Genomic DNA, 50,206 nt, shown 5'->3' with positions numbered 1-50,206 from the left:
GAGCCAGGATCAAACTCTCCAGTTTAATTACTTCTCAACTGGTATATGACCGAAGTCATATAATGAGTCATCCTAAGCGTTTGCTTTTGGATGCTCTATTAGGGCTTGGCTTTCGCCATCCCAAGGGAGCACCCACACAAGTCACTTACAAGTTGTTAAAGATCTGCAACTTGACTTCCAGCGTATGCCGCTTTCCGTTCATCTCGTTGCGAGAGCGGCGTACTATACGCCGATTTGCGAGAGTGTCAACAACTTTTTTAAATCATTTTAAAAAAGTTGCCAGGGATCATTTTGACCCGGTTCCGACTTCCATAGCGGATTGCTCCGCCTGTGATCGAAACCTGCCAAATAACGTTAACAAACCGTTACTTGGCACTGCCACTCCAACAAGATCAATCAGCCGATTAACGCCTGATGCCCTACGCCGCGAGGCGAGTGCTTGCCGCGTCCAACCCGGGGGTTTTTTGCGACCCGCACCGTTGCGAGAGGGCGTATTCTAGACTTCCGCGCCAGCCTGTCAACGAATTTCTGCAATTATTTTGAAATAAATTCGCGAAGCCTGTCATGACGGGCTTTTCGGCTGGACTCAGGAGCCTTCGGTCAGCCGTACGCGCGCGATTCGACGCTTTCCGACCTGGATCAGATGCTCTCCGCCGGCATTGAACACCGCTGCCGGATCCTCGATTCGTTGGCCATCCACCCGGACGGCACCCTGCTTGATCAGCCGCATCCCTTCACCATTGCTCTGGGTCAGCCCGACCGCACTGAGCAAGGCAGCGGTCTGGAGTCCGTTGTCGCTTACCGCGAGCTCCTGCAACGCGACGTCCTCCGGAACCGCGCCCTGGCTAAAACGGGCCACGAACGCCTGGTGTGCCGCCTGCGCAGCCCCCGCCCCGTGAAAGCGAGCGACGATTTCGTCGGCCAGACGGTATTTGAGGTCGCGTGGGTTGGCGCCCTCCGCCACCTCGGCCCGGTAGGCTTCGATCTGGGCCACCGGCTTGAACGACAACAACTCGAAGTAGCGCCACATCAACTCGTCGGAAATGGACATGAGCTTGCCGTACTGTTCGTTGGGCGGCTCGTCGATGCCGATGTAGTTGTCCAGCGATTTGGACATTTTCTGCACGCCGTCGAGGCCCTCCAGCAGCGGCATGGTGAGGACCGCCTGCGGCGCCTGCCCATAGACCTGTTGCAGATGGCGCCCCATCAGCAGGTTGAACTTCTGGTCGGTACCGCCGAGCTCGAGGTCGGCGTTCAACGCGACGGAGTCGTAGCCTTGAATCAACGGATACAGGAACTCGTGGATCGCAATCGGCTGATTGGCGTGATAACGCTTGTGGAAGTCGTCTCGCTCAAGCATGCGCGCAACCGTGTGCGTGGCTGCTAGCTTGATCATGTCGGCACTGGACAATTGATTGAGCCAGGAGGAATTCAAGACCACGCGCGTGCGCGCGGGATCCAATACCTTGTAGATCTGTGCCTCATACGTCGCCGCATTGGCCGCGACCTGCGCCTCGTCGAGCGGTTGGCGGGTGACGTTCTTTCCGGTCGGATCACCGATGCGCCCGGTGAAATCACCGATCAGGAACACCACGTCGTGCCCCAGATCCTGGAACAGACGCATCTTGTTGAGCAGAACGGTGTGCCCCAGGTGCAAATCGGGCGCGGTCGGATCGAAACCGGCCTTGATGACCAGGCGCTCGCCGGACCGCCCGGCAAGCTCGAGCCGCTCGCGGAACGGGTCCGACGGAATGATCTCGTGACAGCCGCGTTCGACCTCTGCCCATATATCCTGCATCGATTGCCCGCTCCAAAATCGTTGTACGGTCCGCTGATTGCGCCAATAGTCTAGCGTCTCGCGACTTGCCAAGCATCCGCGTTTATGCTTTTTTATCCTGATATTTATGGTCGGAACAGGGGCCGACCATAGATCACGACATCCGCTTCGGCACCGCACAGCACGTTATCTATGGGCAAGATCGACAGTGATTATCTGTGGCTGCACGAGCGGCCGCGCTCCGGCTCCCGGCTGCGTCGGCTCGCACTACTCCTTGCCATTCCGCTTCTGGGCGGCGCCGCCTGGCTGACCACGGCGCCGGAAGCAATCGACACCACCACGGTACTTACGGGCACGCAACCCTCTGAGTCACCATCCGGCACCCACGTCGATAATCACGCGGTCGCAGAATCGCCCGGCACCGGTATACCGCGCTCGACGACCGCCCCGCCGGTCGTGGTCAGGCGTACGGACGACCAAGGCACAGCCCAACAGCCGGTGGTCGACGCGGTATCCAGCACCGAGGATAAGCCGACCTCCGTCGCCGAACTCTCCGAGGCCGATATTGCTCTGAACGAGCAGCAATCCGGGGCCTCCGCGGTCCCTGTCGCCCCACTTGACCCTAACCGGGTCATTGATGACGCCGAGACCGTACAGAACACGCGTGTGGCGTCCGAACATATCCCGGGGTCGATCGAGTTGCTGGACGACGACAGCCGGCCGCTGGCCCAGGGCAGCGAGGCGCGGGCCTGGCAGGAGGTACCGATCGAGAGCGGCGACACGCTGTCCATCGCTTTCAGTCGGCATGGCCTGTCGTACAGCGACTCGCTCAAGATCGCACATATCGAAGAACATGGGCGACGGTTTACGCGCGGTCTGCGGGCCGGCGACGTATTGCGCGTACAGGCTGACCACGCTGGCAATATAAAGGCGCTGCAATACCCGATCGATGCCATGCACACGCTGGAAGTGCGCCCGGATGGAGATGGTTTCGCGGCCGACGTAGTGCTCACCGACGTCGAACACCGCAAGGCCTATGCCAGCGGCGTGATCGATACGAGCTTCTATGTCGATGCACTCGAGGCCGGCCTGAGCGACAGCCAGATCATGAAGCTGGCCACGATATTCGGCTGGGACATCGACTTCGCGCTCGACATCCGCCCGGGCGATCGCTTCATCGTCGTCTACGACGAACTATTCCGCGAAGGCGAGAAAGTCGGCGACGGCGACATCCTCGCCGCAGCCTTCAGCAACCGCGGGCGTGACGTGCGTGCGGTACGCTATACCGGCGGCTCGGATACCGAAACCGCGTATTATTCGCCCGACGGTCATGCGATGAAGAAAGCCTTCATCCGCACCCCGGTCGACTACACCCGTATCAGCTCGGGCTTCAACCTGTCTCGCAAGCACCCCATCCTCAACCGCATCCGCCGGCATGAGGGCACCGACTACGCCGCGCCGACGGGCACGCCGGTCAAGGCCACGGGCAACGGCCGCATCGTGTTTCGTGGACGTCGCGGCGGGTACGGAAACATGGTAATCATCAAGCACGATACGCACCTATCGACCCGCTACGGACACCTGTCCGGCTTCGCACGGGGCGTGGGTGTAGGCAGCCGGGTCCATCAGGGCGACATTATCGGCTATGTGGGCATGACCGGTCTGGCGACCGGCCCGCATCTGCACTACGAATTCCGCGTCGACGGCGCGCCCAAGGATCCGGAGACGATTGCCCTGCCCAAGGCGATGCCTCTGCCGAAGAAATATCTCCCGGATTTCCGGCAGCAGACCGCGCCACTGGTCGCCCAACTCGATACCCTGTCGCATACCGAGATCGCACGCGCCGAGACCGACTCCACCGCGGAGGCGGCATCGAACTGAATCCGTGCGTGCCTGATGCCATCGGGCACCGCACGCAAGGCCGGGCGGTACGTCCTGCGAGCGCAGGCCTGATATTTTTCTCTCCGCCGAGGCCTGTCTCATGAGCCAGCGCTGCTACATCGGGCTGATGTCGGGCACAAGCGTCGATGCGGCGGATGCCGTGGCTGTGCATTTCGACCACGCCGGCCGACCCGACATCCTGGCGACCCATGCCCAGCCGCCTGAAACCAAGCTGCGCGCAGACCTGCTGCATCTGTCCCAGCAGGTAGCCGGCGTTTCCCTGAGCAAGTTCGGCGAACTAGACCAGCGAGTCGGAGAGTGGTTTGCACAGGCGGCGCGCGAGGTCATGTCCAAGGCCAATCTGCGCCCGACCGATGTGGCGGCGATCGGCAGCCATGGACAGACGGTGCGCCACGAGCCGAACGCGCCGTACCCGTTCAGTTTGCAGCTCGGCTCGCCCAGCCTGGTCGCGGCCAGGACCGGTTGCAACGTCGTCGCCGATTTTCGCAACAGCGACATGGCAGCCGGCGGCCAGGGCGCGCCCCTGGTACCCGCCTTTCACCACAGCCTGTTCGCCGCCAGCGACCAGGCACGCATCGTCATCAACATCGGCGGCATCGCCAATATCACGGTGCTGCCAGCTAACGCCATTGACCGGACCGATCGGGTGCTGGGCCTGGACACCGGCCCGGGCAACGCCCTGATGGATGCCTGGATTTCCAGCCATCTCAAGCGGGACCTGGACGCCGATGGTGAATGGGCGGCCAGCGGACATGTCCACGACGGCCTTCTGGGCCAGATGATGGCCGATCCGTACCTGGATCGCGCCGCACCCAAGAGCACCGGCCGGGAGTATTTCAATCTCGACTGGTTGCGGGCACAGATTGACAGCCTTGCCCGCCCACCACGTCCCGCAGACGTGCAGGCCACCTTGTGCGAATTTTCTGCGGCGAGCATCGCGCAAGCCATCGACCGCTACGGGCCGGGAAAGGAGCAGCTGTTGCTCTGCGGCGGCGGCGCCCGTAACGCCGAACTATGTCGGCGGCTCGCACACCACCTCGCACCGCGGCCTATCGGACGGACCGACGAATACGGACTCGACTCGGACTGGGTTGAAGCCGTGGCATTCGCGTGGCTGGCCATGCGCACGTTACAGGGCCGCAGTGGCAACGTGCCGAGCGTGACCGGTGCTGACCGCCCGGTGCCGTTGGGAGCGCTCTACCGCAGCGCCTGTGCCGCGCCGACGTCGACCCCGAGCGGGCTGATCCGGTAGCCGCGGCCGAGCGTGCCCACAGGCGCGTCGACATGAAACGGGTACCGGCGTTGCCGCTGTGCCACTGACAACTTCGGCCTCTTAGCACACCACGAAACGCGCAGTGGCGGGCGCCGCGATGGCCCGCGTCAGTACTACCCGCGGACAAGCAGCCGGCATGGCGTCATGCCCTGCACCATCAGCACGTGGCTTGACCGCGATAACGTTGTTCTTATAACCGCCGACAGCCGACGATTCAGCGCCGCATGAACTGCCGCCATGGGCGTTGCCACCGCCACTGAGGGTGGTCGTGGCGTTGGGGTTGCAGCTGACGAACTCCGGCGCGCTGCACACCGTTTATACGGCAAACCTGATGCCTGGTTGCCCACCCCATTCGCCGGCAGCGAATTGCCCCTTACGAGGGCGGAAGCGCGCGCTTACACGGCGAAGGAGTTTCCGCAGCCACAGGTCGTCGTCGCGTTGGGATTGCGAATGACGAATTGCGCGCCTTCCACGCCGTCGGAGAAGTCGATTTCGGCGCCGGTCAGGTAGAGCACGCTCATCGGATCGACCAGCAGAGTCACGCCCTGCTTTTCGATCAGGGTATCGCCGTCCTCGATATTCTCGTCGAAGGTGAAGCCATACTGGAAACCCGAACAGCCCCCGCCCGAGACGAACACGCGCAGCTTGAGCGCGTCGTTGTCCTCATCTTCAAGCAGCTCCTTGACCTTGATCGCAGCGGCGTCGGTGAACACCAGCGCAGCCTGATCGTCGTATGCGGATTGTGTTGCGGTACTCATAAGCGTCCAGATTCCAGTGGCCCGGTCATCGACCCGGTTCAACTATCATAGGACATCGGTGCAACCTGCGCGTATTCAAGTCCACCGATTGCCCCAAAAATCGCGCGGCGTGACCTAAGGCAACGCCGCCGGCGCTTCCAGTGCGCGGGTTTCGGGCGCGCCGATCATCAGGTTGAAACACTGGACCGCCTGGCCGGCCGCGCCCTTGACCAGATTGTCGATCACCGACAGCACCACCGCCGTTCCACCGTCTCCGGGGCGATGGACAGCAATCCGACACATGTTGGCGCCGCGTACGTGACGTGTCTCGGGAGTTGCGCCCGGAGTCAGCACATCGACGAACGGCTCGGCGGCATAGGCCTGCTCGTAGAGCACCTGAAGATCGGTCTGACTGGCCATCTGTGCGTACAGGGTCGCGTGAATGCCGCGGATCATGGGTACCAGATGCGGCACGAATGTCAGCCCCACGTCAGTGCGCGCCAAGTCGCCGAGTATCTGGCGAATCTCGGGCAGGTGTCGATGACCGGCCACGCCATAGGCCTTGAACGAGTCGTGCATCTCCGCGAACAGGAAACCGGGCTTGAGGCTCTTGCCCGCGCCCGAGACACCGGTCTTCGCATCTGCGATCAGGTGGTCGATATTGACCACACCGGCATCGATGAGCGGCTTGAAGCCGAGAATGATGGCGGTCGGATAGCAGCCCGGGCAGGCCACCAGATCCGCCGCTGCGATCGCGCCGCGATTGAGTTCCGGCAAACCGTAGACCGCGCGTTCGATAAGCGCCGGGCACGCATGATCGACCCCGTACCAGCGGGCCCACAGGTCGGCGTCACGGATCCGGAAGTCGGCCGACAGATCGATCACCCGCTTGCCCGCATCGAGCAGAGCCGGCACGTCGTGCATGGCCGCGGCATGGGGCGTGGCAAAGAACACCACGTCGCAATCGGCCAGCGATTCGGCACTCGGCGCGACGAAGTCCAGATCGACGATGCCGCGCAACTGCGGACAGGCCTCGGCGACCGGCATGCCGGCGTCTCCGCGCGACGTCACGGCCACGATCTCGGCGTCCGGGTGTGCGCTGAGCAGTCGTAGCAGCTCCGTACCGCCGTATCCCGTGCCGCCTACGATACCGATGCGTTGTCTTTCGCTCATGATGGGCAACTGTCAAAGCCTGTGGAAACCGCGCATAATAACGCGCGCGACGCCACGATGCGTGCCAGCGCACGCGGCAGTTCTCATTTCGCTTCGGATCGGCGCTCTTGCTCGCACGTCTTCGCCATGGCTGTTAGACCCGCACGCGGCCGTACGCTGCGCGAAGCCTGGCAGAGCCGTCTGGATGGTCTGCGCCAGCAGATGGCCGACGTCGAGAACACGCCCGGCCTGAGTCTGCTCTGCCTGCTCGGCGCGGCCACCGGCGGACTGTGCGGTCTGGTGATCCTGGCACTGCATACCGCGATCCATACGCTGCAGGATCCGTTGTTCGAATTGTTCGGCGCGCACGGCGGCAGCTTCGTCGAGACCAGCCTGACCTTTCGCCTGGCCGTGCCCATCCTCGGTGCCCTGCTGCTCGGGCTGATCGTCGAATGGGTTCTCAAGTCGGCCGAGTACGGCATCGTGCATATCATCGAGCGGCTGGTGTACTACCAGGGCGTGCTGCCGGTCAAAGCGGCCATCGCGGAGTTCACGATGTCGGCGCTGGCGCTGGCGACCGGCCAGTCGGTGGGCCGCGAGGGCGTGGCCGCGCATACCGGTGCTGCCACCGGCAGCTGGCTCGGCCGACAGCTGGACCTGCCGACCAACAGCGTACGCACGCTGGTCGGCTGCGGGGCGGCGGCCGGCATCGCCGCGTCGTTCAACACGCCGCTGGCCGCGGTCATCTTCGCCATGGAAGTGGTGATGATGGAATACACCATCGCCGGCTTCGCGCCGATCATCCTGGCGGCCGTGACCGGCTCGCTGGTGACCTTCACGCTCACCGACGTGCATCCACGTCTGCTGACCGAGTACTCCGGCTTTTCGACCGTCGAACTGCCCTATCTTGCGTTCGTGGGCGCCGTGCTGGGCGTGGCCGGCGCCGGTTTCACACGCCTGTGTGGTGCGCTCGTGCCGTTGCTCGCGCCGATACGCGTCAGCCTGCGTATCGCGCTCGCGGGGATGGTCACCGCGATACTCGCGATCGTGTTCCCACAGGTGATGGGCCTGGGCTTCGATACCGTGAACGCATCATTGGCCGGCCAGTTCGCCATCTGGATGGCGCTGGGCATCGGGCTGGCCAAACTGCTGGCGACCAGTTTTGCGACGGCCGCGGCCATTCCCGGCGGCGTGATCCTGCCCACCTTCGTCATCGGCTCGACGCTCGGCAGCGCGCTGGGCTCGCTCGGGGCATTGATGCTGCCGGGCCATGCGACCGACACCGGGCTGTATGCACTGCTGGGTATCGGCGCCATGATGGGCGCCGTTCTGCAGGCGCCGCTGTCTGCCCTGGTGGTGATACTGGAGCTATCCGGCCAGACCGGGCTCGTACTGCCCGGCATGCTGGTCGTCATTGCCGCGCTCGTGGTCTCGCGCCGTATCGCGGTCGCTGATTCCCTGTTCCGGCTGCTGCTGCGCCGGCGCGGCCTCGACTACCGTAACGACCCGATCTCGCAATACCTGCGCCGCGCGAGCGTGCTGTCGTCGATGAACCGTCGCTTTCGCATCGTCGAGCGCCGGATCGATCGGGCCACGATCGCCGAGATTCTTGAGAACAATATCGACTGGCTGCTCATCCGCGCGGGCGAGAACCGTGCCAGCCTGATGCGGCCGGGGGATGTCGCGCGTTTTCTCAATCAGGAGGACAACGCCGATGTGAGCGAGATCGACCTGATGGAGATTCCGGGCCGGCGCGCCGACGCCTATCCGATTCACGTGCGCGCGAGTCTGCAGGAAGCGTTCGATCAGATCAGCCGCAACGAGGCCGATGCCCTGATCGTCGAACGCAGCAGCGCCGGCGGACGAACCATCACCTACGGTGTGCTGACGCGCGAAGCGGTCGACGGCAGCTATCGCCCTTGACGCGGGCCGGGCCGAAGCCGCGCCGGTACAATACGCGCTGGTTTCGTGCGTCGAGCCGACGCATCGCATTACGCTGGAGTTGAAGATGCTGCTTTGGGTCAAAGCCTTTCATGTCATCGCCATGGTGACCTGGTTCGCCGGGCTGTTCTATCTGCCGCGACTGTTCGTCTACCACGCCGATACCCACGACGAAGCGGGCCATACACGCTTTTGCGTAATGGAGCGCCGGCTGGGCATCCTGATGTCGATCGGCGCCGCGGCGACGATCGGTTTCGGCGTCTGGCTGCTGGTCGGCTACGGCAGCGCCTGGATGGCCAACAATGGCTGGATGCACGTCAAGCTGCTGCTGGTCCTCGGACTGATCGGCTACCACGGTTGGTGCCAGGTCCAGGTCAAGAAATTCCGCGAGCAGCGGAACAAGGGCAGCGCCGGCTATTTCCGGCTGATGAACGAAGTCCCCACGGTCTTTCTGGTGTTGATCGTCATACTGGCCATCGTCAAACCATTCTGACGCAACCGATCCGCCCATGAAAAAGGCCCCGCCGGAATCCCTCCGGCGGGGCCTTAATACTATACGGGGCGATGCGTCGCTGAACTCGGCTATTCGCCGGTATCCGGCGTCTGGTTGATGTCCACGCCGATCTGCGACTGGTTGTAGTTCTGTTCACCCATGTGCTTGATCATATCGAGCTGGGTTTCGATGAAATCGATATGCTCTTCTTCGTCGGCAAGAATCTCGGCGAACAGTTCGCGCGTGACGTAATCGCCGGCCTGCTCACAGTAGCCGATCGCTTCCTTGTAATAAGCGTGACCTTCGTATTCAGCCGCCAGATCACACTCCAGCATCTCCTTGGGATTCTCGCCGATGCGCAGCTTGCCGAGGTCCTGAAGATTAGGCAGCCCGTTCAGGAACAGGATCCGCTTGATGAAGCGGTCCGCGTGCTGCATCTCCTCGATCGACTCCTGGTATTCCTTCTTGCCGATCTCGTAGAAACCCATGTCTTCGTACATGCGCGCATGCAGGAAGTACTGGTTGATCGCAGTCAGCTCGAGCTTGAGCGACTTCTGGAGGTATTCGATAACTTTGGCGTCGCCTTTCATGAGATATCCTGTACTGGCGGCAATGATCAGCCATAGAGCTTAGCCGACCGGCCCGGGGCATACAAACAAAGGAACGCACCCGCATACGTGGCGGCTCAGCTGGCGACGGGGAGCTCGGCGGCTTCGATCACGCGCATCGGCGCGGCGGCCCGTTCGGACTGCTGGCGACATTCGACCAGCAGGTCGCGCGCGCACTGGGCGCAGCGCCCGCAACAACCGGCGACACCCAGCCGCTTGCGCAATTCGCGCATGCTGCAGGCGCCCTCGCAATACGCATCGCGTATCTGACAGTCGGTCACCGCGTTACAAACACAGACGTACATGCTCTTACCTCCGACGCGCAGTAAAACGCGAATGAGAATGAGTGTCAATAGCGCGTAACACGCCATTGAACACTGACATTATCATCATAGACTGTCATTGTCGGAGATGCACACACGCCTTCGGAGCGGCCGTCAAGACCGCTCCGAAGGCGATCATGGACTAGGCGCGACTACTGTGCGCGCCCCTCCAGGCAGCAGGACAGTTCGTCCAGCGCAAGGCGGTAAACCTGGCGTTTGAAGAACACCACTTCGTTGACAGGCTGCCAGTAGTCGACCCAGCGATAGCCATCGAACTCGGGTTTTTCAGTGGCATCGAAGCGAACACAGGTCTCGGGCGCGACCAGCTCGAGCATGAACCATTTCTGCTTCTGACCAATACACAACGGCTGGCGGTTGCGTCGCACGTAACGCTTGGGCAGCCGGTAGCGCAGCCAGCGCCGCGTACAGCCGATCATGCGCACGTGCTCGGCGCGCAGACCGACCTCCTCTTCGAGTTCGCGGAACAGTGCCTGCTGCGCGTCCTCGCCCTCATGAATGCCGCCCTGGGGGAACTGCCACGACTGCTGGCCGATCCGCTTGGCCCAGAACACCTGCCCTCGACGATTGCTTAAGATGATGCCGACGTTGGCTCGAAAACCCTGCGCATCTATCACGAGTACGCCCTCGGTATAAGTACTGATTCGATTCTTTCACAAATCCGTCAAAAACGAAAAAAGGCCTATTCATCTTGCATTTAACTTTCTTCGATCTCGACCACACCCTACTGGCGGATGACAGCGATTACCTTTGGGGGCGTTTCCTGGTCGATGAGCAAATCGTCGACGCCACCGCATATGCCCGCGAGAACGAGCGCTTCCACGCGCAGTACCGGGCCGGCAATCTGGATATCCATGCCTACCAGCGATTCGCGTTGGCGCCGCTGTTGACCCAGCCCATCGAGCGCATGCTGGCGCTGCGCGAGCGTTTTGTCGCCGAGCGGATCCGACCGATCGTCGCGCGCCATACGCCGGCGCTGCTGGCCGCTCATCGGGCGCGTGGCGACGCACTGGCCATCATCACCGCGACCAATCGGTTCATTACCGAGCCGATCGCTGCCCTACTGGGCATCGACACGCTGATTGCGACCGATCCCGAGATCGTGGACGGTGTCTACACAGGCGAGATATCGGGCACGCCGTCGTTCCAGGCAGGCAAGATCGAGCGGGCCCGAGCATGGGTCGCCGAGCAGGCATGCGTGTTCGACCAGATCACCTTCTATTCGGATTCGCACAACGACCTGCCCTTGCTGCGCTGGGCGGATTCGGCGGTGGCGGTCGACCCGGACCCGCGGCTGACCCAGGCCGCCGCACAGGCGGGATGGCCTGTGATCAGCCTGCGCGGCGAGCAACCGCCACCCATGCCGGGCGACGTCGCTGGCTAGCCGCGCGGGGCGTCTCGCGTCTCGTCCCAGTTGGCAACGAACGGCTCGATCAGCCCACGTAGGCGGCCGTTGGTCGCGAGCACAGTGCGTGTATCGAGATCGATCGCGGCCCCGCCGAGCTCGGTGATGTCGCCGCCGGCTTCGCGCAGGATCACGGTGAGTGCAGCGATATCGAGAATGTTCAGATCCGATTCGACGATCGCATCGATCCGCCCCGACGCCAGCAGATGATAATGATAGAAGTCGCCGTAACCGCGGATCCGGTGAACGCGCCCGACCAGCTCGCCGATCGACGGCCAGGCGGGCGAGGCGCCCAGCGATGCAATGTTGCCCAGTGACAGGCTGGCCTTGTCCAGCCGCTCGGTGGTCGCCGTGGCGATCGGTTCGCCGTTGAGCCTGGCCCCCAGACCTTTGGCCGCGCAAGCCATCTGGCCACCGTCGAACATGGGCGCGTTGGATACGCCAACGATCAATTCCCGGGTCGCCCCGGTGTTGTGCAGCAACGCGATCTGAGTCGAGAAGAACGGATACCCGCGTACGAAGCTCTTGGTACCGTCGATCGGATCGATCAGCCACACAAACTCGGCGTCGGCGCTTTCGCGGCCCAGCTCTTCGCCGTAGAACCCGTGATCGGGGAACGCCGATGACAGCACCTGCTTGATTGCGCGCTCACATTCGACGTCGGCCACGGTGACCGGACTGGCATCGGCCTTGTGCTCGACGTCGAACTCGCCCAGATAGTAGCGGCGGATGATCACCTCGGCCGCGCGCGCGGCCTCGATGGCGGTATCTAGAAAGTGCTGCAGTTGGCTCAAGTCGGTCGTCCCGGACGGATCAGGAGCCGCATGCTACCGCAGCACGCCGACGATGGTCAGCAGCGCCAGGCCGGCCAGCAGCACCAGCAACGTACGCGAGATCAGCCCCAGCGCTTCGAGCAGCGTATCGTTTAGATGTGTGTTCAGCCGCGGCGAATCGTCGTCCCTGGGCAGGCCCAGGGCACCGCGTCCGACGGCGCCGAGCAGCCGCCAGCTGGCCGAGGCGCTCAGATGCGTGGTGGCCCGGGCCGACGGCCACCCGGCCAGCGCCCGCCGGGTATCGCCGACCAGCGAATAGATCAGAACCGTCAGCCGGGCCGGCAGCCAGGCGGCCAGCCCGTGAATATACTCGGCCGCGCGACGAAACCGCCGGCTGCCGGTACCGCGCGCGGCCAGCGCCGGCAACTCGCGGACGCTGCGATAGAACATCGCACCCGCCGGCCCGGCCACAAAAAACCAGAGCAACACCGCCAGCACGCGTTCGTGGCCCTGCACCAGCACCGCGCCGACAATGGTCGAGCCGCGAATATCGGCGGCGGGGTGGCCGCTGGCACGCCGGCACAGCGCCACGGCGCGCGCTTGCGCCCGGCCCTGATCCGCCTCACTGCGCGCATGGGCCAGCGCGTACACGTCTTCCCAGAGATCCCGCGGGCCGAAGGTCAGCATCAGCACGACCACGCCAAACAGCATTTCCAGCCACAGCCACAGATAGTGCGCGATCGCCCACTGGGCGAGCGCGACCGCGGCCACCGGCGGCACGACGACCAGCACACCGGCCGGGCCGGACAGCCAGCGCGTGCCCAGGCGGCTGCGCTCGATCAGCCGGACATAGCGGGCAAAGCCGTCGGTATCCCGCCAGCGGCTGAGCTGGCCGAACGCGCGTTCCGCGAACAGCGCAACGACGATGACGATCAGCTGCATGCCCGCTCCAGCAGACGCCAAAAGCATGCCCAGTCGAACGCCGGCCCCGGATCGGTCTTGCGGCCCGGCGCGATATCGCTGTGCCCGACGATGCGTTCGCGGCCCAGGCCGCGGTAGCTGTGCAACAGCGCGGCACTCACGCCGGCGAGCGTCCGATACTGAGCCGGCGTGTAGGGACAGTGATCGGTGCCTTCGAGCTCGATGCCGATACTGAAATCGTTGACCGCCTCACGCGTACCCAGCCGCGATACGCCGGCATGCCAGGCGCGATCGTCGAAGGCCACGTACTGGGTGATCGCACCGGTCCGTTCGATCAGGGCATGCGCACTCACGCGCAGGCTGCGGATCGTTTCATAGAATGCGTGTGCCCGGACGTCGAGCGCGTTCGTGAACAGCGCATCGACCTGGCCGAGGCCGAAGCGCCCCGGCGGCAGCGTGATGCCGTGGATCACCAGCGCATCGATCGGGCTGTCGTGCGGACGTAGATCGTGGTTGGGCGAGGCGACGCGGCGTATGCCCGTCAGCCAGCCGTCGATGATGGAAAACGAGGTCATCGATCAAAAATACGCGTTCAGGCCGATCACGGCACGCAGACCGTCGCCGACCGCGGTGTCCTCGAAACCGATCTCGCTGCGCAGTGCCAGGCCACGGGTCAGCTCGAACTGCTGCTCGGCCTTGATCCAGCCGTAGTGGCCGTCGTCACCCGCCAGATAATCCAGTGCACCGGCTTCGATTTTCAGCTGGATGCCGCCGCGCGGGTAGGCGAGCACGCCAGCGCTGGCCCCCGCTCCCAGCGCATAACCGGGCTGCAGGCCACTGCCCGCGTCCAGTGAGCCGAGCCCGAAGACATAGCCGAGCAGGTCATCCCGTCCCCAGGCCAGACCCGGTCCGCCCTGAAAATAATAGCCGAGGCTATTCGGCGCATCGCCGAACACAGCCGCCGAAGGGCGACGGCGCAGACCGGTGTCCAGCTGAAACGAGACGGGCTTGAACAATGCACTGCGGGGCGACAGAGATACGATATCCAGCAGGCGCAGATCGTCGACTCTGATCCGGCCATCCGCCGGATCGATACGCAGACCCAGATCGAGAAAATTGATCTGGGCGCCGTCGGTGTAGCCTCCGGGTGCATCGAGCAGATCGTGATAGGCCGGCCGGATCCGCAGCCCCAGCGACAGATCGCCCTGCTCGTAGATCGTCGAGGCCGCCAGGCGCGTCGTCTTGTGCCCTCGATCCGGCGGCGTGGCCGGGGCCGGCACGGGCGCAAACGGCGACGGGTGCGGGATACGACTGCGCGCAAGCAGGATCGCGTTCGCATGAGCCTGGTCTGCCTCGGGGCGCTCATGCTCGCTCTGGAGCTGATAGTAGAGATAGTCATGCGCGACTTCGAGCACCGCCGCCCGGTCGTCCGCCGGCAGACTCACCACGGCAGGCGCATCCAGCGGCACCCGGTCGGCGGCGATGCCCGTGGCCAGATCCCGCTGTTCGGGCGTCAGCTGCCCGGCCTGCCAGCGCAGCGTGGTTTCCAGCGACGGTCGGAAAGCGGGCGGCTCCATCAACCCCGGTACGTCGGCGAGCGTACGGATGGTGTCGGCCGGAATGGCGTACCAGCTGTACTGTTCGGTCAGACGCAGTGATGGCCGCGCGACTTCCAGCAGACTCAGCAGCTGGTACGAACAGTTCTTGGTGAGGAAGTAGTAGTCGAAACGGACGCCGTCCATCTCCCATAGATGATCGATCAGCCGATCGATCTCGGCGGGGCTCAGATCGAGCGGGTACGACCACACGTCGCGATGCTCGATCCAGGCATACTGCTTGACCTTCTCGTAGTAGGGAAACAGACCGAAGATGCCCGGGTAGCCGCCGGTCAGCCCCTTCCAGGCGAACGCCAGGCCATGGGCGTCGTCGCCCGCGGCCGCGGCGAAATTCACCGCATAGGCCAGCAGTTCCGTGCCGCGCCGCCGCCGGGAAGAGTCGATCCGCAACAGCGTATGGCCGAACATCGACGATGGACTGTTGGGAAACGCGGTCGGAAAGACCAGGCTGATGCGTTCCGGGGACAAAGCCCGTCGCCATTGGTCGTACTTGGGGCATGAATAGGTCGGCAGCGTGTCCGGATCGATCGCCAGCGCTTCGATCAGGAACTTGCGGCGCGCAACGAACACACAGCCCGCCGGCCGCTGGCGTTCTCCAACCGGGCGATTGCTTATCAGCGCGGCCAGCGTCGCGTTGAGTTCGGCCGCCGGATCGTGCCGGCCATTGGCGGCTAGAAAGAAATCGTCCGAGGCGACGGTGCTCTGGAGGCCCCGACCCAGCCAAGCGTCTTCATAGTGAATCAGCGCGCGCCATTCCCGGCTGTCTGCCAGACCCTGTTCGGCGGCTTCGGCCTGCAACCGGGCCAGGTCGGGGTTCGACGTCGCCGCGCCGGCCGGCAAGACACCCCAGACGAGCAGCACGACGGCCAGCGCCGCAAGAACGAATCGGATCATCAATTGAAATAATGGCGCAGCGCCACGCGGCAGCTGTTCACGGCCTGACCCTGCCAGGTGTCGCGGGCACAGTCGGCCCGAACCGCGTTGTCGGTGGATAAGGGCATGTCGGCGGTCACACTCGTTCGCAGGCGATAGAAATCGTCGGTGAAATACAACAGGCGCGCAGACGCGCCCAACTGCAGGTTGGGCGCGAGATAGACCGCGCCCAGTTCGGTGCCACCGCCCAAGGCCAGATCCGGATCGAACCCGGTCACGGTCTCCGCGCGGGCCACGGCAAACGCATAGGGCCTGAAACCGCCCCAGTTCCAGCTCGCGCCCGGCCCGCCCTGAATGAACGTCGCCAGATCGCGGCCGCCGGCGACCGGTGCCTGCTCTAGCCCGGCATGAACAAACCATGAGGTCGGCTTGACGAACGCACCTCGCGCGGCCAGCGACCGGATGTTGACCAGGTCGAGGCTTTCCAGCGACAGCCCGTCGTCTTCACTCAGGCGCAGACGGATGTTCAGGCCTTCGATCCCGGCACCGGGCAGAAAGCCGGCCAGCGGGTCGAGAATATCATGGTAGGTCAGCCGGTAGCCGAACTCTGCAAAGCCCGTCCCGTCCTGGCCTCCGAGGCCCACACTGGCCATCTGTGTATCGTGGCCCGTCTCGGGCGCGGGCGGCTCGGCCAATGGCCGCTCCGGCGGCGCCGGGTTGCGCTGGACGATGCGCAGCAACGCCAGGCCATCGCGAGCGTTGGCCGAGTCTCGGGGGCCCTGGCGATGTCGCAAGCGTAGTGCCTGATAGGCGACCTGGGCTATCACATGACGTCGCGCCGGCGCGAAGCGACTAAACGCCGGCGAGTCGGCCAGAGACGGGTCGGCCAGCAGCCGACGCGCCATGGCCAGCTCGCGGGCGTCCAGGCCGTCGGCCAGATGCTCGAGTTCACCGGCCTTGGACGGCCGGTAGCGACGTTCGGTCACCAGATTTGCGGCATAGAGGGCGCGAACGGTATTGACCGGCAGTTCGGCAAACCGCAGGTCGTCCATCAGCGGTGCCTGCGGTCGTCCGACCTTGACCAGCTCCAGGAGTCGGAACGAACAGTTCTCGTCGAAGAAATAATAATCGAAGTTGATATCGCGCAGTTCCCAGAGATGACGAATGACCCAGTCGAGTTCGTCGGTGTCCAGGTTGAGCGCGTATTCCCACATGTCGCGATTTTCGACAAACGCGTACTCGCGAATCTTTTCGGCATAGGGCACCACCGAGAACCGGCCTGGATAGCCCCCGGCCAACCCGCGCCAGATATAGAACAGTGAATTGTCCAGTCCGTCGGTACGCGCGCCGAAATTAATCGCCTGCGACAGCCATACCGAATCCGGATCGGGCGTGGCATCCAGACGCAGGAGCGTATGCCCGAACATGGACGACGGACTGTTCAGATAGGCCGCCGGGAATACGAGCACGAGCTGGCCGGTGGGCATCTGCTCGCGCCACTGCCGATATTCATGACACTGAGCCAGCGGATCGTGCGCCTGCCAACCGAGCTGCTCGGCGAGAAAGCGATAGCGCGCAGGGAAACGACAGCGGACCGGGCTGCCGGGGATACGCAAGGCCTGCCAGCTCGCACGCAGTTCGGCCACTGGATCGGTAGCGCCGTCGGCGGCCAGGAAGAAGTCATTGTCGTCGACATAACTGTGGCCGATGCCACGCAGCGTTGCGCCCTGATTGATATGCAGCAGCGCCTGCCAGCGAGCCGAAGCCGCCATGCCGGCGAACTGCGCCTCGCTCGGCCTGACCGAGAGCGGCTGTGCATGGCCGACTGCGACCGACAGCAGCACAGCGATCATCGTGCACGCGGTCCGCACTGCAAACGCCGCGCCCCGACGATCGACACCGACCCGGGGCGTACCGCATGGCGGGTTGGACGTCGTCTCCAAACGCGCGCCGGCATCAAAAAAAGCCCCGCCTGGAGACCAGGCGGGGCGATCGGTCGGCACCGGTATCAGGACACGTAGCGAGCCAGACGGTCGTCGCGTTTCATCACGGCCTGGATGTTGTCCATCACTTCGGCCGCATTCACGTCCTCGCGCGGGAAGATATGGGTGAAGTTCTCATGCATGACCGAGTCGAAGTGGGCTCGATCGGCCGGGTCAATCTGCATCGAGACAGTCAGGGCGGTGAGTGCCTCACCGTGGCCGACGGCCATATCCTGGGCGACTTCTTCAAGCACGCCATTCATCGCCAGCAGGCTCTTGCCGCTATAGGTCAGGGTACCGCTGGTATCGCAGCCGTTGGTACCACTGGTCATGCCGAACGTCGCATTACCCGAAGTACCGTTGACCAATGTGGCCAGCAGATGGGCACCGGTGCCGCTACTGCCTTCGAACAGCAGATTGCCCCAGCCACAGCCCGGCCCGCCCGGCGCCACCGCGCTCGCGCTCAGACTCGATCCCAGCAATACCGCACCCAGTACGAGCTTTTTCATCTCAACCCCCTAAGTTATTGGAATAATCGGTTGTAAGCGCGGCCGATCCGTTCGGCCGCAACGTCTAATATATCGGACCCCAACCCACTGTACAGCGATGGATCGCGCACTGCTGTTTGGTGTATCGGCCATCTGCGTGGCCCTAGCCGGACCGGACCCTGTTCGGCACGCGCGACGTGTATCACGCCTGGCCAACGGACGGAGCCCGATCGCCACGCGCCAACCACCAGAGCCACGCGGCCAGCCCAGCCATAAGCAGCATGCCCGGCCAGGCCAGCGGCAGGCCGTCGAAACCCAGGGCGAGCACGTTCGTGCTGCCCGTCGCGGCCACCGGCAGCGCCAGCAGAATGCCCATCAACGCCTCGCCGGTGATCAGCCCGGCCGCCGCGAGCAGGCCGCGGCCGTGCTCGCCCGGTCGGGCGCCGCCGGCCCAGGACACCAGCCCGCCGATCGCGATCGCTACCGATAGGGCCATGGGCAGATACAGGCCGAGCGCCACTGCCAGTACGGGCATACGGAACGCGCTGTGGCGACCGGCCAGCCATCGGTCCAGTGCGATGGTCGCCAGCGCCAGCAATCCGCCGCCGATGACCCAGGCCCAGGGCAGCCCCCCTTCGAACACCCCCTGTGCCACCGCCATCATCAGGCTCGCCTGGGGCGCGGCCAGTGCATTCGGGTGGGCGGCATCCGACACACCGATGCCATAGGCGTGAAGCAAAAGTGACAGCACTGGCGAGAGCACGCACACGGCCGCGATCACGCCCAGCATCTGGGCGATCTGCTGGGCGGCCGGCGATGCGCCCAGCAACGCGCCGGCCTTGAGATCCTGCATGTTGTCGCCGCCGATCGCCGCCGCACAGCAGACCACCGCGCCAACGATGATGGCGCTGGCCGCACCGGCCTGCTCGCTGCCGAAGAACAGCCATAGTCCCACCGCCGTGATCAGGATCGTGGCGATGGTCACCCCGGAGACCGGATTGTTGCTCGAACCCACCAGCCCGGCCATATAGGCCGCCACCGCGGAGAAGACAAACGCGGCCGCCAGCATGACGACCGCGACGATGACTCCGCCGACGACCGAATCAAGCAACCATACGTAGAGGATCGCCATGGGGATCGCCAGTGCGACCAGCAGCACGTACAGCAGGCTGCGCGGCAGATCGCGCTGGCTGGGCAGCACGGTCTCGGCCGTCCGCGCCAGGCCGCCGAACAGTGAGCCGCGCATCTGCCAAAGCGCGGCCAACCCGCCGACGAGCATGGCGCCCACGCCCAGATAACGGATGTAGTCGCTCCAGGCAGCCTCGGCGCCGGCAAGTCCGCTGGCCGCCCCGTCGCTGAAAAGCATGACCATCGGAATCGCGATCCACCAGGCGAACAGTCCGCCGATCAGGATCGGCAATGCGATGTTCAGGCCCACGATATAGCCGACCGCCAATAGCGCGGGCGACAGGTAGCTGCCCATATAGAAACTGGGCTGCGCGCCCGCCGGCAGCGCCGTTTCGGCAATGCCCTGCCAGAGCTTGAGCCCGCTGTCACACAGCTTGGCGATCGCCCCGGCGACGCCGCCCGCGGCCAGCACGCCCAGCCCTGCAGCCCCCGCGCCGCCGTAGCCGGCCTTGAGCACGGCCGCCGTGGCCTGCCCCTCGGGGAATGCCAACGGCGAATCGTCGACCAGCGCCCGACGCAGGGGCACCGTCATGATCACGCCAAGCAGTCCGCCGACGCCGGCAATGAGTACGGTCTGGAAATAAGGAAAATCGGGCCAGTAACCCATCATCACCAACGCGGGCAGCGTGAAGATCACGCCGGCCGCAATGGCTTCGCCGGCGCTTGCCGCGGTCTGGACGATATTGTTCTCCAGCACGTTGGCATCGCCCAGCGCCCGCAACACGCCCAGCGAGATGACCGCGGCCGGAATCGAGGCCGAAACGGTCAGCCCGGCGAACAGGCCCAGATAGGCGTTGGCCGCCGACAGCAGCACGGCCAGAATCACTCCGAGCAGCCCGGCGCGCAGGGTCAATTGACCGGCCATCCCACCCGCGGCATTCATCGATGCAGCCCGTGGGCAGCACGGATGCCCGTGTCCGGCCACCCTGATAAGCTCGCCGCAAGCCGTATCGGCGCGCAATCACCCACTGGGAACGACTCTTCCATGTCTGCAAGACTCCTGTTGCTGATCCTCTGTATCGCCGCCGGGCTCAACACCGCCCAGGCCAGCGAGACGACGCCAGACCAAGCGAACACCACCGACGACAACACAGCCAAACCGGCCCCCGACAGCGCATCGTCCGAGAATAGCGCGAGCCAGGGCTCGTCGTCACAGGCCGACGAGCCTGCGGCGCCGCAGATCGAGATCCCGCGAGTCGATATCGACTATAAGAAATACGTGCTCGAAAACGGCCTGACGCTGATCGTGCACACCGATCACAAGACACCGATCGTGGCGGTCAACATCTGGTATCACGTCGGCTCGAAGAACGAAGGCCCCAAGCAGCACGGGTTCGCACACCTGTTCGAACATTTGATGTTCCAGGGCAGCGAACACTGGCAGGGCGAATATTTCGAGCCGTTCGAGCGGGCCGGTGCAACCGACATGAATGGCACCACCAATGTCGATCGCACCAATTATTTCGCCAGCGTGCCCACCAATGCTCTGGACATGGCGCTATGGATGGAATCCGATCGCATGGGCCATTTTCTGGGTGCGATCGACCAGGATCTGCTCGACGAGCAGCGAGGCGTGGTGCTCAACGAAAAACGCCAGGGCGAAAATCAGCCCTACGGCAAGGTCTTCGACACGATTGCGCCCAATACCTATCCGGCCGGCCATCCCTATTCCTGGTCGACCATCGGCTCGGAGGCCGATCTGAATGCGGCCACCCTCGACGACGTGAAGGCCTGGTTCAAGCAGTATTACGGCCCGTCTAACGCAGTGCTGGTACTGGCGGGCGATATCGAACCCGAGGCCGCCCGTGCCAAGGTCGAGCAGTACTTCGGTTCTATCAATCCGGGCCCGCCGCTCACTCAGCAGAAACGCTGGGTCGCGAAAATGAACGGCGAACATCGGCAGGTAATGTTCGATCGCGTACCCCAGGCACGTATCTACAAAGTCTGGAACGTACCGCCCACCGGGACGCCTGACGCCACCCGCCTGCAGATCGCCGCCGACCTACTGGCCGGCTCCAAGAACAGCCCGCTGTACAAGGCGCTGGTCTACGATCAGCAGATTGCCACCGACGTGTCGGCCTTCGTCTGGGACAAGGAGATCGGCTCGCAATTCATGGTCACCGCCACAGCCCGGCCGGGCGGCGATCTCGAGGCCCTCGAAGCGGCGCTGGACCGTCAGATGCAGGGCTTCATCGAACAGGGTCCAGACACCGACGCGCTGGATCGGGCACGCACGCGCTTCGCTGCGTCCTTCATCCGGGGCACCGAGAGTGTCGGCGGGCTGGGCGGCAAGGCGGATATCCTGGCACAGGGCGAAATCTATGAGAACGACCCCGGCGCCTATGCCGAACAACTAGAGACGCTGCGAAGCGCCACCCCCGACGACATCGGCCAAACCGTGCGCCAATGGCTGTCCGATGGCGTATATGTGCTGTCGGTCAAGCCGTTCGGTGAGCGCACGGCCCAGGACCAGGACGTCGATCGCGATTCGCTGCCCGAGTTCGGCGACGCAGCCACGCTGGACCTGCCCGATGTCCAGCACGCGACGCTGTCCAACGGGCTCAAGATCCGCCTGGCCGAACGTCATGCGTCGCCGGTCATCCAGATGCGAATGGTCTTCGACGCCGGCTATGCGGCCGATCCGGCCGATGCTCCGGGCACGGCCAGTCTGGCGATGGGCATGCTCGACGAGGGCACCACCCATCGCGATGCGCTGGCGATCAGCTCCGATCTGGACGCCATCGGCGCCAACCTGTCGTCCAGCGCTTCGCTCGACGCCTCCAGTGTCAGTCTGTCGACGCTGACCACCGCACTCGATCCGGCGCTGGATATCTATGCGGATGTTTTGCGGCATGCCGATTTCCCGGCCCAGGAGTTCGAACGGCTGAAAAAACAGCGGCTGGCCGCTATCGCTCAGGAAAAGCGCGAGCCGACCAGCCTGGCATTGCGTACGCTCGGGCCGCTGCTCTACGGCAACCGACACGCCTACGGCACGCCGCTGACGGGCACCGGCACGACCGCCGCTGTACAGGCGATGACCGTGGCCGACGTCGAGGCCTATGCACGGACCTGGCTGCGCCCGGACAATGCCACCCTGGTAGTGGTCGGTGATACCACCCTGGCCGAACTCAAACCCAAACTGGAAGCCCATCTCGGTGATTGGGCGCCGGAGGCCGATGGCCCGCGGCCGGACAAGCGTCTGCCCGAGGTCGCTGCTCCCGACCAGACACGGATCTATCTGGTCGACCGGCCGGGCAGCAATCAGTCGACGGTCATTGCCGGCAACGTGGCCCCGCCTAAATCCAGCGATGCCGATATCGCCATGGAAACGGTCAACGCAGTGCTGGGCGGCATGTTCAACTCGCGGTTGAACCTGAATCTGCGCGAAAACAAGCACTGGTCATACGGCGCGCGCAGCCTGCTGATGAATGCGCGGGCCCAGCAGCCGTTCATCGCCTATGCCTCGGTACAAGGTGACAAGACCGCGCCGGCCATCGACGAGATGCGCCGCGAACTGAGCGACATCCGCGGCGAGCGGCCGGTTATCGACAGCGAACTGTCAGCTGCACAGGCCAACCTCACCCGTAGCCTGCCGGGCGACAACGAGACCACGCCCGCGCTGGCCTCCACGCTGACCCAGTCGGTGATCTACGACCTCCCCGACGACTATTACGATAGCTACGTTCAGCGTATCCGCGGGCTCGACAGTGCCCAGCTCACCCAGGCCGCCCGGCAGATGATCGATGCCGACGCGCTGACCTGGGTTGTGGTCGGCGATCTCGACGAGATCGAGTCGTCCATCCGGGCACTCGGCTGGGGTAAGGTCGAGGTCGTTGCGGCCGATGCAATCGAAGCAGGCGATGCGCCGGACAACGAGACTACCAATGACTAGACGAGGGGTGCGTGCGCTCATCGGCAGCCTGGTGCTGGCCATGCTGGCCACGCCGGTTTTAGCCGCCGTCGAGCGCGAAGACGTGATCATGCTGGGCGCGGATGGCCGCGATTACACCAGTTACAAGACGCTGCGCTCGGACCTGTCCGAGCGACTGCTGTACCTGGGGCCCGACGAATCGCCGGCCGATGCCCTGTTCATCGTGCCCTCGGATTACCAGTCCACCCGCCTGGCCGATGGCGGCACGCGGCTGCGTTTTGACTCGGGCAGCTATGCGATCATGAACACCGGACGCTTCGACGCCGAGGTCGGACGGGCGGATAACGGCGACCTGGTGTTCACCAGCTGGAACGGCATCACTCGGGCCGATGGCCACCTGGGGAAGTGGAATTCGCCGGATGATTTCGCATCGTTTGCCTACAGCTGGGTACTGCCGGCGAATATCGAGGTGGTCAGCTACCGTGCCAACCGCCCCGGCGACTGGATGCAACGCGGGCGGACGCTCAGTTGGCACGGCGAAAACGTCAACGATATCGCGTTCACCATTCGCTATCGCGTCACTCCGGTTGGCCCGGCTACGCCGACTCCTGCCCGCGAAACACCGCCGCCCGGGAAATCCGAACCAAGCACGCACCGCGAGCTGCCCTTGCCCAAGCGCCAGCGCATGACCGCGCCCCGGACGCGGCTCCAGAACGCGCCGGCAACCTCCATCGTCGCGCCTGAGCCGGCCGCCGAGCCAGTGACGCAACCCGAACCCGCACCTGCGAAGCCGGCTGCTGCGAAACCCGAGCCCGACCGTTCGGCCGAACCGGTAGTCGCCGATACACCGCCCTCGCCAGCGCCGGAGACGACGGCCACACCGGCGGATGACGGCCCGCGCAGCGTACGTCTGTCGAGCGTGGTCATCCTCAGCAACGGCAAACCGCGGGTCACAGCCCGCGGACATACCGTGCTAGACCGGCTCGCCGCGGCCCTCGGTGCGGCTGGGCCCGACTCGGTGCTCGTGATCGGGCCGCATATCGCCGACAGCCGGGATACCGGGGGCTCGGCGGCACAGGCCGCGCGCGTGGCCGACTACCTGGGCGGCCACGGCGTCACGCCCGAGCGTATCGACATTCGGCCAGGCCCTGTACAAGGCGCGCAGGACGGGCGCAGCGTGGAGATTCGGGTCACGCCGGGCACCGCGCTGGATCGTTTCCGGGCGCCTGACTGAGCTGTCGACATGAAAAAAGCCGGCCCTGCGGACGGGGGCGGCCAACCGCCGTCGACTATTGCGAACGGCTAGTCGGCAGCCGGGCTGTTGGCTTGAAAATCACCCAGCGGGCGCGTGAAGGTGTATCGCGCCGGCTCGACCACCAGTCGATTGCCGGCCTCGCCCGTATTCATGCCCAGCAACGAAAACGGCAGCGATACCAGGAACACGCCGGTCCCCACGGCCGTCGCCGCCAGACTGAACGGGCGCACCAGCGCGAGATCGACGGTCATCGCCGCCGCCGAGGGCGGCCCGGGATTGGCATAATCGTCGATGGCCGCGGCAGGATTGGCCAGACCTAGACCCAGGGCTGCGACGAGAACGATCAGCGCACGGCGCAACGAGAAGACGGTCATGACACAACCCCCGGATATTAGCGTGGAAGCCACAGTAGCAAAGCGCCGCGGCAAGTCAATGCGCTTGCCAGGCAGGTGTTCCCGCGCCGGTTTTGCTGTCCCATGAAGCCTCGTGAAGTCTATCTCGCGGCCGATCCGGTCAACGCGGAGATCGCCAAGGACGTGCTGGCCGGCCACGGGATCGCCGCCCATGTGCGCAACCAGTATCTATGGGGTGGCATGGGCGACCTGCCGGCCAATGTCTACCCCAGCGTATGGGTTGACGACGAGGTCGACTTCGCGGCTGCCAAGGCGCTGATCCGGCGTTTCGAGCGCGGCGCGCTTGCCCACGGTCGCCCGTGGCAATGTCCGAATTGCGGGGAAAACCTCGATGCCCAGTTCGAACAATGCTGGAACTGCCAGGCCGTCCGGCCCGATTCGACCTAGCCCGCCCGAGACTGTTTCCTGTCATGCATATCGTGCTCCATCAGCCTCAGATTCCACCCAACACCGGCAACAGCATCCGTCTGTGTGCCAATATCGGCGCCACCCTGCACCTGATCCATCCGCTGGGTTTTTCCATCGACGACAAGCATTTGCGTCGTGCAGGCCTGGACTATCGCGAACGCGCGGTGATTCGGGAGTGGGCCAGCTTCGACGACTGGCGCGCCGAGTACCCGAGCAATCGCGTGCTCGCCGCCAGCAAGCGCGGCACCACCCGCTACGACACGATCAGCTACCGCAGCGACGATGCGCTGCTGTTCGGTTGCGAGACGGCCGGGCTGCCGGCCGAACGCCTTAAGGCCGCCGATGCCGTCATCTTCATGCCAATGCGGCCGGGCAACCGGAGCTTGAATCTGTCCAACAGCGTGGCGGTCGTCGCCTTCGAGGCATGGCGTCAACTGGGATTTACCTGAGTCACGTCGCGCGACGGCCGAAGCCGGCGTAACCGGTCAGGCGCTGTCGACCCGGTCGAGGATCACTTCCCAACCGGCGCCATCGGCTGCCGCCGACAGGCGTCGATCGGGCTGAACGGCCACGGCCTCCCCCACCACCCGGAACAGATAGGCATCGTTGATAGAGTCGCCGAAAGCGATCGCCTCGGACAATGGCAGGCCAGCTGCAGCGGCCAGCGCATGGGCGGCATCGATCTTGGTCGGCCCGTAGGGATGACGCTGTGGCGGACGGGCCGTATAGCGCATGCCGCGGCTGTTGCACAGCGCGGCAAACGCGTGATCGACATCCAGCGCCTCGGCCAGTGCATCGGCGATGAACTGCGGCGTTCCCGACAGCAGCGCCACGCGATCGCCGGCCGCCTGATGGGCGCGCAACCGTTCGACCACCGGCGCATACAGTGCCGGCATGAGTTCATCGGCCACAAACGCTCGGGCCAGCGACTGGATATGGCGCTTCCCGTGGCCGCTCAGATACGCCTTGTTCTTCTGGAGCACGTGGCGGCCGTAGCGCGGCAGATAGCGTACGCAGAACCAGGCGAAGGCCAGCAGCTGTCGTACGCCCAGTTCGCCGTGGCGCCACAGATAACGCGCGAATCGTGCCTCGGAGCTTGCACCCGGTACCAGCGTGCCGTCGATATCGAACAAAACCAGCTTCATGCCTGATCCTGTGTTTTCGGGTTTGCGTTGGCACAGAACTCCACGATCACCGGCAAACCGCGGGCGACGCAGATCCCCGCCGACAGCCAGGCCAGGGCGAGACCGATACCACTGAGCCAGCCGCCATTCGCGGCCCAGAACGACGGTGCCAGCGCATCGAAGGGCTGCCATAAGAGAATCCAGGCGAACGTTACCGCCTTGAGCACGGCATAGAAACCGCGCATGAAACGCCCGGCGACCAGGAACCGGCCGATCGGCGACTTCATCATGTCGAACGCTGTCGTGCCGGCCGCCGCACCCTTGCTGCGGATCGCATCCACAAGATTACCGCGAATGATGAACAACAGCGGGATCCAGACGCCGATGAAGCCCAGGTGTGCCAGTACCACCCAGAGGACCGTCTCCACGATACGATCGATCGCGATATCGAAGGTCGCGCCGAACAGCGACTCCTCGTTGAAACGCCGGGCGACCCAGCCGTCCACCCCGTCGAGCGCGATGATCAGGATGGTCAACGGTGCGTTGACGAGCTGCAGCGTCGGAATGCCGGAGTAAACCACCCCCAGCAACACGAACAGCAGCAAAAAACGAGAAAACGTAACCCAGTTCGCCATGCCCCGGTGTCTATCTTGTTCGGTTTGGTACACGCCCCGGCCGATGATGACATCGTGCCATGGCACTATTTTAATCTTTTTCGGCGCGGAACGGGCGATCCGTCAATTGTCGCACTGCATCGCGCGGCGCCACGCCCTCGTGGAGCACCCGATAGGCCTGTCGGGCGATCGGCATTTCCACATCGAGCTGATCGGCGATACGGTCGACCTCGCGGGCCACGCGTACGCCTTCGACAACCTGCTGGATCTCGATCTGGGCAGCCTCGACGCTCAGGCCGTCGGCAAGCGCCAGCCCCATCCGCCGGTTGCGGGACTGGTCGTCGGTGCAGGTGAGCAACAGATCCCCGAGCCCGGCCATGCCGGTGAAGGTGGCGCGCTCGCCGCCGAGTTTCTCGCCCAGACGCATCATTTCCGACAGCCCGCGGGTGATCAGCAGCGCACGAGCGTTGGCTCCATAGCCGAGCCCGTCGGAGATACCCACGGCGATAGCGAGCACGTTCTTGACCGCGCCGCCTACGCCGACACCGACGATATCGGCCGTTGTATAGACACGGAATACGCCGTCATGAAAGGCCGCGGCCATATCGCGCGCGAAGACGGGATCGGTGGAGGCCACCGTCACCGCAGTCGGCATGCCCTGGCCGACTTCGCCGGCGAAGCTGGGGCCGGACAAGGCCGCCGTGACTCGCGCCTCGCCGAGCGTCTCGGCCGCCACCTGATGGGGCAGCAGCGCCGACTCCGGTTCCAGGCCCTTGGTCGCCCAGATCACGCGTTGACCGGCGCCAAGCAGGGGTTCGAGCGCGGTCAGGCACTCGCGCAGGGCATGGCTGGGCACGACCACGAGCACGTCGTCGGCCCCTTCCACTGCCGCGGCCATGTCGGCGCACGGGTCCAGCGTATCGGGCAGGGGACAACCCGGGAGGTAGCGACGATTCTCCCGCGCCCCGGACATGGCCTGGATGGCGGCCGTATCGCGCGCCCACAGGCGTACGTCGTTGCCGTTGCGCGCCAGCTGGATGGCCAGCGCGGTGCCCCAGGAGCCGGCACCGAGCACCGCCATGCACCGGGCTGCACCGCGTTCGGCCGCCGTGGTGGTCATATCAGTGCGTGGCGTTGCCGGCGTCGGTGGGCGCGCCGGTCTGGTTCTGCTGATGCTGAGCGTAGAGCAGATCGAAGTTGACCGGCTGCAGCAGGAAATGAGGAAAACCCGCGCGCACCACCATGTCGCCCACGCTCTCACGCACGTACGGGAACAGTACCGACGGACAGTAGGCACCCAGCACGTGGCCGCGCTCGGCGTCGTCATCGAAGCCTTCGATCTGGAACACGCCGGCCTGCTGGACTTCCACGATATAGGCGGTGCGCTCGCCCTGCTTGGCCGTCACGGTCACCGTCACGATGACCTGATGCGTCTCGCGCGACAGCGTCTCGATACGGGTGTTCAGATCCACGTTGACTTCGGGCTTGTACTCTTCGGTGAACACCCGCGGGCCGTCCGGCACCTCGATCGAGGCATCACGGACATAGATCTTTTGCAGCGCCACCTGGCGCTGAGGCTGGGCGTTTTCGCTGCCGGCGGTCTGTTCTGCCATGACTGGCTCCTCGTCTGACCTGTGGATGGGTTGAGCGCGCAGCTCGTCTACTTGCGGGTCACCGGCATGCCGTCGCCCTGCCAGGCGTTGATGCCGCCCTTGAGCGCGTAAGCGCGGCTATAGCCAAGCTTGCGCAGCTTGGCCACGGCCTGGGGCGCGACATTGCCGATGCCGCAATAACAGATGATGGTGCGGTCGGTGTTCTTGGTGATCTCGCCGGCGCGTTCCTCAATGCCCGCCATGGGAATATGCTTGGCGTTGAGGATATGGCCTTTCTTGTAATCCGCCGCCGAACGCGTATCGACCACGATCGCCTCGTCGACGTTGATCATGCGCACCGCGTCGTTGGCCGGAATGGGCCGGTGCCCCTTGAGCACGCGCAACGCCTCGTTGACCGCCAGCGCGATCAGCGCGACCAGCAGCGCCCCGAAAAGAAACGGGTGATTGGTGACGAATTCCTGAATCTGCTGCATAAAAACGGTCCGATCGGCCGTTGCCAGCCGTCAAATCCCAGTCGGTAGAAGATCGAAAAACGCAGGACACCCGCGCGCCGGCCGCGATTATTGCATACGGGGCGCAGTGATCGAATCGCTGTGCAAGGCGCGCGTTTTCGCAGCGCGCCGATTTCGTCGCCCGGACTGCGCCTGCCGGCGTCCGATTGAGCCCCGAAAGCCCGTAATTCCGGGGCCTGTCGCCACGCGCACGCTGTCCAACGACGGTCAAGCGCTTACAATCGCGCCCTATGACCCTGTCCCGCCTGTCTGGCCGTCGATCGATGGGCCGCCGATTGCTGCGCCTGTGCCTGTGCCTGGTGGTACTGGGCCCGGTTGCGGGTACGGCCAACGCCGATGACGACAGCCGATCGGCGCGCGCCCAGGCCGAGCTCGATGCGCTGCGCGATCGGATCGACACCGTGCGCGGACAGATCGCCGCCGACCAGAGCCAGCGCAGCGACCTGGCCGATCGTCTGTCCGCGGCCGAGACCGAAATCCATACGGCATCCAAGCATCTGCGCGAGCTCGACGGCGACATCAAGCGCGCCCAGGCCCGTGTCGACGATCTGGCTGGACGTCGCAACGCCGAGCGCGAGGACCTGGCCGATCAGCTTGCCGCGCTGCGCGCTCAGGTGCGTGCGGCCTACAGCAGCGGGCGCATGGACAAGATGCGGCTGCTGCTGTCCGGCCAGTCGCCGGAAAAACTTGGTCGCATGCTCGTTTACTACGAGTATTTCGCCCGTGCCCAGACCCGTCAGGTAGCCACGCTGCGTGAGGCGCTCGCCGATCTGATCGTCCGCCAGAAGGCATTGGAAACCCAGCAAAAGGCACTGTCAGACCAGCGCAGTGCGCGGGCCGCCACCTTGAGCCGGCTCGAATCCAACCAGCGCCAGCGCCGCCAGACCATCGACGCGCTCGACAAGCGGCTGTCTTCGCGTACGGCCAGTCTCAAGGAGCTGCGAGCCGACGCCGCGCGCCTGGAGAAGCTGATGGGCACGCTGTCCGAAGAGCTGGCGGATCTCCCGTCGCCCGCCTCCGGCGACATCGCCTTTTCGCGCCTGAAGGGCCGGATGGCGCCGCCGGTTCGCGGCAAGATGCTGGCCCGCTTCGGCTCCCGAAAGGCCGGTGGCCCGCTGCGCTGGCAGGGGATATGGCTGGCGGCACCCGAAGGTACGCCGGTCAAGAGCGTGGCCAGCGGACGCGTGGTGTATGTCGGCTATATGCATCGCTACGGCCTGATCGTGATCATCGATCACGGGCACAACTACTACACGCTATACGGCCATGCCGAGAGCACGTATGTAGAGGTTGGCGATGCCGTGACCCGGAACCAGACCATCGCACGAGCCGGGCGCACCGGCGGCCATCGGCGCAGCGGCACCTATTTCGAAATCCGGCGCGGACAGACCCCGATCAACCCGGCCGACTGGCTGTCCGGCTGACCCCGCGTGCCCACCGGCCGGCGCGCTCGGGGCATCCGGAGCGACACCGGCGACGTAAACCGAGGCGGATGATTGACCGATGACCGCAACAACATCGGCAAACGCCTGTTCCGTACACGTTTTATGGTATCTTCGCAGCGTCAAGCCGGCGGTGGTAAACCGCACACTATTCGACGCACGCGATGTGTGGTCTGGCCGCTGTTGCGGCTGCGGGGAGTTCTCATTACATGCGGTCGACAATTCGCAGCGCACTGCTGATCGCCGGCAGCATAATCCTCGGCATGACAGCGGCCATCGGCCCATCGGCGGTGGCTCAGAGCCAGCCTTCCGTGGCGCCCGCCGATGACGGCGATCAGGGTCTGCCGCTCGACGAACTGCGCACGTTCGTCGAGATCCTCAATCGCGTCAAGCAAGGTTATGTCGAGGACGTCAGCGATCAGAATCTGCTGGAAAACTCGATTCGCGGCATGCTCGACGGACTGGATCCGCATTCGGCCTATCTCAACAAGGAAGAGTTCCGCGAGCTGTCGATTTCGACCTCCGGCAAGTTCGGCGGTCTCGGAATTGAAGTTCAGCTGCAGAACGGCTTCGTACGGGTGGTCGCGCCCATCGACGACTCGCCCGCGGCAAAGGCCGGCATTCAGGCCGGCGATCTGATCGTGCGAATCGACGACGCGGCGGTCAAAGGCATGAGTCTGAGCGAGGCGGTGCGCAAGATGCGCGGCGATGTGGGCAGCGACATCACGCTGACGGTCCTGCGCGAGGGCCGGGATGAACCGTTCAAGGTCACGCTCAAACGCGCGGTCGTACGTGTGGAAAGCGTCAAGTCGCGGATGCTCGATCGCGGCTACGGCTATGTACGGATCACGCAGTTCTCGAGCAATACCGGCGATGCGCTCAAACAGGCAATCGAGACGCTGCAATCCAAGGCTGGCGCCGACGGGCTGCACGGCATTGTCCTGGATCTGCGCAACAACCCCGGCGGCGTGCTCAGCGCAGCGGTCGATGTGTCCGACGCATTCCTCGACAGCGGCGGCATCGTCTCGATCCGGGGCCGTGCCCCGAATACCGATCAGCAGTTCGACGCCAACCCCGGCGACATGCTCTACGGCGCGCCGATGGTCGTACTGGTCAACGAAGGCTCGGCCTCGGCATCGGAAATCGTGGCCGGCGCCCTGCAGGACGACAGCCGCGCGGTGATCATGGGCCATCGTACGTTCGGCAAGGGCTCGGTGCAGACGCTCATCCCGCTGGCCAACGGTGCCGCGCTCAAGCTGACCACGGCACGCTATTACACACCCAGCGGTCGATCGATCCAGGCCGAGGGAATCCAGCCCGATGTGGGTATTCAGGACGTCAACGTCACCGCCGCCAAGGCCAGCAGCGTGACCCCGTTCTCCGAAGCCGATCTTGCCGGCGCGCTGGCCAACGAGTCCGCTCCGCCGCAAGACGCCGAACAGGCCCGTACCGAGGACGACCTGGCGGCCGACGACTATCCGCTCTACGAGGCGCTCAACCTGCTCAAGGGGCTGTATATCCTGCGCTCGCGTTGAGCGGCCTGACACGGTCTGCGGCCCGGCACCAGCGCAGATGATCGTGGGTCGGGGTCGTACGTTCGGGTAGAAACCCGTGTCGAGTATAGAAGCTCGCCGCTCGCGTATTGGTCCGGAACACGGCCAGGCTCACGTCGCGGCCGGTCGCCGCTGCGGTGGCCTGCAGCCAGCCGATCAGCCGGCTGCCGATGCCCTGGCCCCGTTCGTCTCGGGCGAGCGCGATATTGGCCAGATGCAGTGTCTGCGCGCGCGGCTGAATCTGGATATATCCGCACGCCTGCTGCTCGCGGATCACCACCAAGGCGGCAGCGCCTCGAACAGACGAGCGAAATCGCGACGCTGCCAGGCTTCGTCCCATCCCCACAACCGCTCGATATGGGCACGCAACGCCTCGGCGTGCCAGGCAAACAGCAACGCCTGGTCGAAGCACAGGGCTTGGCGCAACCGCAACCCGGGCGCGAGCCAGCGACGCGCGTGCACGCCCTCGTTCGGGCTCATCCGCGCCAGGCGCGTACCCAGCTGGCCAGCCCCGCGACGACGACCGCTCCCCCCAGCCAGGCCGAAACGCCGGCATACAACCCCAGCAGCACGCCGGACACCACCAGCCCGGTGCCGACCATCGTCCAGCGCATCGCTCGACGCGCACTGCGCAGTTCGGCCGTGATATCGGTGAGCGCGTGTCCGAGCTCTCGTGCGGCCGGGCTGGTGCCGTCGTCGAGCCGCTTGACCAGCTTGGTTGCAAGGCCCGGCAGGCTGTCCATGATCTGAGGCAGCTGATTGCGCATGCGCTCGGCCGCGACTTTCGGACTCGCACGATGGCGCATCCACTCCTCGAGCACGGGCTTGGCCGTGGCCCACAGATCGAGCTGGGGGTACAGATCGCGACCCAGCCCTTCCACATTGAGCACGGTCTTCTGCAACAGCACCAGCTGGGGCTGGACCTGGTAGCGATAGCGCCTCGCAATCTTGAACAACCGGACGAGGAACAGGCCGAACGATATCTCGGCCAGCGGCTTGTTCATGATCGGCTCGGAAACCGTGCGGATGGCGCCCTCGAATTCCTCGATGCTGGTGTCCGCGGGCATCCAGCCCGATTCGACATGCAGCTCGGCGATCTTGCGGTAATCCTGGTTGAAAAATGCCAGGAAGTTCTCGGCCAGATAACGCTGATCGTCGGCGGTCAGCGATCCGACAATGCCGAAATCCAGCCCCACGTAACGTGGCCGATGCGGGTGGTCCGTCTGTACGAAGATGTTGCCGGGGTGCATGTCGGCATGGAAGAAGTTGTCGCGGAATACCTGCTTGAAGAAGATCTCCACGCCGCGTTCGGCCAGCACCTTGAAGTCCACGCCGGCCGCCTTGAGCGTGTCGATATCGTCGATCGGCACCCCGTGCATGTGCTCCATGACCAGCACGCTTTCGGTGCTGTAATCGAAATGGATCTCGGGATGGATGATCAGATCCGAGCCGGCCCAGTTGCGCCCGAGCTGACTGGCGTTGGCGCCCTCGCGCATCAGGTCCAGCTCATCGTGGATGATGCGATCGTACTCGGCCACGATCTCGATGGGCCGCAGGCGTTTGGCCTCCGGATGAAAACGCGCTGCCAGCCCGGCCAGCCGGTAGAGCACGGCGATATCGCGGTCGATGCGCTCGTGCACGTCGGGCCGCAACACCTTCACCACGACTTCACGGCCCTGGGGTTCGCCGGCCCGTGCATGCAGCCTCGCGGCATGCACCTGGGCGATCGAGGCCGCGGCCATGGGCTCGGTCTCGAAGGATTCGAAGAACACGTCCAGCGGGTGACCATAGGCAGCCTCGATCAGCCGCCGCGCCTCGGCGCCTTCGAAGGGCGGCACGTCGTCCTGAAGCCTGGATAGCTCTTCGGCCATGCCCGGCGGCAGGAGATCGCGGCGCGTGGACAGCGTCTGACCGAACTTCACGAACACCGGCCCCAGCGATTCCAGCGCCAGCCGCAGTCGGACGTTGATGTCTTGATCGAACGCACGCGGTGCGCCCACCAGCCAGGACGGCGCGGACTCACCCATCAGTTCGCCGAGCCCGTAGCGGCGAACGGTGCGCAGAATCCCCAGCAGACGGCGGCTGCGCGAGAACATCAGTGCGCCCGCCCGCGTTCGATACGCCGTAGCCGTGCCTCGAAGCGCTCGGTGTCGTCGCGCAGCGTCTCCACCCGGCGCATGAATTGTTCGTGCTCCCAGTCGCCGATCACGTCTCGGGTCTCCTCACGAAGATATTCCGCGGTCTGCTCGGGCAGCTCACGGGCAGCACGCGCAAACAGCCGGCGCGCGCCGGCCAGCCCGCGGCCGACGACATAGGCGGGCACCGGCCCGAAACGCGCATCCACGATATCGGCAATATCGAAATCGACGCCGGCAAACAGGTCGGCAAAACGCTGAGCGATGCCGACATCGCCCTCGATGCGCAGACCGCCCCCGGTCAACCCCTCACGCGCGCCGGAGAACAGGACTCGGCCGAAGGCACTACTACGCCCAGTCAGGCTTACATCCGCATCGGCCTGCAGCGTGCGCACCTGTAGCCCGTGACGTTCGGCAACGAAGCACAGGCCGAAACCCAGGTCAGACAGACGGATGGCCAGCGAGTGCCCGGCCAGAGCTTCGCAACGCGCCAGAGCGCGCGCATCGGCGGCGATATAGCGGTGCAGGGCGATCTCGATCGCGCCCAGGGCGGGGCTCGGCAGGTTCATGCCGCGTAGCCGCGATGAACGGCCACGATGCCGCCGGTGAGGTTGTGATAGCCACAGCGAACGAAGCCGGCCGTCTCCATCATGCGCTGCAGCGTGGCCTGATCCGGATGCATGCGGATCGATTCCGCCAGATAGCGATAGGAGGCTTCGTCGTTGGCCACCTTCTTGCCCAGCCACGGCAGTACCGTGAACGAGTACAGATCATAGAGCTTATCCAGGCCGGGCACGGCTGGCTTGGAGAACTCCAGCACCAGCGAGCGACCGCCGGGCTTGGTCACACGAGCCATCTCCGCGAGGGCGGCCGGCTTGTCGGTGACGTTGCGCAGACCGAAACCGATCGTCACGCAGTCGAAACTGTTGTCGGCGAAAGGCAGGCGTTCGGCATTGGCGAGGCAGTAATCGACGTTTCCAACGACGCCGCGATCGGCCAGCCGGTCGCGGCCATTGGCCAGCATGGCTGCGTTGATGTCCGACAGCAGTACACGGCCTTCGGGGCCGACCCGACGCGCGAAACCGGCGGCCAGATCGCCTGTCCCCCCGGCCAGATCCAACACCCGATCGCCCGGCCGAACCGCCGCCAGCTCGAGGGTGAAACGCTTCCAGGCGCGATGGATTCCCATCGACATCAGATCGTTCATGATGTCGTAGTTATCGGCCACCGAATCGAACACCGCGGCGACCCGGCCCTGTTTCTCGCCGCGAGCGACGCGCTCGTAGCCGAAGTCGATGCTGTCGTCGGGCTCGGCGGCGCCTTGGGGTCCGGCCTGGCTGCGGTTGGGGGCGGACTGCGGATCGTGCTCGGTCATGGCACACCTGGGAAATAGGGCTGCGGCAAGCTTACGCGAGGCACCCGGACCGGCCAAGCCGGACCCGGCACGGCGAGCGTAATCCATGTTTCCCGTAGGCTGTGGTTTATCGAATCCGCAATCGGAGAGGGCCATGCCCGCCAACGGCTACGACATCGTGATTTTCGGCGCCACCAGTTTCGTCGGTCAGCTGGTCTGTGCCTATCTGGCGCAGCGCTACGAGGCCGATGGCGATTTCCGCTGGGCCATGGCCGGACGCACCCCGGCCAAGCTGGAACGGGTTCGTGACCAGATCGGACGACCGGATATCGATCTGATCGTCGCCGATGCCCAGGACCCGGCGTCACTCACCGCCCTGTGTGAACAGACACGGGCGGTGGTCTCCACGGTCGGCCCCTATGCGCTCTATGGCGAGCCCATGATCGCCGCCTGCACGGAGACCGGCACCGACTACTGCGATCTGACCGGCGAGGTGCACTGGATCAAGCAGATGCTGTCACGCTACGAAGCCCGTGCGCGCCAGACCGGCGCCCGGATCGTGCCCTGCTGCGGCTTCGACTCGCTGCCCTCGGATCTGGGCGTGCATTTTCTGCAACAGGCAGCCGGACAGCGTTTCGGCGTACCCTGCAACCGCGTCAAGATGCGCGTCAAGGCCATGCGTGGCGGTTTTTCCGGCGGTACGGTCGCCAGCATGACTGCCCTGGCCAAGGCGCTGCGCCGCGATCCGTCCCTGCGCCGGGAACTGGCCAACCCCTATTCGATCTGCCCGCCAGGCTACGACCCCGGCGTACGCCAGCCGAGCGTACGTGCGGCTCGATACGACGACACCGCCAACGCCTGGATCGCGCCGTTCATCATGGCCACCACCAACGAGCGGGTGGTCCAGCGAAGCAACGCGCTATCCGAGCAGGCATACGGCAGGGACTTCCAGTACGACGAAGCGATGCTGATGGGCCGCGGCATCAAGGGCCGCATGGCTGCCCACGGGCTGACGCTCGGCCTGGGCGGCTTTCTGCTGGGCGTCGCCCTGGCGCCGACCCGTGCCGTGCTCGAGCGTTTCGTGCTGCCGGCGCCCGGCGAGGGCCCGAGTCCCGAAGCCCAGGCCAACGGCTTCTACGATATCCGCCTGTTTGGCCGCACTGCTGACGGTGAGCGCCTGACCGCGCGCGTACGCGGTGATCGAGACCCGGGCTACGGTTCGACCTGCAAGATGCTGGGCGAAGCCGGCGCCTGCCTGGCGCGTGATATCGGCAGCGAGGTACCTGGCGGCTTCTGGACACCGGCCACGCTTTTCGGCGACGCCTTGATCGAACGGCTGCAGACGCATGCCGGCGTGAGCTTCGATCTCGTCGACTGACACGGCGCCGCAGGAGCCGGGCCGGAAAACGACGCCGCCGCGCCTGGCTGCCTTACCCGGCCCGACCGGCGAGCGACACGGCCCTAGCGACGAGCCGCCTGAAAACGCCGGCAATCGCTATCGGGGCGCGCGATCGAAAAGCCGATGCACCGAGGATCCGTCCGCAGGCGAGCGACGTGGCCAGGTCGTTCGCATTGATCCGCGGGACCCGGCCTAGGCCTTAAGAGCCAAGCTTGCGCAGGTCGGTCGTTGCGGCACCGGGCACCGGGCATTCAGAGCGTGGAACGGATTGCCACGCGGCCAGCGCGCCGAGACCGAACGCTGGCGCTCGATCTCGGGGGCGACCGGTTTGTCGGACGCGCAAGCCGGCAGGCCGCTCGAGGCGGCCCGCCGGCGCGGGTCAGTAGGTGCCGATGACCTCCACGGCACGTTCGTGCTCTTCGCGGTCCACGCCCATGACCAGGCTCGCGCCGATACAGATCACCAGGTTGAGCAGCAGCCCCCAAAGGCCACTGAACACACCCAGCGGACGCCAGCCGGCGAACGTCATGGCCGCGGCCAGTACCGCGCCGGCCAGCATGCCCGCGAACAGGGCCCGGCTGTTGAGCCGGCTCCAGTACAGGCCCAGGATAAGCGCCGGCGCGGCCTGAATCAGCAGCTCGAACTTGAGTACGAAGATCTGGTACAGCGTGGACGGCGGATACCAGGCGATGATCACCAGCACGACCACCGCGACCAGGCCGATCAGCTTGCCGACAAGGATCTTGCGTTGCTCGCTGGCTTCGGGATGGATATAGCGTCCGTACAGGTCATTGGACACGATCGAGGAAAAAGTGAGCAACACCGAGTCCGCGGTGGACACGATGGCCGCGATCACGCCGCCGAACAGCAGCACCATGGCCCAGTAGAAGACCAGGCTGCGGCTGGCCAGCGCATTGGCGATCCGCCCGACCAGCTGTTCGGATTCGGCCGTGGTCAGATCCGGAAAGGCCGCGATGCCGATGATGCCGACGAAAAAGACCACGCCGGCGGTGATGAACGGCATATAGGCCATGCGGATGAACGAACGCTTGAGCGTGGCCTCGCTACGCGCCGAGAAGATACGCTGGACCGCATGCGGATAGACCGCGGCGCCAATACCGACCAGCAACAGCAGACTGAACCAGTGCGCCACACCGGCGGCATCCGGCGCGCCCAGCTTCTCCGGCGTCTGTACGCGCATGACCTCGGCCGACGCGGCCGGGCCGCCGAAATAGATCAGCGAGCCGATGAGCAGCATGAACACGCCGAACAGCAGCGCGATGCCCTGGATGGTGTCGGTATAGGCGACCGAACGCATGCCTCCCAGCCAGCTGTAGGCAACCATGATCACGATGAAGAACACCACGCCGACCTGGTATGGAATGGTGCCACCGGTCAGCCCCGACACGCCCTGGCCGATGGCCACGAACTGTTCGAGCAGGTAGTTGCCCAGCGCATAGAGCATGAGCGTGGCTGCCAGGATGGTCACGGCCTTGGACTTGAACCGGATATCGATCCAGTCGACCGGTGTCAGCAGCGAAAAACGCCGTCCGAGTGCGTACAGCCTCGGCGCGAAGAACAGATAGGCCGCGATGATGCAGATGAAAAACGGCACCGATACGAGGTACTGGTAACCGATCCGGTAGGCCGTCGGCGGGTAGCCAACGACGGTATTGCCGCTGTACTGGGTCGCGAAGAAGGTGAAGAACAACACCATGACGCCCAGCCCGCGACCGCCGAGATAGTATTCATCCAGGCTTTCCAGGATATTGCGATTGCGCAGGTATGTGATCAGCCCGACTGCGAGCATGAGCACGCCGTAGGCGACCAGCACGATGATGCCGGCCGCGCCGCCGAATGCCAGTTCCATATCAGTCTCCGCCGCCGTCTTGCTCGTCGGTCTGCATGTCCCAGTGACAGCAGACCACCCAGGTCACGAAGACCGATAACGCCAGCGAGGCGGCAAGAATGATCCATGCCCAGTACGGCACGCCCCAGATCAGCGGGGTATAAGCGCCGTCGGTGAAATACCAGGGATTGATCAGCGCGAAGACCGCGATGAACACGATCCATACGATCGGCCGCTTGATCGGCTCCTTGCTTTGTCGTGCCATGGCACGTCTCCTCTCTATGTTGTTCGGCGACAGGACGACGACCGCCCAGTCGAGGGCATGCTACGACGGCCGGTGAATGCTGCCCACAGCCGCGCCCCCGCAGTCATGCCGCTTGAATTAGGATGGCGGTGCCACCGGAGGCCCGACAATCAGGCAATCGGTAAGGCAGGCTTCGTCAATCGCGAAGCCAAGTCTGTCACCGCTGGTTTACTACCGATGTACCGAATCGATCTGACCACGTTGAGGCTGTTCGTGGCCGTGGCCGCCGAGCACAGCCTGACCGCCGCGGCCGAGCGCGAACACATGGCGCTGGCCGCGGTCAGCAAACGGATCCGCGACCTGGAGATACGCCTGGACGCAGAGCTGCTCTATCGGCGGCCGCGCGGCGTCGAGCTGACCCCGGCGGGCGATGCCCTGCTTCACCATGCCCGTGGCGTGCTCGAGGCCATGCATGAACTGCAGGCGGATCTGAGCGAGTACAGCCGCGGCGTGCGCGGCCATGTACGCATGTATGCCAACACCTCGTCGATCATCGAGTTTCTGCCGGCCGATCTGGCCGCCTTCAGCCGCCGTCACCCCGAGGTGAAGATCGATCTGCAGGAGCGCATCAGCAGCGAAGTGGTACAGGCCGTGCGCGAGGGTCGTACCGATATCGGCCTGTTCGCCGGCCGCCAGGCGGTCGAAGACCTCGACGTACGGCCGTATCGCTGCGACCGACTGGTCCTGGTCACACCGAGCGACCATCCCCTGGCCCGACGCGAAGCCGTGAGTCTGGAACAGGCCGTCGCCTACGATTTCATCGGCCTGCAGCAGGACGCCTCTCTGCACCAGATGATCGTGACTGCCGCGCGCGATGCCGGCCTGCCCCTGCGCATGCGGGTTCAGGTCCGCAGCTTCGAGGGCATCTGCCGCATGATCGGTTTCGGCATGGGTGTCGGCGTACTGCCGGACAAGGCCTTCGATACGCTCGGCCCGCGGCTGGGCCTGTCGATCGTGCCGCTGAGCGATGTCTGGGCGACGCGTCAGCTGTGGCTTGCCGTACGCGATATCAACAGCCTGTCGGTGCTGGCGCGGGAAATGGTCGACCACCTGACCGCCGACTGAGCATGCGTACGCGAGCCGCGAAGGCTCGATTGCCGATCGGATGATTGTTCTACGCGCATGCCTTGCCTAGTCTCGATTCCGAGTTTCATCCGCGTGGCGATTGCTTCATGACTTCGACCAACAACGATCACATACCGACCCAGCCCTCGAGCATGGCGCTCGAAGGGGTGAAAGTGCTCGAACTCGGCCAGCTCATCGCCGGCCCGTTCGCCACCAAGCTGCTGGGCGAGTTCGGCGCCGATGTGATCAAGATCGAACCGCCGGGCACGGGCGATCCGTTGCGTCGCTGGCGCGTGATGCGCGGCGACACCTCGTTGTGGTGGCATGTCCAGACCCGCAACAAACGCTCGGTGTCGCTGGATCTGAAGTCCGAGGAAGGTCAGGACATCGTCAAGCGGCTGGCGGCCGAGGCCGATATCGTGGTCGAGAACTTCAGCCCCGGTCGGCTGGAGAAATGGGGCCTGGGCTGGGACGCGCTGTCGGCGATCAACCCGGGCCTGATCATGGTCCGCATCTCTGGCTACGGCCAGACCGGCCCGTATCGAGATCTGCCCGGCTTCGGCGTGATCGGCGAGGCCATGGGCGGGCTGCGCTATCTGTCCGGCCACCCGGGCGAGTCGTCGGTGCGCGTGGGGATTTCCATCGGCGATTCGCTGTCGGCGCTGTACGGCGTGATCGGCGCCTTGCTCGCCCTGCAGGAGCGCCGCCACAGCGGGCTCGGCCAGTATATCGACGTAGCCTTGTACGAATCGGTGTTCGCGATGATGGAATCGCTCATCCCCGAATACGACGGCGCCGGCGTGATCCGGCATCCCAGCGGCAGCGCCCTGCCCGGCATCACGCCGTCCAACGCCTATCGATGCGCCGACGACAGCGAAGTGCTGATCGCAGGCAACGGTGATTCCATCTTCAAGCGTCTGATGCACGCGATCGGCCGCGACGACCTGGGCGAGGATCCGGCGCTGGCACACAATGACGGGCGCAGCGACAACGCGGCGATGATCGATACCGCCATCAACAACTGGACCAGCCGCCATGCGCGCGATGAGGTGCTTGAAGTGCTGGAGGCCGCGCGCGTGCCGGCCGGGCATCCCTACACGGCCAAGGATATCGTCGAGGATCCGCACTACGCCGCGCGCGAGATGATCCAGACCATCACCACCCGCGACGGCCAGTCGCTCAAGGTGCCCGGTGTGTTGCCGCGCCTGAGCCGCACGCCCGGACGGATCGGCGGCGGTGGCCCCGCACTGGGAGAGCATACCCAGAGCGTGCTGGACGAACTCGGCATCGATGCCGATACACAGGCGCAGCTGCGCGAGCGCGGGGTCTGTTTTACCGCCGACGACGAGGCCTGACATGCACAATCGCGTATATATCAACGATGTCGCCGCGCGCGACGGTTTCCAGATCGAGGCCGAGTTCGTGCCGACCGCCGACAAGATCGCGCTCATCGACACACTGTCGGCGACCGGTCTGGCCAAGATCGAAGCGACCTCGTTCACCTCGCCGAGGGCAATCCCGAATCTGCGCGACGGGGAGGCCGTCATGCAGGGCATCACGCGCACACCCGGCGTGGATTATGTCGCCCTGATTCCCAACGAGAAGGGTCTGGAACGCGCGATCGCCTGTGCCACCGACGAGTTCAATTTCGTCATGTCCGCCAGCGACAGCCACGGCCGCGCCAACCTGCGCATGAGCGCCGACCAGTCCCTGGAACGGTTTGCGCGGATGGTGGACCTGGCCGCGGGCGAATCCGGATTTCTCAACGCTTCCATATCCACCGCGTTCGGCTGCCCGTTCGAGGGCACGGTGAGCCCCGAGCGGGTGTTGGACCTGGTCGCGCAACTCGAACACATCGGCATGCAGGGCGTGACCCTGTGCGATACCACCGGCATGGCCAACCCGCACCAGGTCGGCACGCTGTGCGAACAGGTTCGACGACGCCATCCGGCACTCGCGCTGACCCTGCACCTGCACAACACCCGCGGCATGGGCCTGGCCAACGCCCTGGCCGGCTGGCAGGCCGGGGTCGAGCGGTTCGACGCCGCCCTGGGCGGCCTCGGCGGCTGCCCATTCGCCCCGGGGGCGACCGGCAACGTCTGTACCGAGGATCTGGTCCACATGTTCGAACAGATGGGCGTCGCCACCGGCGTCGATCTCGATGCCCTGCTCACGGTCGCGGCCACACTGCCGGACATTGTCGGCCACGCGGTGCCCGGACAGGTGGTCAAGGCCGGTCCGTCGAGCCGTCGCTATCCGCTGCCGGAGTCGGCCCGGGCCTAGCACGACCGTCATCGCCGGCTCGGCCGCCCGGCGTTCGGGTGTTGGGCCCGCCGGCGCGACCACCGGCCCATGCGCGGAAGCCGTCGTGCGCACGCTGGCCGGAGGAAGGGCGCTACGCGGATACACGCATTTCTACATCGACGCGGCTTATGCATACTGCACCAACCAACTGCGTTTCTGCGCTGCCCCGCCCGCTCCGTTACGACCGGGTGCCAGCGGGCGGTCGTACCCATGCGCGGGCCCTTGCAAACCGAACGGTGATTTGAATGAGCGCGAACGTTGCTGAAACCATGGTCGATGTCCTGCTACAGGCCGGCGCAAAACGCTGCTATGGCGTGGTGGGCGACACCATCAATCATCTGACCGACGCCATCCGACGCTCGGAGATGGATTGGGTCCACGTGCGCCATGAAGAAGTGGGCGGTTTCGCGGCCGGCGGCGAGGCCTTCATGACCGGCGAGCTGGCCTGCTGTGCGGGTACCTGCGGCCCCGGCAGCGTGCACTTCGTCAACGGGCTGATCGAAAGTCACCGGAACGGCGCCCCGGTGGTGTTCATCGCCTCGCAGGTCGCCACCGCCGAAATGGGCGTCGGCTTTCCGCAGGACGTCGACCAGCGCCCGATCTATGCGCAGTACAGCGTGTTCTGTGAATATGTATCCAGCCCCGACAATGCCCAGCGCCTGACTGCGATCGCCGCCCAGAAAGCGCTCAACGAAGGTGGCCTGGCGGTGCTCATCGTGCCGGGCGACCTGTTCACGGCCAAGCCTGCGAAGACCCTGCCCTGGCGAACCATGCGCTTCGACCCGGTGCTGCGCCCGAACGACGCGGATCTGAGCGCGATTGTGGAAAAGCTCGATGCCGGCAAGAAGGTCTCGATCTATGCCGGCTATGGCTGTCATAACGCCCACGACGAGCTGATCGCGCTGGCCGACCGCCTCGGTGCGCCCATCGCCTGGACCTCGCGCGCCAAGGATTTCGTCGAGTACGGCAACGAGCTCGAAGTCGGCATGACCGGCGTGTTCGGCCTCGAAGGCGGCTATCGCGCGGTGTCCGAATGCGACACCCTGCTGTTGCTGGGATGCAGCTTCGCCTGGGCCCAGTTCTATCCCGACGATGCCACGATCATCCAGGTGGATATCGACCCGGGCAAGATCGGCCTGCGCCATCCAGTGGATATCGGCGTGGTCGGCAGCGTGCGCGACACCTGTGCCGCACTGCTTGAACGGGTGGCCCGTCACGACAACCGCGACTGGGTCAACGATTGCCGCAAGACCTATCTGGAGTCACTCGACCACGCGGCTGCCAAGACCGACGACGACGACTTGATCCATCCACAGGAATTGACCCTGCTGATCGACAAGCATGCCGCCGAGGACGCGGTGTTCACCGCCGACGGTGGCAGCCCGATGGTTTGGTGTCTGCGCCATATCCGTGCCAACGGCCAGCGTCGCACCCTGCCCAGCCTCGTTCACGGCACCATGGCCAACGCTTATCCGCAGGCGCTGGGCATCGCCCGCGCCTTTCCCGGCCGTCAGGTCGTTGCGATGTGCGGCGACGGCGGCATCAGTATGCTGCTGGGCGATCTGCTCACGCTCGTGCAGGAGCAGATCCCGGTCAAGCTGATCGTGTTCAACAACAGCTCGCTGGGTTTCGTCGAGATCGAACAGAAGGTCGACGGTCTGCTGGATGCCTTCACCGAGCTGAAGAACCCGGATTTCGGCCGGCTCGCCGAGGCCATCGGCATGTGGGGCCGCAAGATCGAGCACAAGCACGATCTCGAGGCCGGTGTGGAAGATCTGCTTGCCCAGGACGGGCCCGGCATTCTGGATGTCAAGGTCAACCGGATGGAACTGGTGATGCCGCCCACGATCGAAGCGGGCCAGGTCGCCTCGACCGCGCTCTATTCCACCAAGGCGATCTTCAGCGGCCGCATGGACGAGGTGGTGGACCTGGTGAAGAACAACTTCTGGCGCTAGCCCGTCGCACGCAGGGTCACCTGTCGGCGGCCGCCCTCACGGCATCGAAGTCCCGGGCCAACCCGGCACGCACCAGCGCGGCCACGAGCCGTGGGAAATCGACTCGCTCGACCTGCGAAGCCAGGCCGGCCGGATCCTGTGGCAGACCAAGGGCCGCGGCGGCCTTCGCCGCCGCGCGATCGACGAAGGGATAACACTCGGGCCAAACGATCTGCATCTCACGCACGAAAATTGCGGCGCCTGTATCGCCGATGCCCTTGAACCCCGTCAAGGCGCGTCGCAGCGCGCCCACATCGCCACCGGCCGCCTTGCGTAGCCGGCGCAGATCGCCGTTGTAACGCTGTTCGAGTGTCGCGACCATGGCCGACAGCTGGGTCGCGGTCTTTTCGTCAACCCGCGCATAGCCGGCCTGGTTGAGTACGCGCACGCGGGCATGCCACGAGCTGTGGGCCAGTTTGGCGGGCGTGGTCCAGCCGGCATCGGCCAGGGCGATGGCTGCCCGCATCGCGATTGCCGCCTGTACCGGCGCCCCGCTCAGATTGGCCAGACACAGCAGCCGGAATAACGGCGCGGGCGTATTGCGCGAGATACGCGCGCCCAGTTCTGCGGCGAAGGTCCGCCCGTGCAACGCAAGCAGGGCAGACACGCGGCGATCGGTATGCGTCATGCGAGGGTCGTCCCTACTTCAGGCACGCGCGTCACTCGCCGCGATCAGTAGATGACATTGCGTACGAAACGCACCGTCGTGCGGCCTTCATTAACGTACGCGTGCTCGCAGTCGCTGGCAAAGACATGGAAGTCGTGCGTATCCACCACGCGTACCGGCGCCTGGCCGAGATACAGACTCAGGCAGCCCTCGGTGACCACGATCATCTCCTGCCAGCCGGGCGGATTGGCAGCGGAATCGTAGCGTTCGCCCGGTGCCAGCGACCATGACCATAACTCGACTTCGGTACGTGCCGGCAGGCTGGCCAGCAGCACGGCTCGGCTGGTCGGGTCGGCGCCGGCCCAGGCCAGCGTATCGATACGGTGCGTATCAATCTGGTCCGGCGGCTGCACGATGGTATGAAAAACCGCGCCCAGCGCTTCGGCAATGCGATCCAGAGTGTTCAGGCTGACGTTCACGTCGCCCTTTTCGATATTGACCAGCATGCGGCGACTTACGCTCGCCCGCTCGGCCAGCGCCTGCTGGCTGAGCTGGGCGGCCATACGAAGCCGACGCACGTTACCAGCCACGTGCACCAGCACGTTCGGCCGCTCGCCCAAATTGTGCACTATATTGCTCACCCCATCGTTCTGGGTCATCATGCGCGCGCGCCCGCGCTTCGACCACGTGCCACGAGTATTGCCATGGCCGTCCACTCGTCTTCCATCGTATCGCGATTGCTGCCGATCGGACTGCTGCTGGTCGCCATGGCCAGCATTCAGGGCGGGGCCGCGCTGGCCGCGACCTTGTTCCCCTTGATCGGTCCGGGAGCGACGACCTCGCTGCGGCTGCTGATCGCCGCCACGCTGCTTCTGACCCTGTTCCGGCCCTGGCGCAGACCGGTGGCACGCAGAGAATGGCCCAACATTGCGATCTACGGGATTGCACTGGCCTCGATGAACTTCCTGTTCTATCAGGCGATGGCGCATATTCCGCTGGGCATCGCGGTGGCTTTCGAGTTCACCGGGCCGCTGACAGTGGCATTGCTGGCGTCCAAGCGTCGGCTGGACCTGCTCTGGGTCGCGATCGCAATCGTCGGACTCGCAGTGCTGCTGGGCGCGGGCCACAATAACGGCGGAACGCTGAATCTGTACGGAGTGGCCTGTGCGCTGGGTGCCGGCGCCTGCTGGGCGGCCTATATCCTGTTCGGGCAGAAAGCCGGTGAGGTCAGCGGCCTGAACAGCGCTATCTGGGGTATCACGATCGGTGCCCTGGTTGTCGCACCGATCGGGCTGGTCGGCGCCGATACCGGAGCACTCGGTGTCCATGTGCTGTGGTTCGCGCTCGGCGTGGCGATCCTGTCGACCGCGCTGCCCTATACACTGGAAATGATCGCCCTGCCCCGTCTGCCAACGCAGACGTTCGGCACCCTCATGAGCCTCGAACCGGCATTCGGCGCGTTGTCCGGTCTGTTGTTCCTCGGTCAGTCACTGGCGCTAGCGCAGTGGCTGGCCATCGCGGCGGTCATTGCCGCCTCGATCGGCACGACCGTGACCGGCAAAACTGCGGAAACCATCGAAACACCCTATCCGGATTGACCCTGTCATTCGTACGACACATTCGAGGTGCCGCGACAGCCTACATCCAGGTGTCTGATTGAACGACCTATTCGAGTAGTGTCTGGTGTCGACTGATCGACACCAAGTGCTACGGAATAGCGCTCGCAGGCCGATTCTCATATGCTCGATCGAGCGTATGACACCGGGGGGCGTTATGAAGGGTTTATGGTTAACCCGCGTATGCACGGCCATGCTGGGTGTGCTCGCAGCGGGCGGTAGCGCGACCTACGCGGCCGACGCCACCCTCAAGGCGAGCCCGTTCTGGGAATCCGTTCAGCGCGATGTAGATGTCAGCGGTATCGTGGTGGTAGGTCTGACCACCGGCACGCTGCTTTCCGGCAGCGACCTCACCCAGCTGTCCATCCGCCCGCCGAGGTCACTGGCGGGCTCCGAAGTATGTCTGACCGTGCAATCACGTGATGGCGTCTATCTGGCACGCAACACCTATATTCTTCCGGCACAGATTGGCGGCGACGCCATCAATCTACCTTACGATCAGTCGGGTGCGCTCGATCTGCTAAGGCAATACGACCAGATGCATCTCGGCATTTCCGTTGTCGAAGGCGCCTGCCAAGAGCCCACCCAGCGGTTTCTCAAGCCGTACGGACCAAACACCGCCGAGGGCTCCGGCGTCAACCTCATGGTCAACGGCTTCGGTGCCACGGACGTCTTCTACAGTGTTTCCGGTCAGAACATGAGCGGTAGTTGCGATCCGCTACGAAACGGACGGACCACGGTGTTCGACTTCTGGTGCCATATCGGCCTCGCCGCGACCCAGGACAGTCCGGTCAAGATCGTTGTAGAACGCGAGCGGTATGGCCGCGCCCTGCCGCCCGCTTCCTTCACTGTGGCCGCAGACGGCCACTGAAGCTCGCGGACTAAACGAGCGTGCTGCGATCCAGCCGTCCCGGTCCTCGCTTGCGTTCCCCAAGACGCGCAGGCAATCGCAGGCTCGATCACTTCGTAGATCGCAACGATCAGTTCTGGGCCGCGATTACCGCAGTGCTGTTGCGGGTCCTGCCGTGGTGTCTGCTGTTGTATATCGCGCTTGTCGTGCATGCCATCGTTCAGAGCAGCCACTGGCCTTTCGCATTGAGCGCGGACGCTCGCCTGGTGGAATTGACGCTCGACGCCAGTTCCCTCACGCAATGGGACATATCCAAGGCGACGTTATGCCGGCATGACTTGCTGCCTGAGGACACCTCGATCTATGAAAAGATCGACGATATCGCAGTGATACGCCGACGATGCGGTACGCCGCGACGCTGGCATGCATATCGGCCGGCAAGTGAAAACGGCGCCGCAGCCGAACTGACTGCCCGTATCGGCGGCAACGGCCAGCCGAGGAGCCATGGCGCGACGGTGCGATTGTCCACGCTGGCCGATGGACGGTTGCTGGTGCGTATCGCGCCGTTTTCGACACAACCGGCTGACGGCGTTGCGATTCAGACCGCGGGTCAAACGCCCTTGACGCTCAACGGCGACGTCGTACTCGTATGGCCGACCGCGCAGACGCAGAACATGTCGCTGATATTTCCCTATACCGCCGCGCTGCGCATCGGCCAGGACGTGACGACCAGCCGTCACGAATTACTCGAGGCTGGCCACATCGCCGTGTACAGCGCATCCGACGATACCGCGGGCGGACGCAGCGTCGTCGACTCTATCGAGCTTCTCGAAGGCGACAGCGTTCAGATCGCAAGTTCCCTCGGCGAGACGGAGGCCGAAGCGCTGCCCCGCGGCTTCGTACGCATCACCGCCGAGCAGATGGCCAGCACCTGGCCGCAGATGAAAGTGGTCGCATTCGGGCTGTCGAATCAGGTGCGTATCGAGCGCTACGGTGACGCAGGCCTGGATTTTCAGCCCAGCATGTGGGCGCGCCTGACACACGATAGCTGGGTCGTCATTGCAACCCTTGTGCTGTTCGGCAGCCTGTCGGCGCTTGCCACGCTGGCCGAGGCAGTGCGATTGATCCGGCGCACGAATTTGCGCCCCTGACGAGATAGCAGCTCATGCCAACCAAACCTCTGGTCTGCTTCAGCGTGCTCGCGATGTTTCTTGGCTGCGGCACGGCCGCCTGGGCCGCTGCCGACCAGGCGGTCGTGCGCAAGCCCGGCGAGGTGCCATTGGAAGTCGGCCAGGCGCTCGTGGGGCATCGCGGCGACCATTGCGTGGCACTTCTGCCCACTCACGTGGTCGACGAAGCCTCCGTGCCTTCGCTGCGATATGTGGGGGCCGGCCAAGCAACGCTCGGCGATCTGGTCGACATACGCGATCTGGGAGGCGATCTGAGTATGGGCACCGTTCTGGGCGGCATCACGCGTAACTGCGGACACAGCCTCGACTCGTTCAGCCGGGCGGTGGATCAGAAACTCTCTGAAAGCACCCAGGGCACACTGCGTTTCGTGAACGGCGACGGCTCGCTGGGCTTCGAGCCGGTCGTCTGGCTTGATGACGATCGCCAGCAGTTCATTCGAATTCGGCCGGCCTCCGCTCGCGGAGTACTCCGCAAGGGCATGAGTGGCAGCCTGCTCATGACCGCGGATAACACGCCGATCGGCATGCTGCTTTCGGTAAGCACACGCTCCGGGGTCGGCACGGTCATGCGTATCGACCGGCTGCTGGAGCGCGGCGAACAGGCGCTCAGCGACGACAGGTCGGCTGCACAGCTCGACAAGAGCGCAACTGCATCGCCTCGCGGCCCGGAATCGTCGCCCATGACACTAGCGGCCTGGACCGCGCCTGCCGCCTCGTCTGTTAACCGAGCTGCGAATTTGCTATCCGCCGATCCGGCCACGCCGCCGTGGATCACCAGCAAGCTGGACGGGCCGGTGCTGCTGGATTTCGAAGTCGCACCCGGCACCGCGATCACCGGAATCGTGCTGGACGCCAAAGGGGTCGATCCGAGTTTAAGGCCCGTCGCCGCCGAGATCGTGCTGGGAAACGACGCGCAGTTCCGCTACGCAAGAAGCGTATGGGGCGGCGATCTCGTGTATTCCGAGTCGAGTCGCCGATCGGCAATTGCCCTCGCGCCGACGCGGGCCCGCATCATTCGTATCAAGCTCTATCCGTCCGGCAGCAAACGCCTGTCATTACGGCGTATCAGATTAATGGACTAACGAAGACGCGCGGTGCCGATATACCGACGGTCGGAAATCGTCACTGGCCCCTGGAGCAACGCCCCGTCCTTGAGGGTCAGTGTCCCGACCCTGCCACTGGCATGAAACACATAGTTGATCCCCTGGATTTCCGAGCCCCCGGCGTTTCCTGTCCTGATATCGATCGAGTCCGTCTCCGGATG

At 64.7% G+C, this 50,206-nt stretch carries 49 protein-coding genes and 1 rRNA gene (2 of these 50 running past the window's edge); 20 read left to right on the top strand and 30 right to left on the bottom strand.

All coding sequences use genetic code 11. The features are described from left to right. Together T31B1_RS04455 and tyrS are read right to left on the bottom strand one after the other, a co-directional pair. Positions 1 to 25 (bottom strand): 16S ribosomal RNA (locus tag T31B1_RS04455) (it extends 1,514 nt beyond the left edge of the window). A 561-nt stretch (positions 26 to 586) separates the two neighbouring features. Next, positions 587 to 1,798, bottom strand: coding sequence for a tyrosine--tRNA ligase (gene tyrS / locus T31B1_RS04450; RefSeq protein ID WP_353248747.1), 1,212 nt, complete (start codon positions 1,796 to 1,798; stop codon positions 587 to 589). Positions 1,799 to 1,969: 171 nt separating this feature from the next. On the opposite strand from tyrS, the gene T31B1_RS04445 reads away from it, so the two are divergent. Together T31B1_RS04445 and T31B1_RS04440 are read left to right on the top strand one after the other, a co-directional pair. Beyond that, positions 1,970 to 3,658, top strand: a complete 1,689-nt coding sequence (locus T31B1_RS04445; RefSeq protein ID WP_353248247.1) for an OapA family protein — start codon at positions 1,970 to 1,972, stop codon at positions 3,656 to 3,658. Between the two features lie 100 nt (positions 3,659 to 3,758). Then, complete coding sequence (locus T31B1_RS04440) at positions 3,759 to 4,931, top strand: anhydro-N-acetylmuramic acid kinase (RefSeq protein WP_353248246.1); 1,173 nt, start codon at positions 3,759 to 3,761, stop codon at positions 4,929 to 4,931. Positions 4,932 to 5,347: 416 nt separating this feature from the next. On the opposite strand, the gene erpA is transcribed toward T31B1_RS04440, so the two are convergent. Further along, positions 5,348 to 5,710: an iron-sulfur cluster insertion protein ErpA gene (gene erpA / locus T31B1_RS04435; protein WP_353248245.1), complete on the bottom strand. Its 363-nt coding sequence runs from the start codon at positions 5,708 to 5,710 to the stop codon at positions 5,348 to 5,350. Positions 5,711 to 5,824: 114 nt separating this feature from the next. Then, positions 5,825 to 6,862, bottom strand: a complete 1,038-nt coding sequence (argC, locus tag T31B1_RS04430; RefSeq protein WP_353248244.1) for an N-acetyl-gamma-glutamyl-phosphate reductase — start codon at positions 6,860 to 6,862, stop codon at positions 5,825 to 5,827. Positions 6,863 to 6,988: 126 nt separating this feature from the next. Between argC and T31B1_RS04425 the strand changes: the two genes are divergently transcribed. Both T31B1_RS04425 and T31B1_RS04420 read left to right on the top strand, forming a co-directional pair. Beyond that, positions 6,989 to 8,764, top strand: coding sequence for a chloride channel protein (locus T31B1_RS04425; RefSeq protein WP_353248243.1), 1,776 nt, complete (start codon positions 6,989 to 6,991; stop codon positions 8,762 to 8,764). Positions 8,765 to 8,849: 85 nt separating this feature from the next. Then, entirely contained in the window at positions 8,850 to 9,275 is a 426-nt protein-coding gene (locus T31B1_RS04420) for a CopD family protein (RefSeq protein WP_353248242.1), read from the top strand. 89 nt (positions 9,276 to 9,364) lie between these two features. On the opposite strand, the gene bfr is transcribed toward T31B1_RS04420, so the two are convergent. The 3 genes from bfr to T31B1_RS04405 all read right to left on the bottom strand — a co-directional run bounded on the left by bfr (position 9,365) and on the right by T31B1_RS04405 (position 10,841). Next, positions 9,365 to 9,865 carry a bacterioferritin gene (gene bfr, locus T31B1_RS04415; protein ID WP_353248241.1) on the bottom strand — a complete coding sequence of 167 codons (501 nt, stop codon included), beginning with the start codon at positions 9,863 to 9,865 and terminating at the stop codon, positions 9,365 to 9,367. A 95-nt stretch (positions 9,866 to 9,960) separates the two neighbouring features. Further along, on the bottom strand, positions 9,961 to 10,188 hold the full coding sequence (locus T31B1_RS04410) for a (2Fe-2S)-binding protein (RefSeq protein ID WP_353248240.1): 228 nt from the start codon (positions 10,186 to 10,188) through the stop codon (positions 9,961 to 9,963). A gap of 170 nt (positions 10,189 to 10,358) precedes the next feature. Further along, entirely contained in the window at positions 10,359 to 10,841 is a 483-nt protein-coding gene (locus T31B1_RS04405; RefSeq protein WP_353248239.1) for an RNA pyrophosphohydrolase, read from the bottom strand. Between the two features lie 74 nt (positions 10,842 to 10,915). On the opposite strand from T31B1_RS04405, the gene T31B1_RS04400 reads away from it, so the two are divergent. Further along, positions 10,916 to 11,608: a histidinol-phosphatase gene (locus T31B1_RS04400; RefSeq protein ID WP_353248238.1), complete on the top strand. Its 693-nt coding sequence runs from the start codon at positions 10,916 to 10,918 to the stop codon at positions 11,606 to 11,608. On the opposite strand, the gene T31B1_RS04395 is transcribed toward T31B1_RS04400, so the two are convergent. The 7 genes from T31B1_RS04395 to T31B1_RS04365 all read right to left on the bottom strand — a co-directional run bounded on the left by T31B1_RS04395 (position 11,605) and on the right by T31B1_RS04365 (position 20,353). Next, complete coding sequence (locus T31B1_RS04395) at positions 11,605 to 12,414, bottom strand: inositol monophosphatase family protein (protein WP_353248746.1); 810 nt, start codon at positions 12,412 to 12,414, stop codon at positions 11,605 to 11,607. The genes T31B1_RS04400 and T31B1_RS04395 overlap by 4 nt on opposite strands. Positions 12,415 to 12,456: 42 nt before the next feature. Next, a complete protein-coding gene (gene ampE, locus T31B1_RS04390) occupies positions 12,457 to 13,344 on the bottom strand; it encodes a regulatory signaling modulator protein AmpE (RefSeq protein ID WP_353248237.1) in 888 nt (295 codons plus the stop codon). Next, on the bottom strand, positions 13,335 to 13,898 hold the full coding sequence (ampD, locus tag T31B1_RS04385; RefSeq protein ID WP_353248236.1) for a 1,6-anhydro-N-acetylmuramyl-L-alanine amidase AmpD: 564 nt from the start codon (positions 13,896 to 13,898) through the stop codon (positions 13,335 to 13,337). Before ampD ends, ampE begins: the two co-directional genes overlap by 10 nt. A 3-nt stretch (positions 13,899 to 13,901) precedes the next feature. Continuing rightward, positions 13,902 to 15,833, bottom strand: coding sequence for an Lnb N-terminal periplasmic domain-containing protein (locus tag T31B1_RS04380; protein WP_353248235.1), 1,932 nt, complete (start codon positions 15,831 to 15,833; stop codon positions 13,902 to 13,904). Continuing rightward, a complete protein-coding gene (locus tag T31B1_RS04375; RefSeq protein ID WP_353248234.1) occupies positions 15,833 to 17,665 on the bottom strand; it encodes an Lnb N-terminal periplasmic domain-containing protein in 1,833 nt (610 codons plus the stop codon). Before T31B1_RS04375 ends, T31B1_RS04380 begins: the two co-directional genes overlap by 1 nt. Before the next feature lie 155 nt (positions 17,666 to 17,820). Then, complete coding sequence (locus T31B1_RS04370) at positions 17,821 to 18,303, bottom strand: DUF3015 domain-containing protein (RefSeq protein ID WP_353248233.1); 483 nt, start codon at positions 18,301 to 18,303, stop codon at positions 17,821 to 17,823. A 181-nt stretch (positions 18,304 to 18,484) separates the two neighbouring features. Next, complete coding sequence (locus T31B1_RS04365) at positions 18,485 to 20,353, bottom strand: OPT family oligopeptide transporter (RefSeq protein ID WP_353248232.1); 1,869 nt, start codon at positions 20,351 to 20,353, stop codon at positions 18,485 to 18,487. A 102-nt stretch (positions 20,354 to 20,455) separates the two neighbouring features. On the opposite strand from T31B1_RS04365, the gene T31B1_RS04360 reads away from it, so the two are divergent. Further along, positions 20,456 to 23,362: a M16 family metallopeptidase gene (locus T31B1_RS04360; RefSeq protein WP_353248231.1), complete on the top strand. Its 2,907-nt coding sequence runs from the start codon at positions 20,456 to 20,458 to the stop codon at positions 23,360 to 23,362. Continuing rightward, a complete protein-coding gene (locus T31B1_RS04355) occupies positions 23,355 to 24,575 on the top strand; it encodes a hypothetical protein (RefSeq protein ID WP_353248230.1) in 1,221 nt (406 codons plus the stop codon). Before T31B1_RS04360 ends, T31B1_RS04355 begins: the two co-directional genes overlap by 8 nt. A gap of 68 nt (positions 24,576 to 24,643) precedes the next feature. Here the strand turns inward: T31B1_RS04355 and T31B1_RS04350 are convergent, their stop codons facing one another. Beyond that, complete coding sequence (locus T31B1_RS04350; protein WP_353248229.1) at positions 24,644 to 24,970, bottom strand: hypothetical protein; 327 nt, start codon at positions 24,968 to 24,970, stop codon at positions 24,644 to 24,646. Positions 24,971 to 25,072: 102 nt separating this feature from the next. Here T31B1_RS04350 and T31B1_RS04345 point away from each other — a divergent pair, with 102 nt between their 5' ends. After that, positions 25,073 to 25,396, top strand: coding sequence for a putative signal transducing protein (locus T31B1_RS04345; protein WP_353248228.1), 324 nt, complete (start codon positions 25,073 to 25,075; stop codon positions 25,394 to 25,396). Between the two features lie 23 nt (positions 25,397 to 25,419). Next, positions 25,420 to 25,866: a tRNA (cytidine(34)-2'-O)-methyltransferase gene (locus T31B1_RS04340; protein ID WP_353248227.1), complete on the top strand. Its 447-nt coding sequence runs from the start codon at positions 25,420 to 25,422 to the stop codon at positions 25,864 to 25,866. 36 nt (positions 25,867 to 25,902) lie between these two features. On the opposite strand, the gene T31B1_RS04335 is transcribed toward T31B1_RS04340, so the two are convergent. The 5 genes from T31B1_RS04335 to T31B1_RS04315 all read right to left on the bottom strand — a co-directional run bounded on the left by T31B1_RS04335 (position 25,903) and on the right by T31B1_RS04315 (position 29,241). After that, positions 25,903 to 26,562 carry an HAD family hydrolase gene (locus T31B1_RS04335; protein ID WP_353248226.1) on the bottom strand — a complete coding sequence of 220 codons (660 nt, stop codon included), beginning with the start codon at positions 26,560 to 26,562 and terminating at the stop codon, positions 25,903 to 25,905. Beyond that, positions 26,559 to 27,176 carry a CDP-alcohol phosphatidyltransferase family protein gene (locus T31B1_RS04330; protein WP_353248225.1) on the bottom strand — a complete coding sequence of 206 codons (618 nt, stop codon included), beginning with the start codon at positions 27,174 to 27,176 and terminating at the stop codon, positions 26,559 to 26,561. Before T31B1_RS04330 ends, T31B1_RS04335 begins: the two co-directional genes overlap by 4 nt. Positions 27,177 to 27,246: 70 nt before the next feature. Continuing rightward, on the bottom strand, positions 27,247 to 28,275 hold the full coding sequence (locus T31B1_RS04325) for an NAD(P)H-dependent glycerol-3-phosphate dehydrogenase (protein WP_353248224.1): 1,029 nt from the start codon (positions 28,273 to 28,275) through the stop codon (positions 27,247 to 27,249). 1 nt (position 28,276) lies between these two features. Continuing rightward, positions 28,277 to 28,768 (bottom strand): protein-export chaperone SecB, encoded by a 492-nt coding sequence (secB, locus tag T31B1_RS04320; RefSeq protein ID WP_353248223.1) that lies wholly within the window; start codon positions 28,766 to 28,768, stop codon positions 28,277 to 28,279. A gap of 47 nt (positions 28,769 to 28,815) precedes the next feature. Next, entirely contained in the window at positions 28,816 to 29,241 is a 426-nt protein-coding gene (locus T31B1_RS04315; RefSeq protein WP_353248222.1) for a rhodanese-like domain-containing protein, read from the bottom strand. A 269-nt stretch (positions 29,242 to 29,510) separates the two neighbouring features. On the opposite strand from T31B1_RS04315, the gene T31B1_RS04310 reads away from it, so the two are divergent. Together T31B1_RS04310 and T31B1_RS04305 are read left to right on the top strand one after the other, a co-directional pair. Beyond that, positions 29,511 to 30,704 carry a murein hydrolase activator EnvC family protein gene (locus tag T31B1_RS04310; RefSeq protein WP_353248221.1) on the top strand — a complete coding sequence of 398 codons (1,194 nt, stop codon included), beginning with the start codon at positions 29,511 to 29,513 and terminating at the stop codon, positions 30,702 to 30,704. Positions 30,705 to 30,931: 227 nt separating this feature from the next. Further along, complete coding sequence (locus T31B1_RS04305; protein WP_353248220.1) at positions 30,932 to 32,257, top strand: S41 family peptidase; 1,326 nt, start codon at positions 30,932 to 30,934, stop codon at positions 32,255 to 32,257. On the opposite strand, the gene T31B1_RS04300 is transcribed toward T31B1_RS04305, so the two are convergent. The 5 genes from T31B1_RS04300 to ubiE are packed head-to-tail and all read right to left on the bottom strand — an operon-like array spanning position 32,226 to position 35,785. Next, positions 32,226 to 32,555, bottom strand: a complete 330-nt coding sequence (locus T31B1_RS04300) for a GNAT family N-acetyltransferase (RefSeq protein WP_353248745.1) — start codon at positions 32,553 to 32,555, stop codon at positions 32,226 to 32,228. The genes T31B1_RS04305 and T31B1_RS04300 overlap by 32 nt on opposite strands. Continuing rightward, positions 32,549 to 32,755, bottom strand: a complete 207-nt coding sequence (locus T31B1_RS04295) for a hypothetical protein (RefSeq protein WP_353248219.1) — start codon at positions 32,753 to 32,755, stop codon at positions 32,549 to 32,551. The genes T31B1_RS04300 and T31B1_RS04295 overlap by 7 nt, the downstream gene beginning before the upstream one ends. After that, positions 32,752 to 34,371, bottom strand: a complete 1,620-nt coding sequence (gene ubiB, locus T31B1_RS04290) for a ubiquinone biosynthesis regulatory protein kinase UbiB (protein ID WP_353248218.1) — start codon at positions 34,369 to 34,371, stop codon at positions 32,752 to 32,754. Before ubiB ends, T31B1_RS04295 begins: the two co-directional genes overlap by 4 nt. Beyond that, the gene (locus T31B1_RS04285; protein ID WP_353248217.1) at positions 34,371 to 34,979 is read right to left on the bottom strand and encodes a ubiquinone biosynthesis accessory factor UbiJ; all 609 of its coding nucleotides are present in this window, start codon (positions 34,977 to 34,979) and stop codon (positions 34,371 to 34,373) included. Before T31B1_RS04285 ends, ubiB begins: the two co-directional genes overlap by 1 nt. After that, on the bottom strand, positions 34,976 to 35,785 hold the full coding sequence (gene ubiE / locus T31B1_RS04280; protein ID WP_353248216.1) for a bifunctional demethylmenaquinone methyltransferase/2-methoxy-6-polyprenyl-1,4-benzoquinol methylase UbiE: 810 nt from the start codon (positions 35,783 to 35,785) through the stop codon (positions 34,976 to 34,978). Before ubiE ends, T31B1_RS04285 begins: the two co-directional genes overlap by 4 nt. 133 nt (positions 35,786 to 35,918) lie before the next feature. Between ubiE and T31B1_RS04275 the strand changes: the two genes are divergently transcribed. Beyond that, a complete protein-coding gene (locus tag T31B1_RS04275; RefSeq protein ID WP_353248215.1) occupies positions 35,919 to 37,142 on the top strand; it encodes a saccharopine dehydrogenase family protein in 1,224 nt (407 codons plus the stop codon). A 400-nt stretch (positions 37,143 to 37,542) separates the two neighbouring features. Here the strand turns inward: T31B1_RS04275 and T31B1_RS04270 are convergent, their stop codons facing one another. Together T31B1_RS04270 and T31B1_RS04265 are read right to left on the bottom strand one after the other, a co-directional pair. Further along, entirely contained in the window at positions 37,543 to 39,033 is a 1,491-nt protein-coding gene (locus T31B1_RS04270; RefSeq protein ID WP_353248214.1) for a sodium:solute symporter family protein, read from the bottom strand. 1 nt (position 39,034) lies between these two features. After that, entirely contained in the window at positions 39,035 to 39,277 is a 243-nt protein-coding gene (locus tag T31B1_RS04265) for a hypothetical protein (protein ID WP_353248213.1), read from the bottom strand. Positions 39,278 to 39,493: 216 nt separating this feature from the next. Between T31B1_RS04265 and T31B1_RS04260 the strand changes: the two genes are divergently transcribed. The 4 genes from T31B1_RS04260 to T31B1_RS04245 all read left to right on the top strand — a co-directional run bounded on the left by T31B1_RS04260 (position 39,494) and on the right by T31B1_RS04245 (position 44,640). Then, entirely contained in the window at positions 39,494 to 40,381 is an 888-nt protein-coding gene (locus T31B1_RS04260) for a LysR family transcriptional regulator (RefSeq protein ID WP_353248212.1), read from the top strand. 107 nt (positions 40,382 to 40,488) lie between these two features. After that, positions 40,489 to 41,736: a CaiB/BaiF CoA transferase family protein gene (locus T31B1_RS04255; RefSeq protein ID WP_353248211.1), complete on the top strand. Its 1,248-nt coding sequence runs from the start codon at positions 40,489 to 40,491 to the stop codon at positions 41,734 to 41,736. 1 nt (position 41,737) lies between these two features. After that, positions 41,738 to 42,664, top strand: a complete 927-nt coding sequence (locus T31B1_RS04250; RefSeq protein WP_353248210.1) for a hydroxymethylglutaryl-CoA lyase — start codon at positions 41,738 to 41,740, stop codon at positions 42,662 to 42,664. A 266-nt stretch (positions 42,665 to 42,930) separates the two neighbouring features. After that, complete coding sequence (locus tag T31B1_RS04245) at positions 42,931 to 44,640, top strand: thiamine pyrophosphate-dependent enzyme (RefSeq protein WP_353248209.1); 1,710 nt, start codon at positions 42,931 to 42,933, stop codon at positions 44,638 to 44,640. A gap of 16 nt (positions 44,641 to 44,656) precedes the next feature. Here T31B1_RS04245 and T31B1_RS04240 read toward each other — a convergent pair whose 3' ends face one another. Together T31B1_RS04240 and T31B1_RS04235 are read right to left on the bottom strand one after the other, a co-directional pair. After that, positions 44,657 to 45,307 carry a hypothetical protein gene (locus T31B1_RS04240; RefSeq protein WP_353248208.1) on the bottom strand — a complete coding sequence of 217 codons (651 nt, stop codon included), beginning with the start codon at positions 45,305 to 45,307 and terminating at the stop codon, positions 44,657 to 44,659. Positions 45,308 to 45,351: 44 nt separating this feature from the next. Further along, complete coding sequence (locus T31B1_RS04235; protein ID WP_502950929.1) at positions 45,352 to 45,945, bottom strand: helix-turn-helix domain-containing protein; 594 nt, start codon at positions 45,943 to 45,945, stop codon at positions 45,352 to 45,354. Positions 45,946 to 45,990: 45 nt separating this feature from the next. On the opposite strand from T31B1_RS04235, the gene T31B1_RS04230 reads away from it, so the two are divergent. From T31B1_RS04230 to T31B1_RS04215, 4 genes are all read left to right on the top strand, one after another. Then, on the top strand, positions 45,991 to 46,884 hold the full coding sequence (locus tag T31B1_RS04230) for an EamA family transporter (protein ID WP_353248206.1): 894 nt from the start codon (positions 45,991 to 45,993) through the stop codon (positions 46,882 to 46,884). Between the two features lie 175 nt (positions 46,885 to 47,059). Beyond that, positions 47,060 to 47,773, top strand: coding sequence for a hypothetical protein (locus tag T31B1_RS04225; RefSeq protein WP_353248205.1), 714 nt, complete (start codon positions 47,060 to 47,062; stop codon positions 47,771 to 47,773). Positions 47,774 to 47,823: 50 nt separating this feature from the next. Beyond that, a complete protein-coding gene (locus tag T31B1_RS04220; RefSeq protein WP_353248204.1) occupies positions 47,824 to 48,903 on the top strand; it encodes a hypothetical protein in 1,080 nt (359 codons plus the stop codon). Positions 48,904 to 48,917: 14 nt separating this feature from the next. After that, positions 48,918 to 50,024 carry a hypothetical protein gene (locus T31B1_RS04215; RefSeq protein WP_353248203.1) on the top strand — a complete coding sequence of 369 codons (1,107 nt, stop codon included), beginning with the start codon at positions 48,918 to 48,920 and terminating at the stop codon, positions 50,022 to 50,024. Here T31B1_RS04215 and T31B1_RS04210 read toward each other — a convergent pair. Further along, positions 50,021 to 50,206 carry the 3' end of a hypothetical protein gene (locus T31B1_RS04210; RefSeq protein ID WP_353248202.1) on the bottom strand. Its footprint extends 447 nt past the window's final position, so only the last 186 of its 633 coding nucleotides appear in the window; its start codon lies off the right edge, out of view — the gene reads right to left on this strand; the stop codon is at positions 50,021 to 50,023. The two genes, T31B1_RS04215 and T31B1_RS04210, sit on opposite strands and share 4 nt — an antisense overlap.

Source organism: Salinisphaera sp. T31B1, from assembly GCF_040361275.1.
In the GTDB taxonomy this organism is placed as follows: domain Bacteria; phylum Pseudomonadota; class Gammaproteobacteria; order Nevskiales; family Salinisphaeraceae; genus Salinisphaera.
Note: the sequence above shows the minus strand (reverse complement) of the source record. Positions and strands in the feature narration are given on the sequence as shown.

Excerpts from the sequence above, each read along its gene's own strand:
- tyrS (WP_353248747.1), bottom strand. The coding sequence starts at position 1,798 with ATGCAGGATATATGGGCAGAGGTCGAACGCGGCTGTCACGAGATCATT.
- T31B1_RS04445 (WP_353248247.1), top strand. The coding sequence starts at position 1,970 with ATGGGCAAGATCGACAGTGATTATCTGTGGCTGCACGAGCGGCCGCGC.
- T31B1_RS04440 (WP_353248246.1), top strand. The coding sequence starts at position 3,759 with ATGAGCCAGCGCTGCTACATCGGGCTGATGTCGGGCACAAGCGTCGAT.
- erpA (WP_353248245.1), bottom strand. The coding sequence starts at position 5,710 with ATGAGTACCGCAACACAATCCGCATACGACGATCAGGCTGCGCTGGTG.
- argC (WP_353248244.1), bottom strand. The coding sequence starts at position 6,862 with ATGAGCGAAAGACAACGCATCGGTATCGTAGGCGGCACGGGATACGGC.
- T31B1_RS04425 (WP_353248243.1), top strand. The coding sequence starts at position 6,989 with ATGGCTGTTAGACCCGCACGCGGCCGTACGCTGCGCGAAGCCTGGCAG.
- T31B1_RS04420 (WP_353248242.1), top strand. The coding sequence starts at position 8,850 with ATGCTGCTTTGGGTCAAAGCCTTTCATGTCATCGCCATGGTGACCTGG.
- bfr (WP_353248241.1), bottom strand. The coding sequence starts at position 9,865 with ATGAAAGGCGACGCCAAAGTTATCGAATACCTCCAGAAGTCGCTCAAG.
- T31B1_RS04410 (WP_353248240.1), bottom strand. The coding sequence starts at position 10,188 with ATGTACGTCTGTGTTTGTAACGCGGTGACCGACTGTCAGATACGCGAT.
- ampE (WP_353248237.1), bottom strand. The coding sequence starts at position 13,344 with ATGCAGCTGATCGTCATCGTCGTTGCGCTGTTCGCGGAACGCGCGTTC.
- ampD (WP_353248236.1), bottom strand. The coding sequence starts at position 13,898 with ATGACCTCGTTTTCCATCATCGACGGCTGGCTGACGGGCATACGCCGC.
- T31B1_RS04380 (WP_353248235.1), bottom strand. The coding sequence starts at position 15,833 with ATGATCCGATTCGTTCTTGCGGCGCTGGCCGTCGTGCTGCTCGTCTGG.
- T31B1_RS04375 (WP_353248234.1), bottom strand. The coding sequence starts at position 17,665 with ATGATCGCTGTGCTGCTGTCGGTCGCAGTCGGCCATGCACAGCCGCTC.
- T31B1_RS04370 (WP_353248233.1), bottom strand. The coding sequence starts at position 18,303 with ATGAAAAAGCTCGTACTGGGTGCGGTATTGCTGGGATCGAGTCTGAGC.
- T31B1_RS04365 (WP_353248232.1), bottom strand. The coding sequence starts at position 20,353 with ATGAATGCCGCGGGTGGGATGGCCGGTCAATTGACCCTGCGCGCCGGG.
- T31B1_RS04360 (WP_353248231.1), top strand. The coding sequence starts at position 20,456 with ATGTCTGCAAGACTCCTGTTGCTGATCCTCTGTATCGCCGCCGGGCTC.
- T31B1_RS04355 (WP_353248230.1), top strand. The coding sequence starts at position 23,355 with ATGACTAGACGAGGGGTGCGTGCGCTCATCGGCAGCCTGGTGCTGGCC.
- T31B1_RS04350 (WP_353248229.1), bottom strand. The coding sequence starts at position 24,970 with ATGACCGTCTTCTCGTTGCGCCGTGCGCTGATCGTTCTCGTCGCAGCC.
- T31B1_RS04345 (WP_353248228.1), top strand. The coding sequence starts at position 25,073 with ATGAAGCCTCGTGAAGTCTATCTCGCGGCCGATCCGGTCAACGCGGAG.
- T31B1_RS04340 (WP_353248227.1), top strand. The coding sequence starts at position 25,420 with ATGCATATCGTGCTCCATCAGCCTCAGATTCCACCCAACACCGGCAAC.
- T31B1_RS04335 (WP_353248226.1), bottom strand. The coding sequence starts at position 26,562 with ATGAAGCTGGTTTTGTTCGATATCGACGGCACGCTGGTACCGGGTGCA.
- T31B1_RS04330 (WP_353248225.1), bottom strand. The coding sequence starts at position 27,176 with ATGGCGAACTGGGTTACGTTTTCTCGTTTTTTGCTGCTGTTCGTGTTG.
- T31B1_RS04325 (WP_353248224.1), bottom strand. The coding sequence starts at position 28,275 with ATGACCACCACGGCGGCCGAACGCGGTGCAGCCCGGTGCATGGCGGTG.
- secB (WP_353248223.1), bottom strand. The coding sequence starts at position 28,768 with ATGGCAGAACAGACCGCCGGCAGCGAAAACGCCCAGCCTCAGCGCCAG.
- T31B1_RS04315 (WP_353248222.1), bottom strand. The coding sequence starts at position 29,241 with ATGCAGCAGATTCAGGAATTCGTCACCAATCACCCGTTTCTTTTCGGG.
- T31B1_RS04310 (WP_353248221.1), top strand. The coding sequence starts at position 29,511 with ATGACCCTGTCCCGCCTGTCTGGCCGTCGATCGATGGGCCGCCGATTG.
- T31B1_RS04305 (WP_353248220.1), top strand. The coding sequence starts at position 30,932 with ATGCGGTCGACAATTCGCAGCGCACTGCTGATCGCCGGCAGCATAATC.
- T31B1_RS04295 (WP_353248219.1), bottom strand. The coding sequence starts at position 32,755 with ATGAGCCCGAACGAGGGCGTGCACGCGCGTCGCTGGCTCGCGCCCGGG.
- ubiB (WP_353248218.1), bottom strand. The coding sequence starts at position 34,371 with ATGTTCTCGCGCAGCCGCCGTCTGCTGGGGATTCTGCGCACCGTTCGC.
- T31B1_RS04285 (WP_353248217.1), bottom strand. The coding sequence starts at position 34,979 with ATGAACCTGCCGAGCCCCGCCCTGGGCGCGATCGAGATCGCCCTGCAC.
- ubiE (WP_353248216.1), bottom strand. The coding sequence starts at position 35,785 with ATGACCGAGCACGATCCGCAGTCCGCCCCCAACCGCAGCCAGGCCGGA.
- T31B1_RS04275 (WP_353248215.1), top strand. The coding sequence starts at position 35,919 with ATGCCCGCCAACGGCTACGACATCGTGATTTTCGGCGCCACCAGTTTC.
- T31B1_RS04270 (WP_353248214.1), bottom strand. The coding sequence starts at position 39,033 with ATGGAACTGGCATTCGGCGGCGCGGCCGGCATCATCGTGCTGGTCGCC.
- T31B1_RS04265 (WP_353248213.1), bottom strand. The coding sequence starts at position 39,277 with ATGGCACGACAAAGCAAGGAGCCGATCAAGCGGCCGATCGTATGGATC.
- T31B1_RS04260 (WP_353248212.1), top strand. The coding sequence starts at position 39,494 with ATGTACCGAATCGATCTGACCACGTTGAGGCTGTTCGTGGCCGTGGCC.
- T31B1_RS04255 (WP_353248211.1), top strand. The coding sequence starts at position 40,489 with ATGACTTCGACCAACAACGATCACATACCGACCCAGCCCTCGAGCATG.
- T31B1_RS04250 (WP_353248210.1), top strand. The coding sequence starts at position 41,738 with ATGCACAATCGCGTATATATCAACGATGTCGCCGCGCGCGACGGTTTC.
- T31B1_RS04245 (WP_353248209.1), top strand. The coding sequence starts at position 42,931 with ATGAGCGCGAACGTTGCTGAAACCATGGTCGATGTCCTGCTACAGGCC.
- T31B1_RS04240 (WP_353248208.1), bottom strand. The coding sequence starts at position 45,307 with ATGACGCATACCGATCGCCGCGTGTCTGCCCTGCTTGCGTTGCACGGG.
- T31B1_RS04235 (WP_502950929.1), bottom strand. The coding sequence starts at position 45,945 with ATGACCCAGAACGATGGGGTGAGCAATATAGTGCACAATTTGGGCGAG.
- T31B1_RS04230 (WP_353248206.1), top strand. The coding sequence starts at position 45,991 with ATGGCCGTCCACTCGTCTTCCATCGTATCGCGATTGCTGCCGATCGGA.
- T31B1_RS04225 (WP_353248205.1), top strand. The coding sequence starts at position 47,060 with ATGAAGGGTTTATGGTTAACCCGCGTATGCACGGCCATGCTGGGTGTG.
- T31B1_RS04215 (WP_353248203.1), top strand. The coding sequence starts at position 48,918 with ATGCCAACCAAACCTCTGGTCTGCTTCAGCGTGCTCGCGATGTTTCTT.